The organism is Streptosporangium sp. NPDC020145 (genome assembly GCF_040631275.1).
Classification (GTDB): domain Bacteria; phylum Actinomycetota; class Actinomycetes; order Streptosporangiales; family Streptosporangiaceae; genus Streptosporangium.
Window position 1 is genome coordinate 286642 of sequence record NZ_JBEXZT010000004.1, and the last position, 53659, is coordinate 340300.

At 68.2% G+C, this 53659-nt stretch carries 66 protein-coding genes and 1 tRNA gene (1 of these 67 cut by a window edge); 24 read left to right on the top strand and 43 right to left on the bottom strand.

Going from position 1 to position 53659, the window contains the following annotated elements:
• Positions 1–207: 207 nt before the first annotated feature.
• The 12 genes from ABZ463_RS09480 to ABZ463_RS09535 all read right to left on the bottom strand — a co-directional run bounded on the left by ABZ463_RS09480 (position 208) and on the right by ABZ463_RS09535 (position 6632).
• The gene (locus ABZ463_RS09480) at positions 208–2253 is read right to left on the bottom strand and encodes a hypothetical protein (RefSeq protein ID WP_362774765.1); all 2046 of its coding nucleotides are present in this window, start codon (positions 2251–2253) and stop codon (positions 208–210) included.
• A complete protein-coding gene (locus tag ABZ463_RS09485) occupies positions 2253–2639 on the bottom strand; it encodes a hypothetical protein (RefSeq protein WP_362774768.1) in 387 nt (128 codons plus the stop codon). Before ABZ463_RS09485 ends, ABZ463_RS09480 begins: the two co-directional genes overlap by 1 nt.
• The gene (locus tag ABZ463_RS09490) at positions 2636–2911 is read right to left on the bottom strand and encodes a hypothetical protein (protein ID WP_362774771.1); all 276 of its coding nucleotides are present in this window, start codon (positions 2909–2911) and stop codon (positions 2636–2638) included. Before ABZ463_RS09490 ends, ABZ463_RS09485 begins: the two co-directional genes overlap by 4 nt.
• Positions 2908–3192: a hypothetical protein gene (locus tag ABZ463_RS09495; protein WP_362774774.1), complete on the bottom strand. Its 285-nt coding sequence runs from the start codon at positions 3190–3192 to the stop codon at positions 2908–2910. The genes ABZ463_RS09490 and ABZ463_RS09495 overlap by 4 nt, the downstream gene beginning before the upstream one ends.
• Positions 3192–4112 (bottom strand): hypothetical protein, encoded by a 921-nt coding sequence (locus ABZ463_RS09500; RefSeq protein ID WP_362774777.1) that lies wholly within the window; start codon positions 4110–4112, stop codon positions 3192–3194. Before ABZ463_RS09500 ends, ABZ463_RS09495 begins: the two co-directional genes overlap by 1 nt.
• Positions 4113–4124: 12 nt before the next feature.
• Positions 4125–4601 carry a Pycsar system effector family protein gene (locus tag ABZ463_RS09505; protein WP_362774780.1) on the bottom strand — a complete coding sequence of 159 codons (477 nt, stop codon included), beginning with the start codon at positions 4599–4601 and terminating at the stop codon, positions 4125–4127.
• A 35-nt stretch (positions 4602–4636) separates the two neighbouring features.
• Positions 4637–4810: a hypothetical protein gene (locus ABZ463_RS09510; RefSeq protein ID WP_362774783.1), complete on the bottom strand. Its 174-nt coding sequence runs from the start codon at positions 4808–4810 to the stop codon at positions 4637–4639.
• A gap of 1 nt (position 4811) precedes the next feature.
• Positions 4812–5093 carry a hypothetical protein gene (locus ABZ463_RS09515; RefSeq protein ID WP_362774786.1) on the bottom strand — a complete coding sequence of 94 codons (282 nt, stop codon included), beginning with the start codon at positions 5091–5093 and terminating at the stop codon, positions 4812–4814.
• Position 5094: 1 nt separating this feature from the next.
• Entirely contained in the window at positions 5095–5637 is a 543-nt protein-coding gene (locus ABZ463_RS09520; RefSeq protein ID WP_362774789.1) for a WhiB family transcriptional regulator, read from the bottom strand.
• 111 nt (positions 5638–5748) lie between these two features.
• A complete protein-coding gene (locus ABZ463_RS09525; protein WP_362774792.1) occupies positions 5749–5919 on the bottom strand; it encodes a hypothetical protein in 171 nt (56 codons plus the stop codon).
• Positions 5920–5937: 18 nt separating this feature from the next.
• A complete protein-coding gene (locus tag ABZ463_RS09530; protein ID WP_362774795.1) occupies positions 5938–6504 on the bottom strand; it encodes a hypothetical protein in 567 nt (188 codons plus the stop codon).
• The gene (locus tag ABZ463_RS09535) at positions 6501–6632 is read right to left on the bottom strand and encodes a hypothetical protein (protein WP_362774798.1); all 132 of its coding nucleotides are present in this window, start codon (positions 6630–6632) and stop codon (positions 6501–6503) included. Before ABZ463_RS09535 ends, ABZ463_RS09530 begins: the two co-directional genes overlap by 4 nt.
• Positions 6633–6881: 249 nt before the next feature.
• On the opposite strand from ABZ463_RS09535, the gene ABZ463_RS09540 reads away from it, so the two are divergent.
• The 4 genes from ABZ463_RS09540 to ABZ463_RS09555 all read left to right on the top strand — a co-directional run bounded on the left by ABZ463_RS09540 (position 6882) and on the right by ABZ463_RS09555 (position 11928).
• Positions 6882–7730 carry a GntR family transcriptional regulator gene (locus ABZ463_RS09540; RefSeq protein ID WP_362774801.1) on the top strand — a complete coding sequence of 283 codons (849 nt, stop codon included), beginning with the start codon at positions 6882–6884 and terminating at the stop codon, positions 7728–7730.
• On the top strand, positions 7727–8404 hold the full coding sequence (locus ABZ463_RS09545; RefSeq protein WP_362774804.1) for an HAD-IA family hydrolase: 678 nt from the start codon (positions 7727–7729) through the stop codon (positions 8402–8404). The genes ABZ463_RS09540 and ABZ463_RS09545 overlap by 4 nt, the downstream gene beginning before the upstream one ends.
• Positions 8405–8843: 439 nt before the next feature.
• Positions 8844–11177: a restriction endonuclease gene (locus ABZ463_RS09550; RefSeq protein WP_362774807.1), complete on the top strand. Its 2334-nt coding sequence runs from the start codon at positions 8844–8846 to the stop codon at positions 11175–11177.
• 469 nt (positions 11178–11646) lie between these two features.
• The gene (locus tag ABZ463_RS09555; RefSeq protein WP_362774810.1) at positions 11647–11928 is read left to right on the top strand and encodes a hypothetical protein; all 282 of its coding nucleotides are present in this window, start codon (positions 11647–11649) and stop codon (positions 11926–11928) included.
• A gap of 1280 nt (positions 11929–13208) precedes the next feature.
• Here the strand turns inward: ABZ463_RS09555 and ABZ463_RS09560 are convergent.
• Both ABZ463_RS09560 and ABZ463_RS09565 read right to left on the bottom strand, forming a co-directional pair.
• Positions 13209–13928, bottom strand: coding sequence for a GntR family transcriptional regulator (locus tag ABZ463_RS09560; RefSeq protein WP_362774813.1), 720 nt, complete (start codon positions 13926–13928; stop codon positions 13209–13211).
• Positions 13929–13947: 19 nt separating this feature from the next.
• Entirely contained in the window at positions 13948–14466 is a 519-nt protein-coding gene (locus ABZ463_RS09565) for a UTRA domain-containing protein (RefSeq protein ID WP_362774816.1), read from the bottom strand.
• Between the two features lie 218 nt (positions 14467–14684).
• Here ABZ463_RS09565 and ABZ463_RS09570 point away from each other — a divergent pair, with 218 nt between their 5' ends.
• From ABZ463_RS09570 to ABZ463_RS09650, 17 genes are all read left to right on the top strand, one after another.
• A complete protein-coding gene (locus ABZ463_RS09570) occupies positions 14685–14912 on the top strand; it encodes a helix-turn-helix domain-containing protein (RefSeq protein ID WP_362774819.1) in 228 nt (75 codons plus the stop codon).
• A 101-nt stretch (positions 14913–15013) separates the two neighbouring features.
• Complete coding sequence (locus ABZ463_RS09575; RefSeq protein ID WP_362774822.1) at positions 15014–15289, top strand: hypothetical protein; 276 nt, start codon at positions 15014–15016, stop codon at positions 15287–15289.
• The gene (locus ABZ463_RS09580) at positions 15286–15471 is read left to right on the top strand and encodes a hypothetical protein (protein WP_362774825.1); all 186 of its coding nucleotides are present in this window, start codon (positions 15286–15288) and stop codon (positions 15469–15471) included. The genes ABZ463_RS09575 and ABZ463_RS09580 overlap by 4 nt, the downstream gene beginning before the upstream one ends.
• Complete coding sequence (locus ABZ463_RS09585) at positions 15468–15776, top strand: hypothetical protein (RefSeq protein WP_362774828.1); 309 nt, start codon at positions 15468–15470, stop codon at positions 15774–15776. Before ABZ463_RS09580 ends, ABZ463_RS09585 begins: the two co-directional genes overlap by 4 nt.
• Positions 15773–15973 carry a hypothetical protein gene (locus ABZ463_RS09590; protein ID WP_362774831.1) on the top strand — a complete coding sequence of 67 codons (201 nt, stop codon included), beginning with the start codon at positions 15773–15775 and terminating at the stop codon, positions 15971–15973. Before ABZ463_RS09585 ends, ABZ463_RS09590 begins: the two co-directional genes overlap by 4 nt.
• Positions 15973–16095, top strand: coding sequence for a hypothetical protein (locus tag ABZ463_RS09595; protein ID WP_362774834.1), 123 nt, complete (start codon positions 15973–15975; stop codon positions 16093–16095). The genes ABZ463_RS09590 and ABZ463_RS09595 overlap by 1 nt, the downstream gene beginning before the upstream one ends.
• On the top strand, positions 16095–16268 hold the full coding sequence (locus tag ABZ463_RS09600) for a hypothetical protein (protein ID WP_362774837.1): 174 nt from the start codon (positions 16095–16097) through the stop codon (positions 16266–16268). The genes ABZ463_RS09595 and ABZ463_RS09600 overlap by 1 nt, the downstream gene beginning before the upstream one ends.
• 71 nt (positions 16269–16339) lie before the next feature.
• On the top strand, positions 16340–17836 hold the full coding sequence (locus ABZ463_RS09605; protein ID WP_362774840.1) for a hypothetical protein: 1497 nt from the start codon (positions 16340–16342) through the stop codon (positions 17834–17836).
• Positions 17836–18297, top strand: a complete 462-nt coding sequence (locus ABZ463_RS09610; RefSeq protein WP_362774843.1) for a Pycsar system effector family protein — start codon at positions 17836–17838, stop codon at positions 18295–18297. The genes ABZ463_RS09605 and ABZ463_RS09610 overlap by 1 nt, the downstream gene beginning before the upstream one ends.
• Positions 18294–18767 (top strand): hypothetical protein, encoded by a 474-nt coding sequence (locus ABZ463_RS09615; RefSeq protein WP_362774846.1) that lies wholly within the window; start codon positions 18294–18296, stop codon positions 18765–18767. The genes ABZ463_RS09610 and ABZ463_RS09615 overlap by 4 nt, the downstream gene beginning before the upstream one ends.
• Before the next feature lie 14 nt (positions 18768–18781).
• The gene (locus tag ABZ463_RS09620) at positions 18782–18997 is read left to right on the top strand and encodes a hypothetical protein (protein WP_362774849.1); all 216 of its coding nucleotides are present in this window, start codon (positions 18782–18784) and stop codon (positions 18995–18997) included.
• A 141-nt stretch (positions 18998–19138) separates the two neighbouring features.
• Positions 19139–20893, top strand: coding sequence for a hypothetical protein (locus tag ABZ463_RS09625; RefSeq protein WP_362774852.1), 1755 nt, complete (start codon positions 19139–19141; stop codon positions 20891–20893).
• Positions 20894–20902: 9 nt separating this feature from the next.
• Entirely contained in the window at positions 20903–21316 is a 414-nt protein-coding gene (locus tag ABZ463_RS09630; protein ID WP_362774855.1) for a hypothetical protein, read from the top strand.
• 14 nt (positions 21317–21330) lie between these two features.
• Positions 21331–22188: a hypothetical protein gene (locus ABZ463_RS09635; protein ID WP_362774858.1), complete on the top strand. Its 858-nt coding sequence runs from the start codon at positions 21331–21333 to the stop codon at positions 22186–22188.
• Positions 22185–23630, top strand: coding sequence for a hypothetical protein (locus ABZ463_RS09640; RefSeq protein ID WP_362774861.1), 1446 nt, complete (start codon positions 22185–22187; stop codon positions 23628–23630). The genes ABZ463_RS09635 and ABZ463_RS09640 overlap by 4 nt, the downstream gene beginning before the upstream one ends.
• Positions 23631–24136: 506 nt before the next feature.
• Complete coding sequence (locus ABZ463_RS09645) at positions 24137–25072, top strand: hypothetical protein (protein ID WP_362774864.1); 936 nt, start codon at positions 24137–24139, stop codon at positions 25070–25072.
• A gap of 352 nt (positions 25073–25424) precedes the next feature.
• Complete coding sequence (locus ABZ463_RS09650) at positions 25425–25604, top strand: hypothetical protein (protein WP_362774867.1); 180 nt, start codon at positions 25425–25427, stop codon at positions 25602–25604.
• A 19-nt stretch (positions 25605–25623) separates the two neighbouring features.
• On the opposite strand, the gene ABZ463_RS09655 is transcribed toward ABZ463_RS09650, so the two are convergent.
• Together ABZ463_RS09655 and ABZ463_RS09660 are read right to left on the bottom strand one after the other, a co-directional pair.
• Positions 25624–25700: transfer RNA gene (locus ABZ463_RS09655), tRNA-OTHER, on the bottom strand.
• A 55-nt stretch (positions 25701–25755) separates the two neighbouring features.
• Positions 25756–25947 carry a hypothetical protein gene (locus ABZ463_RS09660; RefSeq protein ID WP_362774870.1) on the bottom strand — a complete coding sequence of 64 codons (192 nt, stop codon included), beginning with the start codon at positions 25945–25947 and terminating at the stop codon, positions 25756–25758.
• Between the two features lie 93 nt (positions 25948–26040).
• Here ABZ463_RS09660 and ABZ463_RS09665 point away from each other — a divergent pair, with 93 nt between their 5' ends.
• The gene (locus ABZ463_RS09665) at positions 26041–26304 is read left to right on the top strand and encodes a winged helix-turn-helix domain-containing protein (protein WP_362774873.1); all 264 of its coding nucleotides are present in this window, start codon (positions 26041–26043) and stop codon (positions 26302–26304) included.
• Between the two features lie 88 nt (positions 26305–26392).
• Here the strand turns inward: ABZ463_RS09665 and ABZ463_RS09670 are convergent, their stop codons facing one another.
• From ABZ463_RS09670 to ABZ463_RS09765, 20 genes are all read right to left on the bottom strand, one after another.
• A complete protein-coding gene (locus ABZ463_RS09670; RefSeq protein ID WP_362774876.1) occupies positions 26393–26632 on the bottom strand; it encodes a holin in 240 nt (79 codons plus the stop codon).
• A gap of 173 nt (positions 26633–26805) precedes the next feature.
• Positions 26806–27798, bottom strand: coding sequence for a peptidoglycan recognition family protein (locus ABZ463_RS09675; RefSeq protein WP_362774879.1), 993 nt, complete (start codon positions 27796–27798; stop codon positions 26806–26808).
• Positions 27799–27808: 10 nt separating this feature from the next.
• On the bottom strand, positions 27809–29275 hold the full coding sequence (locus tag ABZ463_RS09680; RefSeq protein ID WP_362774882.1) for a hypothetical protein: 1467 nt from the start codon (positions 29273–29275) through the stop codon (positions 27809–27811).
• Positions 29272–29586, bottom strand: a complete 315-nt coding sequence (locus ABZ463_RS09685; RefSeq protein ID WP_362774885.1) for a hypothetical protein — start codon at positions 29584–29586, stop codon at positions 29272–29274. Before ABZ463_RS09685 ends, ABZ463_RS09680 begins: the two co-directional genes overlap by 4 nt.
• On the bottom strand, positions 29586–29984 hold the full coding sequence (locus tag ABZ463_RS09690) for a hypothetical protein (RefSeq protein WP_362774888.1): 399 nt from the start codon (positions 29982–29984) through the stop codon (positions 29586–29588). The genes ABZ463_RS09685 and ABZ463_RS09690 overlap by 1 nt, the downstream gene beginning before the upstream one ends.
• Entirely contained in the window at positions 29981–30499 is a 519-nt protein-coding gene (locus ABZ463_RS09695) for a hypothetical protein (protein WP_362774891.1), read from the bottom strand. Before ABZ463_RS09695 ends, ABZ463_RS09690 begins: the two co-directional genes overlap by 4 nt.
• Complete coding sequence (locus ABZ463_RS09700; RefSeq protein WP_362774894.1) at positions 30500–30952, bottom strand: hypothetical protein; 453 nt, start codon at positions 30950–30952, stop codon at positions 30500–30502.
• A complete protein-coding gene (locus ABZ463_RS09705) occupies positions 30952–33561 on the bottom strand; it encodes a LamG-like jellyroll fold domain-containing protein (protein ID WP_362774897.1) in 2610 nt (869 codons plus the stop codon). Before ABZ463_RS09705 ends, ABZ463_RS09700 begins: the two co-directional genes overlap by 1 nt.
• On the bottom strand, positions 33561–37064 hold the full coding sequence (locus ABZ463_RS09710; protein WP_362774900.1) for a hypothetical protein: 3504 nt from the start codon (positions 37062–37064) through the stop codon (positions 33561–33563). The genes ABZ463_RS09705 and ABZ463_RS09710 overlap by 1 nt, the downstream gene beginning before the upstream one ends.
• A gap of 1 nt (position 37065) precedes the next feature.
• On the bottom strand, positions 37066–37512 hold the full coding sequence (locus tag ABZ463_RS09715; protein WP_362774903.1) for a hypothetical protein: 447 nt from the start codon (positions 37510–37512) through the stop codon (positions 37066–37068).
• 132 nt (positions 37513–37644) lie between these two features.
• Entirely contained in the window at positions 37645–38025 is a 381-nt protein-coding gene (locus ABZ463_RS09720) for a hypothetical protein (protein ID WP_362774906.1), read from the bottom strand.
• Between the two features lie 32 nt (positions 38026–38057).
• Positions 38058–39047, bottom strand: a complete 990-nt coding sequence (locus ABZ463_RS09725; protein ID WP_362774909.1) for a phage tail tube protein — start codon at positions 39045–39047, stop codon at positions 38058–38060.
• A gap of 3 nt (positions 39048–39050) precedes the next feature.
• Positions 39051–39302 carry a hypothetical protein gene (locus tag ABZ463_RS09730; protein WP_362774912.1) on the bottom strand — a complete coding sequence of 84 codons (252 nt, stop codon included), beginning with the start codon at positions 39300–39302 and terminating at the stop codon, positions 39051–39053.
• Between the two features lie 9 nt (positions 39303–39311).
• Entirely contained in the window at positions 39312–39842 is a 531-nt protein-coding gene (locus tag ABZ463_RS09735; protein WP_362774915.1) for a hypothetical protein, read from the bottom strand.
• Complete coding sequence (locus tag ABZ463_RS09740; RefSeq protein ID WP_362774918.1) at positions 39839–40702, bottom strand: hypothetical protein; 864 nt, start codon at positions 40700–40702, stop codon at positions 39839–39841. Before ABZ463_RS09740 ends, ABZ463_RS09735 begins: the two co-directional genes overlap by 4 nt.
• Positions 40699–40968, bottom strand: coding sequence for a hypothetical protein (locus ABZ463_RS09745; RefSeq protein WP_362774921.1), 270 nt, complete (start codon positions 40966–40968; stop codon positions 40699–40701). Before ABZ463_RS09745 ends, ABZ463_RS09740 begins: the two co-directional genes overlap by 4 nt.
• 2 nt (positions 40969–40970) lie before the next feature.
• Positions 40971–41219: a hypothetical protein gene (locus tag ABZ463_RS09750; RefSeq protein WP_362774924.1), complete on the bottom strand. Its 249-nt coding sequence runs from the start codon at positions 41217–41219 to the stop codon at positions 40971–40973.
• Positions 41220–41289: 70 nt separating this feature from the next.
• Positions 41290–42987 (bottom strand): hypothetical protein, encoded by a 1698-nt coding sequence (locus ABZ463_RS09755; protein WP_362774927.1) that lies wholly within the window; start codon positions 42985–42987, stop codon positions 41290–41292.
• A 25-nt stretch (positions 42988–43012) separates the two neighbouring features.
• A complete protein-coding gene (locus tag ABZ463_RS09760) occupies positions 43013–43984 on the bottom strand; it encodes a hypothetical protein (RefSeq protein ID WP_362774930.1) in 972 nt (323 codons plus the stop codon).
• Positions 43985–43992: 8 nt separating this feature from the next.
• Positions 43993–46593, bottom strand: a complete 2601-nt coding sequence (locus ABZ463_RS09765) for a phage minor head protein (protein ID WP_362774933.1) — start codon at positions 46591–46593, stop codon at positions 43993–43995.
• Positions 46594–46626: 33 nt separating this feature from the next.
• On the opposite strand from ABZ463_RS09765, the gene ABZ463_RS09770 reads away from it, so the two are divergent.
• A complete protein-coding gene (locus ABZ463_RS09770; RefSeq protein WP_362774936.1) occupies positions 46627–47334 on the top strand; it encodes a hypothetical protein in 708 nt (235 codons plus the stop codon).
• Here ABZ463_RS09770 and ABZ463_RS09775 read toward each other — a convergent pair.
• From ABZ463_RS09775 to ABZ463_RS09785, 3 genes are read right to left on the bottom strand one after another with little or no spacing between them, the layout of a single operon-like run.
• A complete protein-coding gene (locus tag ABZ463_RS09775; protein ID WP_362774939.1) occupies positions 47222–48769 on the bottom strand; it encodes a hypothetical protein in 1548 nt (515 codons plus the stop codon). The genes ABZ463_RS09770 and ABZ463_RS09775 overlap by 113 nt on opposite strands.
• Positions 48729–49259, bottom strand: a complete 531-nt coding sequence (locus tag ABZ463_RS09780) for a hypothetical protein (RefSeq protein WP_362774942.1) — start codon at positions 49257–49259, stop codon at positions 48729–48731. Before ABZ463_RS09780 ends, ABZ463_RS09775 begins: the two co-directional genes overlap by 41 nt.
• Before the next feature lie 16 nt (positions 49260–49275).
• The gene (locus ABZ463_RS09785) at positions 49276–49542 is read right to left on the bottom strand and encodes a hypothetical protein (protein WP_362774945.1); all 267 of its coding nucleotides are present in this window, start codon (positions 49540–49542) and stop codon (positions 49276–49278) included.
• A 449-nt stretch (positions 49543–49991) separates the two neighbouring features.
• Here ABZ463_RS09785 and ABZ463_RS09790 point away from each other — a divergent pair, with 449 nt between their 5' ends.
• Positions 49992–50978, top strand: coding sequence for a hypothetical protein (locus ABZ463_RS09790; RefSeq protein WP_362774948.1), 987 nt, complete (start codon positions 49992–49994; stop codon positions 50976–50978).
• Here the strand turns inward: ABZ463_RS09790 and ABZ463_RS09795 are convergent.
• The 4 genes from ABZ463_RS09795 to ABZ463_RS09810 all read right to left on the bottom strand — a co-directional run.
• Positions 50966–51712: a hypothetical protein gene (locus ABZ463_RS09795; RefSeq protein WP_362774951.1), complete on the bottom strand. Its 747-nt coding sequence runs from the start codon at positions 51710–51712 to the stop codon at positions 50966–50968. The genes ABZ463_RS09790 and ABZ463_RS09795 overlap by 13 nt on opposite strands.
• Positions 51713–52275: 563 nt before the next feature.
• Positions 52276–52683: a hypothetical protein gene (locus ABZ463_RS09800; RefSeq protein ID WP_362774954.1), complete on the bottom strand. Its 408-nt coding sequence runs from the start codon at positions 52681–52683 to the stop codon at positions 52276–52278.
• The gene (locus ABZ463_RS09805) at positions 52680–53384 is read right to left on the bottom strand and encodes an ATP-binding protein (RefSeq protein WP_362774957.1); all 705 of its coding nucleotides are present in this window, start codon (positions 53382–53384) and stop codon (positions 52680–52682) included. Before ABZ463_RS09805 ends, ABZ463_RS09800 begins: the two co-directional genes overlap by 4 nt.
• Positions 53385–53387: 3 nt before the next feature.
• Positions 53388–53659: the 3' end of a hypothetical protein gene (locus ABZ463_RS09810; RefSeq protein WP_362774960.1), read on the bottom strand. Its footprint extends 655 nt past the window's final position; the window shows 272 of its 927 coding nt (coding positions 656–927); its start codon lies off the right edge, out of view; it ends in the stop codon at positions 53388–53390.

The following is a 53659-nucleotide window of genomic DNA, read 5'->3' on the forward strand; positions in this document are numbered from 1 at the left end:
GATGCGCGCCAAAAAGTTTTTGATCTTGCTGCCACGGGGTGCCACGGAGGGTGCCACGCCCCTGCCACGCTGGGTGCCACGGGGGTGCCACACGGGGTGCCACGGGGGGTGCCACGATGCGTGGCACCCCGTCTGACCTGTAACTCCCTCCCCCAGACCCCCGCCGTGGCACCCGAGGGGGTGCCACGCGATCACTGGAAGGGGCGGTCAGACCTCGGGCCGGGTCGGCATCAGGTAGCGCTGGGCCTCGTCGTCGTAGCCGCCCAGCACCCCGGCCCTGTCCAGCCGCTTGAGCTGTTTCTGCACCCAGGAGCGGGAGACGTCCGTCGACTCCCACAGGGGCTTGAGGTCTCCAGAGGAGAAGTCCCGGGCGCCGTCGTCCCACAACTCCTGCAGACGTTCCATCAGCGCGGCGCCGCGCTCCTCGGGCGTCATCTCCCGATCCGGTGCGGCGAACGTCATCGGAGGTTCGCCGTCAGGGATGTCGGGGATCTCGTCGTCCAGGTCGGCCTGCACGTCCGGGTCAGGGTCGTCGGTGGCCAGGTACTCGGCGGCCACGTTCCTCACCTCCTCGTCGTCGGCGTCCTCGTCGCTCGGGATCTCCGGAGCGTCCAGGGCGGGCAACGGGGCGGGGCTGGTCAGCGCGGAGGCGTCCAGCCGGGACAGAGTCGCGGTGCCGGGGTCGACCTTCTTGTAGGCGGCCGGGAAGGCGGCGGCGTGCGCGCGCAGCGCGGCGTTGGCCCGCTCGTCGTCGAAGGCCCCGTTGGCGTCGAGTCCCCAGGCGTAGGTGCGCATCGGCATCGTGATCCGCTCGTCCGGGATGCTGGGCGCGTCCAGGTAGGCCATGCCGGGCTGCTTGTTCGACCAGAGTTCGGGGCGGCATCCGGCGTCGTCCTGCTGCTCCGACAGGCCGAAGGACGCATCGGCGGCCGAGTCGACGCCGAAGCACATCTTGGCCAGCTGCCCACGCGCCAGAGTCGGCATCTGCGTGTAGTCCGAACGCTGCAGCGACAGGACCACCGTGCCGCCCGCGCTTCGGATGGCCTTGACCAGGCTCAGGAACTGCTCCTGCTCCTTGTCCGACAGGGCGTCGAAGATGTCGGGGAACTCCTCCAGCCACAGAATCCAGTAGGTCAGGCCGCAGCCCTTGACCCACTTCTGCAGGCCCTTGGCGGCCAGCTGGTCGGTACGCTCCTTGACCTTGGCCTGCATCTCGCCCAGCAACTGGCGAGCACCTTGCTTGGTGGTCTCCAACCGGTGCAGCGCGGGCTTGAGCGGGCCGAGGGTCTGCTCGCCCTTGGTGATGTCGATCGCGAACACCGCCACGTCGTCCCGGGTGACGGCCTCGGCCAGGAAGTTCCACGCCCCGCCGATGGACTTGCCCGCGCCGGTCTTGCCCATGACCTGCAGGTGATGGCCGGTGATGACGTAGGCGACCTCGTCCAGGTCCTGCCACAGCCCCAGCCGGATCGGGTCGGCGATGGAGGCGCCGGGCGTCGAGGGGCCGGGCCAGGGGATCGGGTTCTTCATCACCCGCGGATCGGATATGACGACTTTCGCTCGGCTGGCGTCGTCCGGGTCGACGCTGGTGGTGATGCTGCCGGGCGGCAGGCCGATACCGGACTCGACGTAGGGGAGCTTCTTGGTCAGGTCGTCGGCGGTCTGCCGTCCGGCCTCCAGCTGTACCGCCCCCTCGACCTTGTGCGCGCTCGCCCGCGTGGTCCTCGCCTCCACCGCGTGCATCCCGGCGGCGGTGGCGCCGCGGCCGAACAGGAACCCCAAGGGGTCGGTGACGGCCCCGGCCACGTCGATCTGCTTGGTGCGGATCACGGTGCGGATGTTGAACGACAGCGCCATGGTGACCCCGCCGATCAGGATCAACCGGCCCGTCACCGTGGAGGCGGGGCCGTTGATGGTGGCCGCGCACACCCACAGCCCTCCGGCCAGGGTGGTCAGGGTGGTGTGCAGCCGGCCGACGGGGCTGCGGGCGTGGGACTGGTGCCACGTCAGGCCCGTTAGCCCGATCACACACCCGGTGATCAGGGCGGTGGTCCACGCCACCACCTGCGGGTCGTCAGAGCGCAAGGTGACGTGGAAGACGAACCCGAGCCCGAACAGCAGGACGCCGATCAGCCAGGGCGGGAAGTACAGCAGCGCCTTGGACACCTCGCGGGTGGCGACCTGCTCCCAGGAACCCGGGCTGTCCGGCACGGCCGGGATGACGGTGGGCGCGTGCTGCGCGTGGCGGGCCATCAGACATCGTTCCAGTTGAACTCGGCACGCCGCTTTTCGGGCTTGGCCTGCGGGAGGATGTCGACGAACTCCTTGCGGAACTGGGCGTGGAACTTCACCAGCTCCACCCCGGAACCCTTCTGCAGCTCGGCGGCGCGCTTGAGCCGCTTGACCACCCGGCGGGCGCGCATGCGCACATCCGGCGCCCCGAACACGCTCAGAACCGGGTGGCCCTTGAAGGAGCGGATGAGCACGGCATAGAGCTCATCAGCGCCGAGGGTGAGTTCCTCGCCCAGGTCCCGGCACAGGTCACGGCCGACCTTGGCGTAGTTGGTGATGGCCACCGGACCCTGCCAGGGGATGTTGGACAGTTCAGGGATGCGGCTACGGCCGGGCTTGTCGCTCACAGGTCGTCGTCCTCTCCGAAACGGTGAGAGCGGGAATCACGGATGGCCTGGCGCAGCAGACGGGCCAGGTAGGCGATGCGGCGGGTACCGAGCCGGGCGGCGATCAGCGCGTCCAGCGCGCCGATCAGCAGCCCCAGCGCCTGACCGAGAACGGCTAGCGTCATCAGCAGCCAGGCCAGCACGCTCAGGCACAGGTCCCGCACACGTTCGTGCAACGGTCGGGGCGGGGCGTCGGTGATGACGTAGACCACCCGGGGCGGACGCACACTCACCGATCCACCCCCGCCAGGTCGAACAGGGCCCCCTGGTTCGCGCACAGACCGCACGGCTCCCACGCCGACCGGCCGTGAGCGCGCGGGGCCTGGCACCGCTCAGCGGCCGACACCTTCGGCAGGGACAGAACGTGCTCGTTCAGGTCCACCTGGGCCATGCGGCGGGCCGCGTGCTCCTGTCCGGCCGCGCCACACAGGCACACGAACCGGTAGACGGTGCTGACCTCCCCGGCAGTGCGGGTGATCGTCGGCTGGTGCCGGACAGGTGCGACGGTGGTCATCAGGCACCCCCGGCGAGGGCGTCACGGACGGCGCGGGCGTCGTCCATCCCGCAGCGCAGGGTGCGCTGAATCCGGGTCGCGCTCGGACTGTCGGGCAGTTCCCCGGACTGGATCAGGGCGCGGACTCGGTTCACGAGTTCGGTGTTTGCCCAGTACGTAGGCCCAGTAGGGGCGGGCTGGTCAAGGTGGGAGAAGGCGGCCAGGATGACCGGCAGGGCGGTGGTGATAGCGACCGCGACCACAGGGCCGAGGATGTGCAGCACCAGCCGGGCCAGGTTGAACGGCTCGGCGACGAGCGGCAGGTACGGCCAGGCGTTCATGCCGACCGTCAGGGCCAGGAACAGCCGTTCGACCTTGACCAGAGTCGGGTGGTCCAGCACATGGCCTCGGGTGCCTAGATAGGCGCGGGCGCCGACCACAACGAGCAGGGCCAGCGACAGGAACGGCTCGACCAGCCAGGCGAACCACCACACCGGCGACCCGACAGGGGCGCCGTCGGCGGCGAACGCCTGCACTCCGGCCGTGGACCAGGCCAGCGCGAGCGTCAACGACGTCAGCGCCACGCCGACCAGCAACCGTCGCACCCGCATGCTCTGGTAGATCCGCATGGCGGGGTCCTGGGCCAGCTCGGCCAGCCGTCCGGCCTCGTGCGCGGCCTGCCGCAACCGCCGCACCCGCGGACTCTCCACCAGGAGAGGGGTGTCATCGTCTTGCAGTTCGGCCAGGCGGCGAGCCTCGGCGACCTCGGCCCGCAACCGCCGCACCCGGGCGGTCTCCCCACTGACCTCCTCCCGATCAGCCCGGTCGGTCTGGTCGGGGACGTCGACGGCCGGGGGGTGCTGGGCGAGGTGACGTTCCAGCGCGGCCAGCCCTCGGGCGACCTCATCCGGTTCCGGAGCGGGAAGGGGGATGGTGGTCATGACGGCCTCCTTTCAGCGGCTCAGCAGCAGCGCGACGAGCACGGTGGTCGTCGCGGCAATCAGCAGCCACACCGCGACGCGGATGGTCCGGTACTTAGCGAGGGTCAGGCGAGACAGCCGCCACACCTCGGCCGCCAGTCGTTCCGCTTCCTCCTCGGCGCCGTCGACGTCGGGGGTGAGAGCGGTGAGCAGGTCGGCCGGGCAGGTGTGCCGGGCGTGGGCGACGAACCCTGTACCGCCACGGCGGGGGATGCGGGGCAGTACCGCGACCAGCACCACCCCCACCGCGGCGGCGAACAGGAACCCGGCGAGTTGCCGCAGAACAGTCACCGCCCCGGCGATGTCGGTCGGTAGGTCGACGGTGGCGACAAGGGCGAGTCCCCCAGCGGCCAGGGAGACCAGCAGGGCGCACTTGGCGTCCACCCGAGCCAGCTCACCTCGCACCGCGGCTACCTCCTGCTGCAGCGCGGCAACGACGCGATCGGACATCGATGCGGTGTGCATCGTGGAGTGAGTCACGGCGATCACCGGCCACGGGATCGGGTCAGGGTGCGGCAGGCGCCGCACTGGGCCGACAGACGAGCACCGTGGGTCGGGCAGCGCTGGATCTGGCCGACGCTGTCGGTGCAGCGTGGGCAGCCGGTCAGCGCGGTGTGACGGCGCGAGCAGGCCGAGCACTGGAAGCGGGTCATGCTCACCTCATCTCTCCTTGTCGCTGGTCGGGGCCGGGGTGGAGATGGTGGGGGCGGGCTTACCGTCGGCCTGCTGAGCGGCCCAATCGGGGATGGGGCCGAAGGTGGTGGCCAGGGCGGTGCTCATCGCGGCCCACAGCGCCCACGCCTCGTCGGCGTTCAGGCCGAGCCGGGCGTTACCGACGCACACGTACACCGCGTACGAGCCGCCGGTGCGCACCGTGACGCGGGTCTTGCCGGACTTGTTCCACGGCGCCGGGGCCAGGACGGAGAAGTAACGCTGTTCCATGTCAGGCCACCCGCTGCCCGAACTCGGCCATCCGGTCGGCCTGCTCGGGCGTACGGCCCGCCCAGATCCCAGAGAAGGGACGAACTTCGGCGGCGTACAGGCCGCACAGCAGGAGCGCGGGGCAGGTGGCGCAGACCTCGCGGGCGATCTCCTCGCGGGCGGCCTGCTCGCCAGACGTCTCAGCGTCGGCGCCGGTGTGCATCTCGGGGTCGTAGGCGCACTCAGGAACCGGCGGCTCACCCTCGATGCGCCAGGCCGCGGCGAGCTGCTCGCCGGTCATCCGGGACGGGTGCAGAGGCGGCAGGGCCTGAGCGCCGTAGGCGTCGGCGTAGACGCGGGCCATGGCGCCCAGGTCGGCGCCGCTGTGGTTGGTCACGTCGGTGGTGCACACCGTGCCGAACCGGCCACCGGTGCGCTCCACCACGGCCAGACGCGCCGCGGTCGGCAGTGACGGGTCCCGCAGACGCAGGCCCTCGGTGATGGGCTCGACCCCCACCGTGTGCCGGATCGCGTCGGTGGTGTGCAGGCGAACGAGATTTGCCATGATGGCGAGAACTCCTGACTACTGAAGAGTGGAAAAGGAGCCGGCCGGGGCGGCGTCGGGACTTGGCGGAAACGAGCCGCCCCGGACCAGCAACGGAGAAGGTCCGGCGGGTCAGCTGGCCATCACGGTGGAGGAGTGGCCGTTGGCGCACTCGCCGGTGAACAGGCCCTTGAGGTCGTCGCTGTAGCCGATGGTCGGCTGACCGCACACGCAGGTGTAGGCCATCGTGAACTGGGCGTCGTGGTTGGTCCGGTACACGGCGAAGTCGACTTTCTTGCCCATGACGTGCTCCTTCGAGGTCTATGAGTGAGGGGTCTGGGCGGCGATGGCGGCGGCGATCCAGCGGGCCGCAGCGCCCCGGGAGGGCAGGCCGTGCCGGGCCGCGGTGGGCGGGTCGTAGCCGACGCCGGCTGCCCACACCGTCCCTCCTCGCGCGCCTCGGCCGCGGGTGATGACGCCGGCGACGTCGGTGGCGGTGCGGGGGACGGCGGGGGTGGCGGTGAGGAGGTAGCCGACCGGGTCAGGCGGGGTGCCGATGCGGCGCAGGACGGCCGGGCCGGGGTGCAGCCACAGCCCGGCCGACCGCAGGGCGGGTTGGCCGTAGCCGGTGACCCAGGTCGCGGTCAGCCGCAGGTCCGCCTCCGACCGCATCTCGTCGACGTCGGGATTGGGGTCGGTGTCGGGAGCGATGTGGGCGGTGAGGTCGTGGACGGTGCCGCACGACCAGCACACCGCCCGCATCCCCAACTCACTCACCCCACCGGGGCGCTCCAGGCGCAGGGTCTGCACGTCCCAGGCGGGACGGCGGCAGCCGGGCAGGTGACCGACGGGCCGCCAGTTGAGGTAGGCGTGCCGAAGGTTGCTCACCGCTGCCTGCCGCACTGCCCGGTGCCCTCGCACACCCCGCACTTCTGGGTGGAGGTCATCCACCCCTCACCGCCGCAGCAATGACAGGGACCCCGGAGCGCGATCAGCAGAGTCGTTCTGTGGGACATGATTGGTGTGCTCCTTGTCGAGGAGTCGCGGGGCTGTCCTGGTCTTGGCGGATGGGGACAGCCCCAGTTTTTGAGGCTTTCGGCGCGATTGCCGGAAGCCTTTTCCGTGCTCTGAGCAGCCCAAATAAGGCCCCTCCAGCCGCTTCCGCTCCTCGCGGCGGCGACATGCTCAACATAGACAACCTGCTTAGGCAGGTCAACAGAGTTGAGCATCTCGGCTGTGTTGGGCATGTGGATTAGCATTGGGGTATGAGCCTCGACCCGGACGACCCTCGCCCGCCATACCAGCAGGTCAGCAGCTCTCTACGAGCCGCGATCCTCACGAAGAGAGAGGGGTTCCAGCCCGGCGACAAACTTCCTTCAGGGCCAGAGCTGTCCAAGCACTACGGCGTAGCCCGCGGAACAGTGGACAAGGCCCTGGATCTCCTCAGGAGCGAAGGGCTGATCGTCACCCGGCAGGGAAGCGGCTCGTTCGTCCGCGAGCGGACGGAACGGCCGGTCGGCCTGCGCCCGCACCTGGAGGCCGCGTTCGCCGAGCCACACGTCACCATCGACTTCTCGGGCTTCTCCAGCGAGACGCTGCACAATGCGATGCAGGAACCGCTCGACAAGGTCCGCTCAGGCCGTCTCGCCCCGGAGACGATCAGCGTGCGGCTGCTGCTGCCGGACACCTCGGCGCCGATGGCCGTACCGGTCCTCGTGGACGAGCTGCGCGACGAGGCCGCGCTTCGGGAGCGTGCCCGTACCATCGCGCTGACCAACGCTGGCGGCATCGCGCACTCGGTCGAGGTTCTCGCCGAACTCGGGCTTGTTCAGTCGGCGAGCGTTCAGGTGAAGGTGCACAAGGCGTCGAGCCTGTTCAAGCTGTACATCCTGAACCGCTCCGAGGCCTTCTTCGGGTTCTACCCGTTGCGTGAGCGGTCCCTGACGATCGACGGCGACAGCCACACCTTCTACGACGTCACCGGGAAGGACACCACCCTGTTCCACCACTCCGCAGGCCCGGACGACGCCTCCCTGGGCTCCCAGTACGTACAGCAGGCCCAAGTCTGGTTCGACAGCGTGTGGACCACCATCGCCTACGAGCGTCCCGCATGAACGCCGACCTTGCGGAAGTACTGCGGCCGGTGAAACACGTCCTGATCGACTTCGACGGCCCCATCTGCTCGGTCTTCGCCGGCCTTCCCGCACCGGAGGTCGCCCAGCGCCTCCGCGCAGCCCTGCTCTCCTACAGAGAGAGGCCGTCGACGAGCTGGGAGAGCGAGACCGACCCGCTCGCTCTTCTGCGACGCATCAGCACCGAACGACCGGACCTCGTGGGAATCGCGGATGCGGCGCTGACGCGGTTGGAAGAGGAAGCCATCCAACTTGCTTGCCCAACTCTCGGGGGAGAAGCTGTTCTCCGAGCCTGTGGCGATTCCGGTCGAACCGCCTGGATGGTCAGCAACAACGCGAGCAGCGCCATTCGGGCCTACCTGAACGCACATGGTCTCAGCAGCCAGGTAGCGGGTGTTTTTGGCCGCGTCCCAGGTGATCCGGCGTCGATGAAGCCCAGTCCACGACTGCTGCTGGACGCCATGAACGCCGCTGGTTCCGCCCCTGCGGAGTGCGTCTTCATCGGCGACGCCGTACGAGATGTCGAAGCCGGTAACGCCGCAGGCGTACCAACCATCGGGTATGCCAACAAGCCTGGGAAGGGCAGCTCCTTGGCAGCTGCCGGTGCTGTGGCGGTTGTGGGATCGATGAAGGTCATCGCAGATGCTCTGCTGTGAGTTACGCAGTACATGCAAGTGCGCAGGGCGCGCCTCTGAATGAGAATTTTCTACACGAGTATCAAGGGCGAGCCGCCTACGGTGGCCCGCCTCGCGCGCCGGTCGGGCGTGCGGCTCTTCGGCCGGCCCTGGCCGGTGTCGCCCGCACCCGAGGGGCGGCAGGAGTCACCAGATAAAGGCCATGACGATCACTCACTTTGGTCCCCGCCGTAGGTAGTCGGGGTGATCGGCTGCTGCATGGCTTCCGGTACTCGGACCTAGTGGCCTTGTGCTCCGGCTCTTGCCACCGGTAGAGAGCGTTGCTGTGTTCATGGGCTGATCAGACCGATCTGCAGTTCATCATCTTATTCGACTAGGTGCGTGGCTACAGTAGGTCAACGCATACTGCAGTGGAGAACCTTGGCAGTACACGCATGCCTCGGCATCAGGAGTAGAGTAAATGGATTCTTTCGACATCGGGCGACTTACAGATTTTGACTTCGAGGAAATCTGCAAAGACCTATTTGAAGGACATCTTAAACGGCGGCTAGAGATATTCTCTGCGGGCCGGGATAGGGGGATTGACTTACGTCATCTTGCGACAGATACAGGAGCTTTGGTAGTCGTCCAGTGCAAGCATTGGGCTAGGTCTAAGCGTTCTACTTTGATTAAGCATATCGAAAAGATCGAGCTACCGAAGGTTAAAAAGCTCAATCCATCTAGATACATCCTTGCGACATCTACCGAGTTGACAGTCGAGGCCAAAGATGAGTTAGCGACAATTTTATCCCCGTATTCCGCCCCCGAAGATATATTCGGCCTAAATGAACTTGCGGCCCTGATCCGGAACAATCCGAGAATTGTTGAGCGCCATCTCCGTCTCTGGCTAAGTAGTACAGCAGTCCTTCAATCACTACTCAACAAAGAAATTTTGACCCGCTCTGCATGGCTGCGAGAACAAATTGATGAGTCGATTAAGACGTACGTGCCGGGCGAGGCGTATTCACAAGCAGAAGACCTCCTAAATCGACATCATGTATGCATAGTCTCCGGAATTCCTGGCATTGGAAAGACTACGCTGGCCCAAGTTCTTGCAGCCGTACATACAAGTGAGGGATACGAAGTATACGACGTTTCCGAGGACATAAAAGAAGTTAACTCGTTGTGGGACGAGAAATCTCAACAATTCTTCTATTACGATGACTTCTTGGGGCAGTCAACTCTTGATGATAAGTTGCGGAAGAACGAAGATAGCCGCCTCATATCCGCTCTAGAGCGCATCAGGAAATCGTCAAACAAAAGAATTGTTTTGACGACTAGAGAATACATTCTGCGACAGGCTAAGCAGCGTTACGAACGGCTGAGCCGTTATGAAATGTCGCCTTGGACATACGTCCTTGACTTGGGCAAAGCTAATCCGCTTGTTCGCGCAAAGATGCTTTACAATCACACGTATTTTTCAGGCCTGCACCGAGATCGGGTCGCAGAAATTTCCGCCCCCGACGTGTTTGATGCGATCATTTCGCACCCAAATTTCAATCCGCGGATCATTTCATTTATTCTAGCCAAGCTGGCCGCTACGACGGACTCCACTCAGTCCTTGGCGTCCACAATTATCACTCATCTCGATCACCCCACAAGCTTATGGGAGCATATTGTAGAAAACCAACTTGATGAACTCTCGGTGCAATTACTAACAGTACTTCGCACATTCGCACCGGGGGGAGCTCAGATAGACGAATTTAGGAAGGCCGTGGCTGCGTATCGCACCAGCGTCGGCCTGACCCTGGACACTAGTCAATTCCGGCGTTCGCTGAACATCCTGGAGGAGACGATGATCCAGGTAAACTCGGTGTTCGACCAAACATTAATTCGTTTCCACAATCCCTCCATTCGAGACTATCTAGGCACGTATATCGGCAATTCTCCGGAGATCGTATCGACACTGCTCGTCTCCGCTACTTTCTTCGAGCAGGTGCCCAACATATGGAGTCTGAGCGGGAAGCGGATGGGAACGTCCCAGCCGTCGCGGCTGTTCTTCCATTCTGCGGAGTTGTCTGCTGCGATAATTCGAACCTTCAAGTCCACACTCCCGTTTGATCCTTCATATACCATTGGGCGAGAACGCATAGTGGACTGGTTCAGGAGAATCGCCGAAGCAATGCAAATCTCCAATGCGCTCGATCTACGTGATGTTGCCGTCTTTGTAAAAGAATTTCTCGTCCAAAAGTATATAGTGGAAATGGTGCCTCATACTGATTGGATGTCTACAATGATACAAGCCATCTGGGCATCACAATCTCCAGAACTGGCTGCAATTAGAGACTCAATACTTGAGCAGGTTATTGACCTAGAGCTAGCAGATGTGCGCGATTGGGAATCGGCAAAATCGGTATTTAGTGTATTCCAAGAGTATGGGGAGCTCATCCCGGATGAAGCTATTGAATTTGTCCAGCAGGAGATGTTAAGGGAGGTTGGAGAATGTCTCGCCTATGTTACCGAAGCGGGCAAGTTTGAGGAACTATATACTCTCGAAGAGGTTGAGTCGATGTTGGACTATGCCAGATATGAACTGGGTTTCGATGATCTTCGCGCGGTGGAGCAAATAGTACTCAACTACCGCCTAGAACACGGCCTAGGGGTATCCACGCCTGTCATTCCAGGACAGTTGCCGTTGTTTGAAATAGATTCATCTGGGGAGAGTGCAGAGGTGATCCGCGAGGCGATGGCTGCACTCGGAGACCAGCACGATTCGGCTCTTGATTCAATCGAGGAGGGCGACGAAAGTCTGTAGAAGTGGCTCGCGCAGGGCGTCACCGATCAGAGTAAACAATAAAGATACCTACGGTGTTTGGCACGCTGTGCAGCGGGTGAGGTCAATCCCCCGAGATCTTCATCGAGGTTGAGGCAGTTCAGTTGCCTATATGGAGCCTATGAAGATCCTTCGCAAGCACAGGTAGCGGAGCGCGGCACATACGCGAAATGATCAATGGATAACCAGCAGGCCGCGATGGCATACACCGAGGTGAGGGGGCATCGACGACCAGACGTGACGACCGCTCTCCTAAGGCGGATGTCCTTTCGAATTGATCATTTCCAGGCTATGAGGGAAGAGCAAGGAGCGAACTCGAATGGCTCAGGGATGATGAGTGGTGGATTTTTCCCGTGTGGAGCGCGAGTATCTGGTCAGGGTGACGGCGAGCCTGTTCACTTACGGATCTGATGCCCCGGAGCTGATCAATGTCTAACTTCATCTGGAATCGATGACGGTCTTGGTCCGTGTCGCCGCTGATTGGACTCTGCAGATCGCACCGGACGAGCCCGGGGAGAGTTACACGATGCCGGAGCTCGGCAGCCGGGTCGATATCGTTCCGGTGCCTGACGAGGTTCCGTTCGTGCGCCATGTCGGTGAGCGGCTGGTGCGGGTGATCGAGAGATTCGACGCCGAGGCCTACGACGAGTGCATCGAGGCGGAGTTCGTCTTCGACACGGGAAGTGTGGTCGCCTGGAGCTTCGAAGGCGATCTCCACCTGGCCGACCGGTGAGCTCATGAGAATGCTGGTGCGAGGTCTCCACTCGGAACAGGCGGCTACCGATCGTGGGATACGCAGGAGACTCGTCATGCACCGAATCGTCGTTGCCCGGCCTCTCATGCGTGCCGGTCGCCGTGAGGCTCGGACGCCCGTGGCGGCAGCTCTTCCCAATGCCTTCCCAAGGTGGGTGTGCCGGTTCGGCGACAGAGGCGTTTGCGCAGGTAGAGGGTGCGTCTCGTTGTGACTGCGTGGGTGTCTCATAATCCCTGGGTCGCGGGTTCGAGTCCCGCCCGCCCTACCCTCATGAATTCCTCGGAATAGCCCCTCTGAGCTGGCAATACGCAGATGGTCCGGTGTCGTTCGGCGCCGGACCATTGCCGTTCCACCCTCGAAATGATCTCCTGCCGGACCATTGCCGGACCATCCGAGTTGATCATGAAGTCTCTGGAATCTAATCCGGCCCGCCGATGGCGTACAGTTCACCTCCCGGCCGCCCCGGTACCCACCTGCCGACGGCGGCCGGGCTGCATCTCGGGCATGGAAGGGCCCCGGGCTCTTTTATGGTTTTCGGGCTGTTTGCGTAAAAGTCGCATTATGTCCTGGTTCGCAGAGGTTCGCATTGCTCACAAGAAATTGCGAACCAGGTGTGAGCACATTCGAGCGCCAAACAGCGGATTTACCCTATGCGCCGCTGCTACTTTCGGATCCGACTCGCAAGCACCATGCGCGTTCCACTTCTCAGCTGATTCCCGCGGGGTTGGCTGCGACCAGGGCCTTCCTCCCCGTTACGGGACGACTGGTCTCCCGGAAAGGAACGAACCGCATGGGGAAGCACGTGCGAGTTGAGCAGGCAGAACAACGCTTCGGTCGACGGCTCTTGACAGGGGTCGCTGTGGCCACAGCGATCTCCTTGGCGGTCGTGGTGACCTGGCTGCTCGGAAGGCGCCAGTCCAGCTAACCGAACGGCTAGCTGGACCGGCACGCGCAAGGCCCCGGTGTCGTTTTTGCCCACGCGCCGGGGCTTCATCCTTTGTGCGCCCCTACGTGCCGCGAAGTGGCACTTCATAAGCTGCGCAGCCCCACCACAGTAGCGCCGCGCGTGCTAGATGGTAGCTATTTCAACACAGCGATCGCAGATCGGACGCAGTACTGGCCGAATAGAAGTCTGCATAAGAGTTGACGGTAGATCTGATGGTGTCCGCGCTGGGACTCAAACGGCCCCGGCCGAAGCCGGGGCAAAAACCCGCGTACACAGGGAGCGCCTCAGGGCGGCGCTGCAATTGAGGAAGGAGCTAGTCCTCCAAGATGACCTGGTGATACTGCAGTTCGTATCGGTGCCCCGGCTTGACGAGGACACTCACCTCAACCGGTCTACGTTCGTCGGAATAGACCACACGGAACTGTCGTAGGACCGAGATTCCATCCGGGATGTTGAGATGCTCGACCTCCTCGGGGGTTGGTCCCCGAGATGAGATGCGGTCGATGAGCTCCCGCTCAGGGAACCCCAGCTCGGCGAGGATGGCAGGAGCGCCACCCCGGATCTTGCCGCGGCCGGTAAGCCGGGTGCCGGCGACGATGCTCAGCGGGTAGTAAGACCAGCAGAGCTCCACGGGGTCGCCGTCGCGCAGCATGAGGCGCTGGCGTAGCACGGCCTGCTCTCCCTGCTCCAGGCCGAGCGCGTGCGCCACGTCCTTCGGAGGGTGGCATTCCTCGACGCGCAGGATCTCGTAGGAGTAGCCGCCAGGCGCAGGCTCGAAGTAGGCGGCCTCGCCGACGACCACCATCTGCTTATCTCGTACGGTGACGCCCTTGCCTTGCTGGCCGATCACCCATCCTTCCTCTTTGAGGATGGCGACCGCGTTGGCGATGGCTGTGCCAGATGTCGCGTACTGCTGCATCAGTGCACGGGTCGATGGGATTTTTTCGCCAGGCGCGAGCGTGCCCGCCATGATCTGCGCGCGGAGGTCCATGGCGATCTGCACGTGTATCGGCCGGGCGTCCTGCTTGGCCACCAGAGGTCCTCTTCTCTATTCACAGGGATAGGGCATAGTGCAGGTGCCTGCCCCGGGCGAGCATGGTCATGGTGCTGGCCTCGACCGGCAGGCCGGCATCGGTTCTCAGGACACGGGACAAGACCAGCACCCATTCGTCACTGGGGAGTTGCAGAAGTTGGCGCTCCTCGTCGTTCGGAGGGCGGGCCGAGATGTCTTCGCCCGCGTGGCGAGGCGTGTATCCGAGCCCAGCCAGGAGTGCGACTGCGCCGCCGAGCACTTTCTGCGGTTCGGCCAAGCGGGTTCCGCGAGCGATGCTCGCCGGGTAGTAGGAGTCGGTCAGCTCAACCGGCTGGCTGTTGAGCAGCATGGTCCGGCGGCGGACGATCGCGGTTTCTCCTGGCTGAAGGTTGAGCATCGCGGCGACGTCGGCCGACGGTTCCAACTCGGTGACCTCACGGAGTAGCTGGGTGCCCGTTTGACCATGCTGGGCGGCCTCCTGCGCCCATGCGTCAGGGCCGCCTGCTCGCGGTTGCACATAGGGGGCGGAGACGCTCACCCACCTTGTCTCATCTGCCATGACCTGCCCGTTTTGTGATTGATGTCCATCTTCCTGCTGTCTCACCTTACCGGGGAAGCGATGCAGCTCCCTGGCAATCGTGGGGCCAGATTCTTGTTCGCAATCCGTTGCGCTTCTCCGGAGAAGCAGTACAGTCATGTCTGTGCCTGGGGAGCTCCCTGAGCGAAGAGCTACACGCCGATCTGGAGGTGAATTCTGTGCAGAAGGAGAATTGCCCCCTGCTGACCTTGATGCAGGCAGCGACCATGCTCGGCGTTTCCCGCATGACCGTCGACCGGGCGGTCAAGGCTGGCGAAATCCCGAGCGTGAAGTTCCGTCGGACTTACAAGGTCCCCCGGAACTTCGTCGAGCGGCTGATCAACGTCGTCGAGTCTGGCGAGAGCGTCGTGGTTGAGGAGTACGCCGCGGCTTGGAAGGCGCGCTGATGACTCGACCCCACTCACAACGCAAGCGGGCCCGCCGGTGTGGCTGCACCGGACGGGCCCTGATCAACCTGCCCACCTCGTAAAGACAGGAAAGGAAGACCATGAACGAGCGTATCGCGACCGGGAGGTGCCAGTCCTGGTGCACCGACCACGCGAACGGCACCCCGTCCCACCAGCCCCCGGCCCCTGAGGACCAGCTCTGCCGGACCCGCCTCAGGGGGGCGTACGGCGAGCTTGTCACGACCTACAGCCCCGTTGAGGGAACGTCGATTCACACCTGGAATGCCTGCGACGAGCTCACCCCCGCCGACGCTGAGCAACTGGCCTACGCGCTGCTGTCGGCGGTGGCTTCGGCCCGTACGGCGGTGGCCGCGTGAAGCCGCAGCAGAGGCAGGCCGCCGCCGACCGGGCCTTCGCCGAGAAGACCACCACCTTCACCAAGACCCTCACCAAGGCCATGGCCACCCCACCGCAGCCCCAGCCCGAGGTCGCCACCACCAGCTGCACCTCCTCGACCTGCAGCACCTGCGCCTCCTGCAAGAAGGGGAGGAAGAGGTGACCGAGAAGACCTGCCCGCCGTGGTGCGCTGGCCACTCGGACGGCCTGCCCGGCCACCGCAGCGCCCCCACTCAGCTGACGGCCCCCGACGGCGACGGCATCCTCACCATCTCCGTCTACAGCTCCGCCTACAGCCGCCCCATGGTCGGCATCGTCGGCTCCAGCAGCCACGGAGCGTCCAGCACCATCCTGCGTCCGGACGACGTCGCCGAACTCGGGAGGGCCCTGATCGACAGCCGCTGCGCCACCGAGCTCGGCCAGGCGCTCGTCGACGCCGCGGCCCTGCTCGCTGGGGAGGCGTCGTGAGTTCCCCCGAGCCGGTGGTGGTCCCGCCCCTCGACGTCACCGCCATGGACCGGGCCGCCCTGGCCGACCACATCGACGACTGCATCCACTGCGGGAGCGACGACCCGGGCGTGCAGGCCGAAGCGCGAGACGAGACCTTTCCCTTCGACGAGGTCCGCGACTACGTGGCGGGCATCCACCCCCCTCTTGAGGCGTGATGTCCGACGACCAGGACCTGAAGGAGCGGCTCGCGCAGCTCAACGCCTGGCAGTCCGCCACGGCGAAGCCCACCCCCACGCAGACCGACGACCAGAACGACGACGCCGAGGAGAGTGCCTGATGAAGAAGACCATCCGGTGGAACACGCCCGGCGGCGCCCAGGTGGTCTGGGAGGCGCCCCCCAGGGGCCAGTACGGCTCCTACACGTGCGGTGGGTGCGGCAAGAAGGACGGCTACAGCGAGCCCGACCACGCCCAGGACCACGCCCTCGGCTGCCACGCCCTCCCGGACTGACGTCGATCCCGGGCCGTGACGAGCTCACGGCCTGGGATCGATCCCGTCCCTGTTACCCCAGGAGAAGGACTGTGCCGAACCTTACTGATCTTGCCGAAGGCATCCCGCCGCTGGTGCTGTGGGGTGTGCCCGGCGCCCTGGCCGTCGTGATCGTCCTGTACGGCCTGTGGCACCTCAAGCGCGGCCTCACCCGCCGCCCGCTGGAGGACATCCTCACGGTCGTGGCCGCCGGAGTGGCCACCGGCGTTTCCGCTCAGGGCATGTGGCGCTTCTCCGGCGACGTGCTCGGCTTCGACGGCCCGCTGCAGCTGCTGCTGTTCGCGTTCATCGAGGTCGCCATGATGACCAGCGCGGTCCGGGCCCGCCGCAACATGCGCGAGTCCGCCGAACGCGCGAAGACCGACCCGCTGGTGACGCCGTCCGCCGGCGCCGACGGGGTGGCGGTGTGGGTCCTCACCGGCCTGTCGGCGTCGCTGTCCAGCATGGACGCCCGCAGCCTCGCCGAGGCCGTCTTCCGCCTGGCCGCCCCGCTGGTCGCCGCCTGGCTGTGGGAGCGCGGCATGGCGGTCGAGCGGCGCCGGATCAGCGGATTCGCCGGGATCAACTGGCGCCTCACCCCCGAGCGGGTGCTGGTCCGCGTCGGCCTGGCCGAGGCCCGCGACCGCACCGCCAGCGAGGTCGACGCGCACCGGCGCCTCACCCGCGTCGCCCTGGCCGCCAAGCGCGCCCGCGCCCTGCGCGAGACCGGGGCCTCCGACCGGAAGGTGCGCGGCGCGCTCGCCAAGCTCGACAAGGCCCTCGACCGGGCCGTCGAGCACACCGGCCTGGCCCGCGACCACCTCATGCAGACCGCGCTGCTCGACCAGATCACCACCCTGTACGGCGGCGCCAGCCTGCTCGAACTGCCCGACGCCGCCCCGTGGAAGACCCTCGACCACCCGGCCATCACCAACCAGGCGCGGCACAGCGAGGCCCTGGAGCTGGCCGCCGCGCTTGAGCGCAACACCGCCGCCCGGCTCCACGGCAGTCCGCGACCGGTCGCGACCGGCGACCAGTCGGCGACCACCGTCGCAACCGGTCGCGGCCTCGACGGCGACCACCTCGACGAGCGGGACCAGACGCTGCCGCCGTCGCCGGAAGGACGCTCATGGCTGGCCTCGCTCACGCCGTGGTCGCGACCGGTCGCCCCCGAGCTTCGCGACCGGGACCCCGAGCCTGCCCCGGTCGCCGAGGCGGTCGCCGAGGAGGGGGTGGTCGCGACCGGTCGCGATGGTGGTCGCGACCGGAAAAAGCCCTCTGAGCAGGACCGCAAGCGGGCGGTGCGCTTCTACCTCGCCCGCGCGAAGAAGCTGAACCCGCCGTCGAAGCGGACCCTCGCCGAGTGGACCGGATTCAGCGAGACGTGGGCGCTCGACCGGATCAAGGAAGGCCGCCAGATCATGATCGATGAAGGGTGGACGTTCGACGAGGACGGCACCCCGACCCCGCCCGACGACGACGCGCGACCGGTCGCGACCACCCCCTCCCTGGCGACCGTGAACGGCTCCGGTCCGGCGGGCGGTGAGTGATGGATCTGCCCCGAGAGATCGCCGCCGTGCGCGGGGAACTCGCCCGCGCCGACGCCAAGGCCGCCACCCTCGCCGGGCTCGTCGGCACCGCGGTGAGCATCGCCGGCGGGCTGGCGGCCGTCAGCGCCACCCGCCTGCCCATGTCCGCCCAGATCGCGCTCTGGGCCACGATCACCCTGCTGGCCGCCGCGCTGCTCACCCTGCTGCTGTCCATCCGGCCGTCCCTGCCCCGCCCCGGGGCCGGGTTCGGCTGGGTCGCCCACGCCTACGCCACCCCGGAAGCCCTGGCCGCCGTCGCCGGGCTCGACACCGGGCGGACGCAGTACGCCGAGCTGATCGGTCTGGCTCGGCTCGCCCGCACCAAGTACGTCCGCATCCGTACGGCGGTGGACCTGCTGCTGACAGCGCTCGGCACCGCCGTACCGACAACCATCCTGATCATCACCGGAGGTGCGTCATGAGCGAGTGGCGAGGAGAGATGCTGGCCACCCCCGAGATGATGGAGGCTTTCGCCCGCCAGCTGCGGAAGTCCCTCGCGGACCAGGCCGAATGGCTGGCCCGGATCCGCCGTGACGCCGAGGCGATGTGGGCCGCCAACCCCCCGAAGGGCTACGGCTCGTTCGAGGCCTGGTGGCGGCAGAAGTGGGTGGCGGGCCCGTTCGGCAAGATCCAGGAGCACATCGAGGCCGCCGGAGCGCTGACGTTCGCCCTGGAGGCCCGGTACCGGCAGGGCCGCCACGAGATCCCGGCCGCCCGCCAGGCCGCGGCCGAGGCCAAGCAGGCCCAGCAGCAGGCGCTCACCCGTGGTGCGGCGCCCGCTGCTCGGCAGCCGGCGCCGAGGGCCGAACCCCGCGCCCCCGCACCCGCCTCCTCGCCTTCCGAGCCCACGGACTTCATGGGCCTGATCCAGCGTCGTGACCGATCCGCCTGACCTGAGAGGGGACCATGAGCCAGCGCCCGATGAACTCCGCTGAACGGCGTGCCTACAACCAGAGGCGGCACGCCGAGCAGCGCCAGGAGCTGGTGGCCGACCGCGGCCCGCAGGGGATCGCCGAGCTCTGGTGGGACCAGGCTCGGAAGGTGGCCCGCGACCGCGGCGAGGAGGCGTGGGCCGACCTCGCCCGGACGCTCAGCAACTACTGCCAGCGTCACAGCGAGTAGTCATGCCCGACGTCAGTTCTTCATCATCATCACGCCGTGGGGCCTTCGCGCGCGCATTATGCGCGCTCGCGAGCGCGCGAGCGCACGCGCGCGCGAGGGTACGGCCCACCGTCACTATCCGTCAACACTGGAAGGAGCGTCATGGACAGCGGTGACGACGCCACCGTCGTGAGCTTCCGGCCCCGGACGGCAGGCGCCGTACCGCCTCCGCCGCCCCCGCCGTTACCTCCCGCCCCTCGCCCCCAGCCCCCGGCCGCACTCTCCCCGGCCCCTCCCGCGCCTGCCGTCGACGAGGTCACCACCGCCCTGCCGAGCCTCCCGGCGCCCGCGAACATGCGGCCCCCGCTGCCCGAGCTTCCCGCGCCACACGGGCCGCTGCCCGTGCCCGTCGACGAGGACCAGGGCGACGGAGACGGCGAGCTCGTCCTGCCGGAACCAGAGGACCCGAACGCGCCGACCATGCGGGAGACGCTCGCTGTCGCCCTCGCCCTACTGACTGCCCTGGGTGTAGCTGCGGCTCGGTCCGTGTGGCAGCGCGCCCAGGATCGTCAGGCGCGCACCGAGCGGGCCCGTGGCGGTGCGGGCAAGACGTCCGGGAGTGGGGACGGTGTTGGCTCCGGCGGTGGGCGGACGAAGAGGAACGGCGGAGGGTCGAGCCCGTCCCTCTTGCGCTCCCCGGGCGGCACCTCCCCGAAGAAGCCCTCAGCCTCTGGCGGTCCGAAAGGGCGTGGCGGAGGCGGCAAGCCGCCCGGGGGAGGAAAGGGCCCCGGCGGGTCGCGGAAGGGGCGCCCCGACGGTAAGGGCGGACCGGGCAAGGCGGCCCCGAAGGCCGGGCGGGACGGCAAGCGGAAGGACGGGGGGCACCCGGGGCGCAAGAAGGACGGCGCGGACAAGGGCGGTCTCGGAAAGCGGATGCGCCGCGGCATCGAGAAGCTCAAGCGCCCCCGGGATGCCGACAAGACGCCGGACTCGAAGAAGCCCAGCAGTCCCCGAGGCCGCAAGCTGACCTGGAAGGCCCCGAAGAAGGGGTCCGAGGACGGCGGCCGTAAGCGGTGGAAGAACCGTGGCAAGGACGACGGCGGCGGCAAGAGCGGCCCGGAGAACAAGAAGCGCAAGCGCAGCGGCCGGTGGAAGCGCTGGAAGAAGGCCACTCCGGCTGCCGCCCCGACCGTCGAGACGCCGGCCGCCGACGAGACCGGTCAGGAACAGGAGCAGGGGGAGGCGACGGACGCGGGGACCTCATCAGCCCCGCCTCCTCCGGGGTTCGGTTTCAGCGGCATGAGGCCACCGCCCGGGGCGACCCAGGAGACGACGTGGACGGCCGAGCAGATCTTCCCGGACCCGCCGCCCCCACCACCCCGGCACGATCCGCAGCCCGTCACTGGGGCGCCTCCGATGGGACGGCCCGCACTGGGAGCGGCCCCTCCAGCCGAAGTCGCAGACGACCCCGAACCGCCGCCCGCGCAGCAGGAAGGACCACCCGTGAGCACACTGGCCAAGACGGCCCCGTACACCTCCGGAGGGGAGGTGGACCTGACCGTCTACGACGTCATCGAGGCTGATGAGGACGCCGCCGCTGAGATCATCGACGGCGTCGCCGACGCCCTGGCCGCCGCGGACGGCTGCGAGCAGCTCAGGACCCGCCTGGAGGTCCTGCACGCGAAGGTCATCGACCTGAAGGTGCCCGGAAGCCTTGAGGCCGACGTGCTGGGGCTCATGGAACTCACCGACACGATCCGAAGCGCGGCCCAGGCCATTGCGTCCACTCTTCCCGCCGCGGCGGAGGCGATCTCCGTCGCAGGGGCGAACGCCGCCGCCCGCCATAAGCAGCTGGCCGACGTGACCCGCGACATGGGCCACGCCCGCCCGGCCGAGCGCGAATACCACGACGAGTAGGAGAACCCTGTGGAACTGGAACGGAACGAGACCAGCGCGACTGTCGGCGTGCTGGACGTGGTGGCCTACGGCATCGTCGTGCTGCAGCTGGCGCTGGCCGGGGCCAAGCTGCGCAGACTCGGCGATCAGGTGCGCTCCGCGTACTCCTACGTGGAGGGCTGTTCGGCCTCCGTCGACCGGCTGGCCGACGCGATGGCCGCGCTGGACGTCGACCCCGACACCGTCAGCGAGCATCGGGAGGCCGCCGCCGTCATGCGGCGCGCTCTCGCCGAGGCGGAGCGGATGGCCGCCGTAGCTGAGGACCTTGCGCTTGGCTTCGCCAACGCCTCCGCCACGCACGAGGCCGAGTACGGGCCCGTGGCGGAGGCCGCCCGTGCGATGCCGGTCCCGATGGCCGATGCCCGCTTCTACGGCAACCGCTGACGAAGGAGATGATGATGACTTTCCCGCCCTTACTGAAGGTGGCTGTAGAGGTCCCGGCGTGGCCCGCGGTGGATCGGGCCCGCTGGCGTCTGGCCGCCCTGCAGGACGCCACCGGCCGGGCCGCGACCGTGGCCGGCGCCGGACTGGCCGGGGCAGGGCTGTTGGCCGACCAGGCCGTCACCGGCCCGTGCCTCGTCGCGACCGCCGCGGCGACCCTGGCGGGGCTGGTGACCCTGCGGGCCTGGCGCCCCGTAGGGCACCAGCGGGCCACCGCGTCCGTGCTGTACCTGATGCCCGGCGCGGGCCTGGCCGTCCTGTTGGCCGCCGAGCGGATCGTGTCCGGCCCGCACTGGGGTGAGGCGCTCGCGCTGGCCGCCTGGACAGTCTGGACGTGGGTGATCCGCCCGGCCCAGCTCGCCCGCCGCATGCTCGCCCCGCCGCCCGCGCCGGTCGTCCTGGCCGACGAGGATGAGGTGGAGGAGCCGCTCGACCGCCATCCGGCCGCCCGGTGGTGGGCGGTGAACGTGGCCGTCGACGGCGGCCCCGGGACCGGCACCGCCCTGGAGGGCATCGAGCTCACCGGGGAGCGGGCGATGCGGGCGATGATCCGCTCGACGGTCCCGGGCGAGCCGGTGCCGGACATCTCCGTACGCCGTCTGTCCGCGCTCATGGACATCCCCGAGGAGGACATCGCGATCACGTCGGTTCCGGGCCGGGGCGCCGGCGTGCGGCTCCTCACCGTCGGCCAGGCCGACGAGGTCCTGGACGCCCGCGCCATCTGGGCCGCGCGCATCGCCCCGCTGGCGATGCCCGGCTCGGTGATCACTGAGATCAACCTCGGCCCCGTGATGAACGGAGAGATCGACGCATGAGCACCACCACCGCCGTCCCGGACAACCGGATCGTGGAGCTGATGGTGGAGGTCCCGGCCGGTCAGGTCGTCCGCTATGACCTGGCGGCCTTGGCCAGCGCTCTCAACATCGCCGACCCTGGGCGGATCGCCGTCGAGACCGACGGGGGCCGGCACGCACTCGTCACGGTCTACCCGTCCAACCCGCTGGCGGTGATGCCGCCGCCGAGTCCGGCGGACATGCTCATGGACCGGCATGGCCGGATCGTGATGGGCCGCTACCACAACGGTCGGCCCGCCCGCAGGAGGCTGTTCGACCCGCGGACCGGTTCCGCTCAGCGGGCGCTCGTCTTCGGCACGACCGGCGCGGGCAAGAGCCGTACCGTCCAGTACCTGCTGGCGTGCGAGAAGCGCAACCGGGTCGTCAGCCTGTTCGCCGACCTGAAGGGCGGCCAGTCCGCCCCGGAGGCGGCCGGGCAGGTCGACTGGCGCGCCACCTCCCAAGAAGAGGCCATCCTGATGCTCAGGGCGGCCGTCGCCGTCGCCAAGGAGCGCCAGCTCCGATACTCCCGCCTGGGCCGGACCGCCTTCCTCATCGGCGACCCCGATCCGTTGCTCTCGGTGCGGATCGACGAGGCGAACAGGTTGCTGGAGAGGGGCGCCCCGTACCGGGAGGAAGCCACCTTCCTCATCAAGGAGCTCGGCCGTACGGGCCGCTCCGTCGGCGTCGGCGTGGAACTCGACGCACAGGCCTCCCACCTGGAGGAGCTCGGCGGGTCCGACACGCTGCGCGCGATGTTGAAGGAAGGGGAAGTCACCTTGTTGCGCTGGTCATCGTCGATGATGCGCCAGCTGGTGGCGGACGGCCTGTTGCCTGCAGGCGCGCAGCTGGCGCCGATCCCCAAGTCCATCCAGCCCCGTATCCTGCGCAGCCAGTTCGCCGAGGACGCCGGTGACGATGACGACTTCTGCGACACCCAGGGGATGGCCTACCTACTGTCCAGCCCTCACCCGACGTCGCTGATGAGGCACTTCAGGATCGGGTCCATCGCCCCCACGCCGGGCCTGGACCCGGAGATCCTCGCCCTGTACGGCGACGGCGACCCCGCACAGCTGGAACAGACCTCATGGGAGGCAGCCGGTGAGGCGTACGCCTCCCGCCACGACCCGGACGCCATGGCCGCCCTGTGCCAAGCCGTCGCGGAGGAACAGGAGAAGAAGGCCGCAGCGGCGCCCGCCGCCACAGGTGGGTCGGGCCGCAAGAGCGCGGCGCGCCTGGAAGACCGCGTCCTGGCCGCCATGGAGGCCGCTGAAGATGCGATGACCGCCGACGAGGTCCTGGCGGCCGTTCTCGCCGACGGCGGCAAGGAGGTCAAGCGCGGCTCGGTCTGTAACACCCTCGGCCTGCTCGCCGACCGCGGCGACGTCGACCGGCTGGAGCGCGGCCTGTACGCCCCCGCCTGACCATCACTCATCTCTGAAAGGCCGGCCAATGAACAACCAGGACGACGAGGTCGACTACCCCGAGGGCTACTGCTGGGTATGCGCCGAGGACGGGCACACCGCCGGTGAGGGCTGCGCGACCCAGGCAGGCATGTGGTGACCATGACCGATGACGCGAATACCCGTCGCATGCCAGAGCTGCTCAACTTCCAGCCCTGTTGAGAATCGACCCTCTGATGGCCAACCCGATCACTCGCCAGTCGCCCTTGCGGAATGACTTCCGACGAATTTTCCGGTCTCCGAGGCGCGCCCCGCAGACGACCAAATGATTGCCTCACTGTGGCCTTGTGATCAGCGAAGATTTGATCGCGAGCGGGTAAGGAACCGGTTGGGTTAGACGGAACGGGGCGCCGCCGGTTAATGCGCTGCGTCGCCTTTCAGGCAACAACGTCGCACCCAGAAGTATCAGACATGACACACATTCGTCGCAAGCCGCACTTGGCCACCATTCTTAGAGAGGCGATCTCATGGTCGACCCCCACGCTGAGGCCCCATCCCAGACTCGGACGCTCTACTTCGCAGACCCTGGCTACGCAGTGCCAAAGCTCATTTCAGGAGAAGGCTTCCCTCTAGAGTCAAATTTGTGGACCATGCCGATTTTAACGGGACTCCAATTTCTCCTCACTGAAGCCGGCAACGCCAAGTCGGAATTCAAGAAGGCGAAGGTCGAGGACCTTGAAATACTAGTTCCCGGAAGGGGTCCTCAGGTCTCGGGTTCCAAGTATCCCCTGGATCGGGACGAGGCCATGGTTCATATCATGAAGACGCGCACACCATATCCCGCATATAACATATTCGGCCAAATGACCATGATTCCTTATCAGAAGATCCCCGTGGTCTTCGCCGGACGACGTGAGATCCGCTACCCGTGCGTTAATTCCACTCACAGCAGCATGGGCCCACTGTCCAACTCCTACACCGTCACTGAGTCGATCAGTAAGACGCACAGTGAAACCTCAGGGTGGTCGGTCGGGGGAAAGGTAGGGGTAAAGATCTCCAAACCTGGCGGAGGAGACGCTAGCGGAGAGGTGTCGTACACCTACAGCCAGAGCTCCACCAATAGCACTACCTGGTTGACGGGTAGCTCGGAAACTTCAAACATGACTGTCGAGAAGAATCAGTGGGGCCGAATCGACGTATTCGCGGCCGGTGGATACTACAACGGATACGTCTTCTTCGACGTGAGCAAGTACTACAACTCCGAGCACAATAAATACATCTACCCGGCGAACTCTATTTATCCCTGCCTCGTATTCAACAAGCCCTATCTCGGCTTGGATCGAAACCTGTTTTTTGTTAAGTCTCCGAACGCCCCCCACCCCACCATCTGGCTCCCTCGCCTGTGGAAGGACGGGGAAATCGCTCCCAGTACGGACTTCCCCTACACCGGCATCGAGCCATGATTCCGGGAACCCCGAGTGCGGGGTGGCGGCCGGACGGTCCGCGAGCAGGTGGCCCGGCGACGATCCACCTCCAGGCCGAGCGTGTGGACGGCGACCGCACCCCCGCCCGGCGCCGTGCAACCGCCCGCCGCGCCCTATCGCGCAGTGATGACCACCCCCGAGTATGACGACCACGCGCCGTCAGAGAAGCCCTGGATCCCTCCCGTCGAGGACCTCGACGTTGACGACCCGCTGGACTTCTACGACCTGTGACCCGCCTGCCTTGACGAACAAGCGGCGCCCCTGTCCTCCTGGGCGGAGGCGTCTTGCTGTCCGCCTGCGCACGATCATCCCGCCGGGCGACCATGAGCACGTGGACAACTTCGACCGGCTGATCGCCGCCCTCGCCGACCTCGCCGACCTCGACCGGCGCGGTGCGCGGGCCCGGCTCTGCCTCGCCGCAGGCGGGACGCAGGAGGAGGTGGACGCCATCATGCAGGGCGAGGAGACCTCATCGGGTCAGCTGACATCGCCGCCGGGGCTGGGTTCGTAGACGGTCCGCCCGAGCCCACAGCTCTCGGCCGGATTCGAACCGGCGCTGACGAGTCCCGAAGGCGCTCGACCGTCCTGGGCCGCTGGACCACGAGAGTTGCACGCCACTATGGCACCTTCGCTCTCATATCGGGAGAAGGGCCTATCCCGGCTCAGTCCCGGATCTCCCGGATGTACTGCCGGAACGCCTCAACCAGGAACCACCTGCGGGCTTCCTCCAAGTCGATGCCCACCCACTGGGCCATCCCAACGGGCCTGCCCGCGATCCTGAAGTCGTTCGCGCGCCCTTCGTCGAGCGCGGTCCGGGCCTCTGCAAGGAGGCGCGCGTACTCGTTGAAGGCCATGGCGCGAGCGTATGACGCGGTGTAGAGCGGTGTACAGCGGTAGACCGCTACCTACACATCTGTGCAGCTCAAGGCAGTTCTAGCGTGAGCTGTATGACTGCTGTTCCGCCGTTCGAGCCAGGTCCCGCGCAGTACGTCTACGCGGCCCTGGCCGACCACATCGCCCGCAGGATCGAGGCCGGCGACCTGAACCCAGGTGCCCGCCTTCCGGGAGAACGTGACCTGGCCGAGGAGTACGGCGTCGCTCTCGGCACCGTACGGCGCGCGGTCGAGGAGCTGCGGGAGCGCGGGCTGGTGGTGACGCTGCCAGCGAAGGGCACGTACGTAGCGCAGCCCGCCCCGGCCGCCGAGGAGTAGCCCGGACAGCACGAAACCGCCCCCGCCATAGGCGGGGGCGGTGTGCGTTCGAGCCCTCTCATGAGGGCGGAGAACTACAGCGGCTGGATCATCTGCCGGTGGTGAACCCCGCCGTCTGCGGGTCACCGGTCGAGCCCGCGGCCACCGAGGTCAGCATGCTGACCACCGCCGCCATACCCGCCACCGAGGCCACTGCGGCCCAATCGACATCGAGCAGCCCGAGCTGCCCTACGCCCAGGGTGGCCAGGGCGCTGGAGGACGCGGCCCGGACCATTCGCTCGATGGTGTCGGCCCAGTACGCCGTAGTCAGCAGTCGTCTCGCCATCATCGTGGACTCCTCATCTGAGGTTGAAAAAGAGGAACCTGCCAGCCACGCAGAGGCCACAGGGGCACGGAAGGACTGGTCAGCGGGGGGCGGCATATTCGCCGGTATGAAATCGGGCCGCTGGTCGTGCCCGGTGGCGGCTATTAGGTAGGCGAGGATCGCGCCCTCGACCACGGTCAGGCGTAGGGGTGCAGGATCGCCTTGAACGCGCTGGCGGTCTCCAGCGTCACCGGACCGGTCGAGGTGTGCCGGATGGTCACCCGGCCCCTGGCCGTCGCGTCCAGCTTGAAGTGACCGCCGAGGCCGGTCTCCACCCGCCCGTCGACGTCGGCGTGAACGGACAGGAGCCTGCCGATGGGCCACGCGATGTCCACCAGGCTGCCGTCGGGCTGGTGCCGGGTCAGCCCCAGCTCGACCCGCTCACCCGGGACCAGACCTCGCAGCGCGACGTGGGCGACGACGTCGGCCCAGACGTCCCTGCTCGGCGCGATCGACTGGCCGCCGGCCGGGTGCCAGCCTGCGGTGTCTCGCCATTCCAGGTCCCACCACGGCTGATAGTCCTTCGACGGCGGGACGATGACCTCGGCAGACAGGCCGAGTGAGACGATCTCGGGCATGGTCTCCTCCTCAGGAGCAGGTGGCGGTGGGGTGGACGGTTCGGCGGAAGGGCGAGGAGCCCCCGCGCGAACCCAGTCGTACAGCGCGTCTCCCGGGCAGTCGGTCGAGTAGCCGTCCCGGTGGCCCTTGATCTCGCGGCCGGCGCCGCCGTGTTCGCGGAGGTAGTCGATCGCATCGAGGATGCCCAGCAGCATGTCGTTGGGCGGCTGGACCAGGCCGGAGTTGCCGACCAGGCCGAGCACGGCGTAGTGGGCGGAGTTGAGGCCGGGGCCGTTGGCGGCGGGTAGGTGGCCGGGGCCGCGGCCGACGAACACCTTGCGGTGCGGGCAGGCGATCATCGAGTAGCCGATGTCGATCCAGCCGTTGCCGTCCATGTGGCCGTTCTGGATACCGCGGACTGCGGAGACGCACCGGGCGTGGTCGTCCAGGACGCGCGGGTCCACGTGGCCGCCGGTGTAGTGGATCTTCACACCTCGGGTCGAGGTGAGAGCGCCGTAGGCGCCGCGCGGCGCGCGGGCACCCCACGCGGACCGGCTGACAAGGTCGATCATGGGACTCCTCTCAGGAGATGCCGACGAGCGGCACGTAACTGGTCGGCGTGCCGTACGACGTTGGATCGAACGGCCCGGGCAGCGAGGTGGCGCCGGCGTACATCGCCCGCCGTGCGGTGACGCCGGACCCGATGGCGAACCAGGAGGCATGGCCGTCGTTGGCCCCGACCGGGTAGGGGATGTTCACTCCGCTCATGCCGCCCGCGATGATCCCCACGTAGACCCATCGCCCGGCACCTTGCGCTGCGATGGTGCCGCCGGCCAGGGCACGGCCGCGCCATCCGGAGGCGGTCCACAGCGTCGAGTCATTCGGCGTGGCGTCGACCGGGACTCCGGCCCCGGTGTACAGACCGAGTTGGTTCGGTGTTGAGCTGCCGCTGTAGGTTCCCCCGTCGCGGACCGCGCACCACAGGGATGTGATGGGGGTGCCGGCGGGGACCCAGACGCGGGCGAGGAAGACGGTGTTGCCGCCCAGGCTGGAGACGTTGAGGAAGGAGAGCGGGTCGCCCGAGGCGGCCAAGAGCCCATAGCCGCTCAGCGGGAACGCCTGATCCATGCCACCAGGAGCGGGGGTGGCCCACTTCACCCCATCGGGTTGGCCGGAGTCCGCTGTGAGTACCTGGCCGTTGGCACCGACCGCGCGGCGCGAGACCACGCCCGAGGCGGTGGCCACGAGGAGATCGCCCGCCGCCGTCACCGTGCTCTTCTGTACGGCGCCGAGGATGCGCGTGTCGTTGAGGGGGGCGTAGGCGGCGTCGCCCTCCGCGCTGAGCAGGTACTGCGGGTGCGGATCCGACGCACCCGTGTGGGCGCTCACGGCGCCTGAGGCGGTCCCGGCCGGATCGTAGGTGCCCGAGTGGGCGTGCCCTGCCGTGGCCGCGCCGATCGCTCCCGGGGTGGGGAGCGCCGGGGTGCCGTGGGTGTGGTCGCCCCGGCTGTAGGCGGTCGCCGCCCCAGCTGCTGCGGACTGCCCGTAGGAGGTCTCGGTGACCACCGTGGTCGACGGCGTGCCCCCTCCGCCTCCACCTCCGGCGCGGTCGGCGACGTACTGCTGGCTCGCGGCCGGCGAGTCGTCATCGAGGACCAGGGCGCCGTTCAGGGTGCCGCCGGTCAGCGGCAGGTAGCCGATCAGCTGCTCGACGGCCGTTCCAGGCAGCGTGACGCGCAGCGAGCCCACCCATGCTGGGCCCGAGCTGGGCACGCTGATGTAGTAGCTGGCCGACACGCCGGTCTGGACCCGCTCGGTCACCTGGTACAGCGTCGGCCCGCGCGGGCTCGTGATGTCCGCGGTCGGGGTGAGTTCCACCGACCACGACCCGTCAGCGGCTACCGGCGCGGTGACGAGGCCGAGCACCTCGGCCGCCCCGGCGAAACCTGGTACGGCACGCCCGGCCTGGTCGACGAGCACGACCGTCACAGACGCGCCGCGCGGATGAGTGCCCGCCGCGGTGGTGACGGTGCCGGTGACAGTCGTCACGAACCCTCCTCAGGGACGGTGATGGGCACGAGCCCGGCGTCGGTGATCTGCCGGGTCAGGTAGGCGACCTGGCGCTGCAGCGCGCGGATCTGCTCGGCCTGGCGGGCGATCTCGGCCTGCATCCGGGCCTGGACGCTGATGTCGAACTCGGTGGCGCGCCGGTAGGCGCCGTCCTCGGCGGCCAGGCGGGCCAGGCGGGCGTCTTCTTCGGCCTTGTCCTGACGGGCCAGGCGGGCCTGCCGGGCGGTGTAGGCCATGCTGACGATGCCGAACCCGCCGCCGATCACGGCCACCACGATGGCCGGATCCATCACCGCTCCCGGGGCGGGTCTGGCCAGCGGGAGATGCGCAGCACCAGGCCCGCCATGACGATCTGGATGATGCACGCCCAGTAGCCCTGCGGGATCGCGCTCCGGAGGCCGCCGACGAGGTAGAGCACCGCCCAGGTGACCAGCACACCGGCGGTCAGGGCGAAGGCGTGCCAGTCGGTCACCGTGAACGCCTGGGCGGCGCACAAGACCGTGCAGGCGGCCCAGGGGATCGCCAGGACCGGCAGGGGTGCGATGGAGGCCAGGTAGGCCGTGGTGGGTGTGACAGGAGGCGCCAGTGTCAGCCGGGCGACCTGGCCGCCGCTCCACAGCGCCAGGAACAGCAGCACCGACCCGCGGAACGCTACCCGTCGCTCGATAGCGCGCAGCCGCCGGATCACTTCGAGATCCAATGGCCGCCGAACCGGGGGCCGCCCTTCGTCGTGTTGGTGTTCAGCGTGCCGCCGCTGTTTTGCCAGACGTACAGCTCGACGTAGTCGCCCACGGCCAGGTAGACCCGCCCGGTGGTGGTCAGGCCGGTGAAGCCCGCAGCCAGGCCCGGGATCGAACTGGGATAGGTCTCGGTGGTGCCGTTGAGTAGGATCGTGAGCTCCCGCTTGCCGGTCCCGTTGGAGACGAACCCGACGGCACCGGACACCAGGTAGTAGCCCGCGGTCTGCGAGGTGTACCGGGAGGTGTTGCTGCTGGTGGAGTGGCCGTTGTCCCGGTCGACGATCTCGGTGTCGAACGGCATCACCGCCTGCGTCGAGCTCGCCGGGGCGATGATCCCCGAGTGGGTGAGCTCCCACAACGGCGGGCTGAGCAGGAAGTTCAACGCGTCGCGGATGTCGGCGTTCAGCTTGGCCGCGGTCACGATCTCGCCGACGACCCAGGTCCGCGGAGACGGGACGATCATCTACAGCGCTCCGATCGTGCGGCACGGCTTGCACATCCGCTCGTGCTGCCCGGCCTCGTACAGCGGGACGTCGATCGCACAGGGCCAAGTCGCAAGCTCGCTCGGCAGGCTGGCCACGTTGATCTCGATGCGCTGACGGGAGATCGGCCACACCAGGGCACAGGTCTGCCCCGTCGCGCCGTTCGCGCAGCTGGTGCACCAGAACCGCGACTCGGCGCGCGGCACGGCGTGGGAGGCGCCGCACCGCCACGGGCAGTCGGCGATCCACCGGGCGCAGTCCACCCGCGCCCACGCCGTACCGGACTCGGGCGCGTCCCCTTCCGGGCGGGGGACGACCGGCACGCCGAGCTGGTCGCGCCGCGCCTCCAGGTAGTCCAGATACGCCTCCAGCGAGCTGACGCCGAACATCTCGTCGGCGTACTGGATCGCGCTCCGGCGTGCGGGCGTGGGCATCACCATCCGAGGACCCCCGGTCCATCCAGGACCCCGTAGACGGGGTCGTCCAGCTTGAAGAAGAAGGGATCCAGAGGGGCCAGCGACAGCTGCACCTTCCACTCGCCGCCCTCGGGATCCACTCGGTGGGAGACGCCGAGCACCTCGAAGGTGCCGCTGATCAGCACGCCTCCGATCGGCCGTCGATTGACGGTGACGACGTCGCCGCACTCGATCCCCAGCGCGGTCGCCCAGATGGCCGGGTTGCCGGCCGGGTCGAGGGTGATGGTCTGGATGCGCTGCTCGGGCTGGCGGTAGCGGTAGAGCAGGTAGTTGGCGGTGTCGGCGACGGCGAGCTGGTCGTCGAGGTGGGTGGTGCGTGCGAGGGTCCGTCGGCCGCGCTGCGTGATGCTGGCCTGGTCGTCCACGGTGGCCGTGAAGCCGTAGTGGGCCTGGGTCACCGTGATGTCGTTGGAGACGCGCGCCGGGTCCCGGTCCACCGTGATGTCGTCGAGGTAGGGGATTTCCCCGAGGTCGGGCCGGTCGCCGAGGGTGTACTGCGCTGCCCGGTTGTAGCGGTAGACCTTCGACGTGAAGCACACGTAGCCCAGGCCGTCGATGAACAGCGAGCCGCCGTCCGAGGCCGCGATCTCCTCGACCGCGCTCGCGACGTCTTGGCCCTCGATGCCGCTGGCGGGCACCATGGTGACGCCCGAACCGGTGTAGGACAGCGACCGGGGGCCTCCCCACCCGGCGATCGCCAGGAGCTTGTTGATGCGCCAGTCGGTGGCGTCCCCCTGGTTGGCGGACATCGCCGACCAGTAGTGGGCGACGATCCGGCCGTACGGCAGGCGCCGAGGGTAGATCGCGATGTGCGCCAGGGCCCCGTTGACGCAGCGCCCCGTGAACGTTTCGTCGGCCTGGCCGCCCCACGACACCCACGTGATCGTGGCGGGGAGCGGGCTGCCGGAGCTCGCGACCTGCTGCGCGTTGATGTACAGGCGCCACCCGCCGGTGGAGGCGAAGGTCAGCGCGTAGTGCTTCCACGAGTTGTCGGCCGGGCTGGCGGTGGAGGACACATCCGTGGAGGCGTGGCTGACGGGGTCGTACTCGCGGACCTTCAGCACCCCGGTCAGGGTGTCGACGAACACGATGATCGTGGAGAGCCCGGCGCGTCCGACGAACAGGACGGCCGTCGGCTGCGGCTGGACCGTCTCCAGCCGCGCCCAGAACTCCACCGTCCACCCGGCGGCCACGTCGGGCAGGGTCGGTACGCCGGTGGGGCCGTACTTCAGGCAGAACCCGTTGGTGTTCTGCAGGGTCGTGAGCCCGGACTGCGTCCACACGGTGGCGTTGGAGCTGCCGGCGAGCGCCTCCTGCGACGCGCCGAAGTCCGCCGTCGCATTGCCCGCGCCGTACTTTCCGAGCGTCTCCACCAGAGGGGCGCTGTTGTTCCGGGCCAGGTTCGACGCCGTGGTGGATCCTGCCGGGTCGGCGCAGGGCCAGTACCCGTACGGGTCATCGAGCAGGATCTCTCCCGCCGCGATGTTCGGCAGCTCGGTCGTCAGCGTGGCCCAGGCGTCGGTCGCGACCGCGTTCACCTCACCCCAGTGGGCGTCGCGCCAGGTCTGCGGGAACCGCTCGAAGGTGTGGTGCAACACCGGGTAGGTGCGCCCCTGCCAGGTGGCCAGCACCCTCACCGGGGTGCCGTCGACCAGGTTCGGCCAGTACGGCGAACTCGTGTTGGCCGGGTTCAGGGCGCCGTCGTCGTTGCGCAGCCGCATCTCGGTTTCCCCAGCCTGCAGGGCGCCGAGCTCGAACTGCCGACCCCGGGAGGTACTGAAGGCCAGCAGGCGCCCGGTCAAGGCGGTCCAGGTGATCTGGTCGCGGGGCGTCTGGGCGCCGGACCCGAACCCGGCCTCGAACGTCACCACCGGCCAGTTCGGGTTCGGCTGGGAGGGCGCCGCCGCGGCGGTGAGCACGGTCACCCCGACCGCGGTGATGTTCGCCGTCGCGGAGGTGGTGTAGGTGACGCTGACGCTGCCGGTGGTGGTCTGGTAGCGCGGCAGCAGCCTCGTGTCCGAGGTGGTGTCCACGCCGTTCGTCCCGGACACCGCGGTTCCGCTGGTCCACCCAACGGTCGCCGAGGCGAGGGCCGCCGTCGCGTTGTCCGATCCGCCAGCCACGATGGCCAGGGCCTGCGACGGCGGGGCGGCTAGGGTGAGGCTCGCCGAGGTGCCCGCGACGGTTGTGGTCTTGCGGTCGGCGACGCTCAGGTAGTTGCCCAGCCCGGAGTGCTCCATCACGTTGATCGACAGGCCGGTGACGTAGTCGGTCGGTGCGACGTAGACCCGGGAGGCTGCGCGGGCGTTCGGCGCCGCCCAGATCGCCACCCCGCCGCCTGCGCCGGACACGCGGGCGAGTGGCACCCACCAGTTGTGGGCGTCGTCCCCGACGCTCACAGTCGGGGTGGTCTGCGCACCGGCCCCGGCGTGCCACGACACCGTGCACACCAGCCAGTTGCCCGCGACGTTGGCGACCGTGACCTGCCGGGTGGTGATCGTCGGGTCCGGGATCGTGAACCCCGCGGCGAGCGCGTAGGAGTCGGTCCACTGGTTGACCAGGACCATCAGCGACCCGCCAGGGACAGGCCGTTGCTGGTGTTGCGCCGGTTGCGCTGCAGCGCCTGACGCTGAACGACCTGGAACAGATCTCGCTCAGCCCACACCGACCCGGCGACGTGCACGTGGATGATCTGCTGCACCACGGCGCCGCGGCCCGTCAGGGGCACGCTGGACGCCCGCATGACCGGGCGAGGCGCTCCGGCCGTACGGCTGAGGCGGACGGCCATCGCCTGCGAGGCGGTATCGAGCACCCCCAGGTTGCCGGACATGCCCGCCGCGACGCCGGCCACGGTCATGGCGCCCGCCTGCCGGATCGCCGGAAGCTGGCTGGGGGACTTGATGTGCAGGGCCTTCTTGATCGACGCAGCCATGTGCTTGGCCAGCTTGTCCATGCTCTTGTCCAGGGACTTGATCTCGCCTTCGAGCCCGGTCAGGAAGCCTTTCCCGGCCATCTTCCCGGCGTCGTAGAGCATGTCCGCGCTGCTGCGCCCGAGGGAGCGGGAGGTCTTGTCGATCTGCGCCTGGACGGCGTTGATGTCCTTGAAGACCCCCGAGTCCGCCGACAGCAGCATCTGGCCGTACTTCAGGCCGTCCTCCGGACCCATGTCCATGACCTGCCGCAGCAGGGACTTGGACAGGCCCCGCTTGCCCAGGGCCTTCAGGACGTTGGCGTACCGGGTCAGGCCGGACAGCTTCATCTGCAGGCCCTGACGGACCTGCGCGCCCGATGTCGGGCCGTCCAGACTCGACAGGCCGGCGAAGCTCCGCGCGTTCGAGGTCATCTCGGTGGCGTACTGCTTGCCCGCCGCGAGCGCCTTGGTCGCCGCGTCCCGCCGTACCGACAACGCCTCCAGGCGGGAGCTGTTGCGATCCAGGTAGGCGATCAGCTTGTTGTCCAGCGTGGTCCGCTTCCCGGCGAACAGCTTCGCCACCGCCTTCTCCAGGCGCCGATCCATGGAGGCGATCTCCGACTTGCTGCCGGTCATGGCCTTCATGAAGTCCTTGCCCAGCTGCAGGCCAAGGCTGCGCCACTGCGCGGTGCTCACATCCACGCCCCCGACCCGCGTCACCTTCCCGCCCCGGGCGTAGCCGACCAGCCCGCCCTCGGCGTACCGGTCAGCGTTGATCGCCTCCAGCAGCCCGCGGTGACGCGCGGTGGACCTGGCGTTGACGACGTACTCGCCATCGGACAGCCGGGCCACGATGGAGTCCGACGTGCCCGTTCCCGGACCACGGATCAGGCCGCCGTCGGCTTGAGGCGGGTGGACGTAGAACTTCCCCATGTTCGCGCCGCTGGTGGCCACGTTGACTGTGATCGTGCGGCCGTTCCAGGTCGACACCAGTGTCTGGATCGCCGAGGTCGCCTGTGAGGTGTTGGCCCGGATCAGGATCGTCTTGCCGTTCGGCAGCACCCGGACCCGGTTGCCGAGGCGATCGACGATCGTGGTCGCCGACTTCGTCCGGCTGATCGTGCCGCCCATGGAGGCGATCAGCCCGTTCAGCGCGGCCTGCCCCGTCCGGCTGCCCTGGGCCAGGCGCAGCAGGGAGGGCAGCTGCTCGCGCAGCGCCCGATCGTTCAGGCTCACCGACTTCTTCGCCGCGACCTGCGCGCTGATCCACTGGCCGATCGGCCCGAGCTGCGCCTCCAACGCCTTGCTGCGATCCAGCGTGCTGGCCTTGGAGTCCTTCAGGACCTTGTTGCTGGCCGCGAGCGCGTCCGTCATCCGGTTGGTGGCGCTCAAGACGTTCAAGGCGGGGTTGAAGTAGGCGTCCAGGGCTGCGGAGACGGCGTTGACCTGGTCCTTCAGGGTGAGTGCCTTGTTGCCCGCGTCGGCCCACGCCTGGGCGACCACGGCGGTCGGGTTGCGGGCCATCTCGACGGCCTGGCGGTAGCGGTCGAACTTCCCCGCGACGCTCGCGGTGATCTGCCCGTTGTCGAGGATGCCGCGGGAAAGGTTCACGCCGACGGCGTCCGCCAGGGAGATGGCCTGATCCCGGGTCAGGCCGTACTTCTTGCCCAGGGCGTCGGCGCCTTGGACCGTGTTGGTGATCTGCGTGTTCGTCTCGGCCAGCGCCACCCGCAGTTGGCTCTGCTCATGCCCCAGACGCTGCATCTCCGCCGAGGCCGTCGGGTACTTGCTGACCACGCCGGTGATGGCCTTGCCGTGCTGCGCCATGTAGGTGGTGCTCGCCGCGAGCGAGGCGTTGAGCTTGTTCTGCAGCGCACCGGCCAGCGCCTGGTAGCCGATGACGTTGTTGCCGGCCGCCCTGTTGGCCACCGTCAGAGACGCGACCAGCTTGTCCGTGGAGGTCTGCGCGGACAAGGCCCTCAGAGCGAAGTAGCCGATGGCCACCCCAGCGGCCATGTAGAGGTTCGGCCCGGCGGCGGTGGCGAGGTTCAGCAGCTTGGTGGCCTTGCTCGCCCCGGTGGCGCCGGACATCGCCGTCTTGTACTTCGTGCCGACCTTCCCCAGGCCCTCGGCCATGCCGGTCAGCGGACCCCGCAGACCGATACCGAGGACGGCGAGCTGGGCCAACTCCGGCGACAGGTCCGACAATCCGGCGGTCAGGTCGGCCACCATGCCGACCACCCCGAGACCCGCCCCGGCCAGCGGGGCCAGCGACTCGGTCAGCGACATCGCCAGGTGCGTGGCCGAGTCGAAGGTCTCGCCGAGCGCCCCTATCGCGGGAGCGGCCTCGGCCTCGATGAAGGAGAAGAACTGATCGGCCCGATCGGAGGTGAGGGTGTTGCCCAGCTGGTTCCCCAAGTCCACCAGCGCCGTGGACATCGACCGCGTGAGAGGCTCCAGCCTTGGCATGATCCGGGAGGCCTCGGCGAGCGCGTTGTTGTAGACGCGCAGCACGTCCGGCTCGACGGCCTTGGCCAGGTCCTGGTAGTCGTCGACCAGCATCCGCGTGGAGGCTGAGGAGACCTTCTGCTGGCGTGACAGGCTGCTCCAGTTCTCGGCCATCTTCTCCTGCGACTCGACGACCTTCTTGATCGTCGGGAACGCGGTAGCCCCGAACGCCGCAGCCCCGGCACCCGCGACGATGAAGGCTGGCGCGATGGCGGCGCCCGCAGCGGCGAGCACGGCGAGCTCGTTGCGCATCAGGGCCGCGCTCTTGGTCGCCTGCGCCCCGTCGGCGGCCTGCTTGCGATGCGCCTTGGCGATCTTCTCCGAAGCTTCGGCGGCGGCGATGGCAGCGGCGGCCTCGGTGAGCTCGGCGCGCTCCAGCTCCTTGACCGCGCGGGCCGCCAGCTTGGCCGCCTCGTCCTCCTTCATGAAGCCCTTGGCGGCCTTCTCCGCCGCCTCGGCCGCGACCCGCCCGGCGACCGCGGCCCGCTCCCCGGCCTCCTTGGCCGCCAGGCCCATCCGGCGGGCGGACAGGGCCGCCTTGCTGGCGTCGCGGTCGAACTTCTTGGCCGCGTCGACGGCCTTGTCGGTGCCGCGGACAAACGGGTCGGCGTCGGCGATGTAGCGGGCTACGGCGGGGGGCAGCTCCGTCATCTCAGCTCAGCCCCACTTTCTCGGCGAACGCCTTATGCGCCAGCTGCTCCAGTTGGCCGGAGGCGATGAGCCGGGTATGGGACGGGGCGACGTACGGCCGCGGCGGCAGGTAGCTGGCGTGCCCCCGGCCGGCCCACCCGCCGAGCTCGTGGATGCGGCTGTAGACGATGGTGGGCGCCGTGTGTGCCTCCCACCGGGCCGCACCCGTCTGCCGGGGCTTGCGGGCCTTCACTGACCGTCTGAGATCTCCAGAGACCAGCGCGGGCGGCGACCCGGGCGGCGACGGCGTAGGTGTTCCTTGCGGGTGGCTGTAGGTCCGCAGAACCTGCTTGATCTCCCGCTCGCTGGCCAGTGCCATCACCTGCGCCGCCGCCCGAGCCCCCTCAGAGGCCCGATCACCGAACCCCTGCAGCGCGACGATCAGAGCCCCGGCGTCCACGTCACCCACGGCCCCTCCTCATCTCGTCCAGCACGCCCCCGATGGGAAGCAGCCACGGTTCGACCGTGGCGGGCAGGTCGTCGACCTGGGCGGGCGTCCAGCCGTACCGCTCGGCGTACAGCGCGTACCGGACGGTCTGGGTCAGTTCTTCGCCGAGGTCGACGGACTGTCCTTCGAGGTGCCAGCGGATTCGGGCGAGGGTTTTGGGTCCGCGCTCTGGTCCTCGCTGAACAGGGCGATGTGCGGCTGGATGGCTTCGACCAGGGCCCGGTAGACGGGGATGGCCAGCCGGTCGAGACTGCCGGACTCCTCCTCGGTGCCGGGCAGGTCGCGCGGCAGGGGCAGGTCGAGGGACCAGGCGGTGATGACCCTGCGCAGCAGGACGTCGTGCATCTCGTCCATGAACCCCACGGTGGTGCGCACGATCGGCAGAGCCTTGTTCAGGGCCTTCATGTCGCCGGAGCGCATGTCGGACGGCTCCAGCAGGTCGGCCCACTGGCCGCCGGGCAGGTCTACGCGCATCAGGATGTGCTCCCTTGGGGATCGAGCGGGGGTCAGTAGGTGGTGACGGCGTTCTGCAGGAGCACCTTGGCCGGGGCCAGGCCGGCGGACGGTCCGGCGTTCGTGGAGTTGGCGATGGCCTGGAACTCGACGTCGTAGACGAAGACGGTTCCCTGGTTGATCTTCGTGGTGCGGTAGCCGACCTTCTGCATGTCGAACTGCACGCTCACCAGGGCGCCGAGGGTCAGCCCGTTGGAGAGAACGAACTGCAGTTGGGGCTGGGTGTTCGCCAGCAGGTCCAGGATCCGCTGCTCGCTCTGGGCGATCTGGGTGAACTTGCCTGTCACGTCCAGCGGGCCGCGGGCGATGACGAACGCCGCCTGGGTGCCGTCGGCCGTGTGGTACGGCGTCACCTCACGGCTGAGCGTGATGGAGAACTCCGAGATGTCCGTCACGAGGGTTCCGGCGGAGGCCGGGCCGCCGATGCCGACCGCGCCCCGCCAGGAGGGGATCGGCGGCACCGTGGACAGGGTGTTCGTCGGCGCCACCCCGGGCACCACGCTGGGCCAGCCGACAGCCTTGGCTTCCCACGTGCACAGCTGCTCGGCGTTCCAGTTCAGCGTCAGCTCCGACAGGCAGCTGTAGGGGTACTGGCGGGCGCCGGAGGTCGTCGGGACGCCGGTCGCGTCGGTCAGGGTGTGGGTGACCGGCTGCCCGTCACCGCTGTTCAGCAGCGAATACGTGTGTGAGTAGGGGGCGGACGCGCCGGTGACGGCGTACCCGCCCAGGATGTTGTGCAGCAGGTAGCCCAAGGCATCACCGAACATCGGCCCGCCCAGGTCCCAGCTCGACATGATCGGGCCGGAGTACTGGCCGTACTGCTTGGCCATGCTGCCGCGCAGCGCCTGGTCATCCAGCTGCGTCACGTCGTCGGACGGGTCGAACTTGTCGACCGGGATCGTGAGCGCGGGCGCGACAGCCGTACCCGGCGTGACCTCCTTGGCGATCCCTACCCATCGCCGTGCACTGGGGAAGACTCCCATGATCTACTCCTTGCCCTTGTCGCTGGTGGTGGCCTTCACGCGCTCCCACGGGCCCGCAGGCGGCACCGGCAGTTTCCGCACCGTCGGCTTGCCGCCCTCCTGCTCGGGCGGCACCACGGTCTCGGTGCCCTCGGCAGGCTGGATCTCGTAGACCTGGCCCGGCTCGGCCACCAGGGTCTGCACCTGGCCGTCCTGACCGATCGCCAGATACGCGGGGTAGGTCGCGGGCGTCTCGCCCGTGTATCGCCAGCTCACGGCGCTCTCCTATGCCTGGATGTAGGTGTCGGCGTCGAACGTCACCGACGCGTAGGTGCGGATGTACTCCGGAGGCGGCGTGTACTCCGGCTGGCCGAGGAAGAACCGGATCCCCGACGTTGACTCTCCGGCCTGCAGCACGGTGCCGCCGAGTGTCCGGTCGGTGTGGATCAGGTCGGCGACGGCCTCCAGGAGCGCGTCGAGGTCGGCCTGGGCGTCCTCGGCCGCCGGGGTGGTGGCCAGGTGGTACAGGTGCAGGGTCACCACGTAGACCCGGTGCTTCCAGCCGCCGGTCGCGCCGCCGAGCGCCACCCGCCGCTCCACGCTGTCGCCCAGGTGGACCACGCCGATCGCGCCCATCGCCCGGCCCGGCTCCAGGCCTGCGGTGTAGTCGGTGTCCGGCACCCGCTTGGCGAAGAACGACCGCAGGGTGGCCAGGCCGTACGGCTGCAGCGGCCCACCTCGGTAGCACCGTTCGACCTGGTCATAGGTGCCGCCGAGGTGCCGGGCGATGCCATCGCGCACCACCGCCCGGCTCACCGCACCCTCCGATACCGCGCGAGCAGCCCGGTGGCCTCGGCGATCAGGTCGGAGGCCCGGGTACGGCGCGACGAGCGATGCGCGGTCGGCCCGAACGGCGCGTCGACGAAGTCATCGCCGCCCGCGGTCGGCTCGCGCAGCAGCAGCGCCGCCGCGCGGCAGATGACCGCCTGGTGGACGTCGGCGGGCAGCGCGGACACGCCCACGCCAGCGCCGTGCGCCGACCGGACGGCGCCCACCAGGCCGACCGTGGTGGACCCGGGCACGTAGCCGGAGGCGACCGTGACGGCCTCCTCGGCACCGGGATCCCACAGGCGCAGCACGTCACCCGGATAGATGCCGGTCGGGTCCGCCACCGTGAGCGACGTCGCCGAGGCGGTCACGTCAGCTGTGAGGACCGTAGAGGTGAACCCGGCCACATAGCCGACCCGGACGTACACCTCCCCGCCGCTGCGGGGCGTGCCGAACTCCAGGCCCGGGAACCCACCAAGGGCTCCGAGTCCGGTGAGGATCTGCACCCGGTCCTCGATCCACACCCCGCTCAGGTCCGTCACGGCGGTGAGATCCGGCGGGGTGCCGTACGCCAGCGCGGTGACGGCGCGCACGGGAGAGTGTGCGGCGTGGACGGACACCCGGCCGTCACGGCCGACGGTGACGCGCAGCTGCTCGGTGTGGGCGTGCGCGGCGAGCGGCTGGTCCACCAGAGAGTCCGCCCAGGCCGACGCGCGCAGCAGCACGTTGGTCAGCTCGGCGTCCTGCGCGGACTCGGCTCCGCCCGGGACGAGATTCTCGGTGTCCAGCCACGTCGGTGACGCCCGGAACTCCGGGGCCATGACGTGTGGCTGGGTGAGCAGGCTCACTGGCCGCCGTCGCCCTTACCGTCGCCCTGGCCCTCGGGCCCCTGCGTGCCGTTCGGATCCGCCGGCGACTGCCCTTCGCCGCCCGCACCGTCAGGATCCTGGACCAGGTCGCTGACCTGCCAAGCACCGTGACGACAGGAGACGACGGTGGCCCCCTCCGGGGTGCCCGCGAGCCCCTCGGGGAAGCAGTCCGTACAGAGCTCGGGCGGCGTCTCCTCGATGCCGGGGACAGGCGGCAGCGGTGCTTTCCTCTTGGCAGGGGGCACGATCACTCCTTTTCGCAGGTCCCGCCGCAGCGGGAGCAGGTGACGAAGAAGCTGCCGAACCCATCGGCAGGGCAGCGGTAGCCGAAGGCGCGCGAGGTGGCCCCGGCCAGGGACGGCAGGAACCCGCCCGCCTGCACGAGAGCGCGGCCGTCGCGGGGGCTCATCTCGTAGATGCCGTCCGTCGCGCGGTAGCGACGGCCGGATAGGCCGTCGACCTCGGTCACGGCCCGTGCGGGCGCGACGACCTTCATCGGACCTCCAGGGATGGGTGAGGCCCCGAGCACGGGGGCGACTCGGGGCCTCACGAACAGGGGGACGGGCTTACTGGAGACCCAGTAGGGCGCCGGACCAGCCGGGCGCGTAGTGCACGAGCGTGCCGAACATGTACGTCGAGGCGTCGTAGGTGAACTGGATGATCGGCCAGTCGACCGCCATGTAGTCCTGCACGTTGACGACCTCGGAGGTCGCTGACACCTCCGACTCGGGCACCGGCAGGTTCCGGGATCGGATCACACTGGCGCCCTTGGGCATGTACGGGTGCACCCCGAGGTCCACCATCTTGCCCGTGACCTGGTTGGCCACCCCGTTGACCACGGCGCCGACGCGGGCGCCGCTCAGCGCGTCGCCCTCGGTCAGCGCGATTCGGTAGGCCGAGCTGGTGGCGTTGAGCTTCAGGTAGTCGCCCAGAGCCCGCCTCGCGTTGCCGTCCAGCCAGATCTCGTCCGGGTCGGCCAGGCGCTTGTCCATGGTGCCGACTGCGTCCGCGCCGTACAGGCGGACGAAGGCGTCCTGGAACGGCTTGTCCCCGAGCGAGTTCGCCGGGGTGGTCGCGTCGAAGATTCGGCCGTTGACCCGCTTCAGGTAGCCCGTCTGCGCCGGGTCGGTGAGTACCGCCAGGAAGCCGTCGTAGCCCTGGCTGTTGCTGGTGGTGTCCGCGGCCGGGAACGCCGCGCCGCCCGCCGCGTACGACGACAGGGTGATGGTGACCGTGCCGCCCGAGGTGAGCGGCGAGAACGTCCCCTGGAAGGTCTCGGATCCGGCCGTGCCCACATACACGTTGTAGGCCAAGGCGCCGGTCGGCTCCGCACCGCCCGTGAACGTGATGACGATGTTCTGGCCCACCGTCACCGACAGGCCGCCCGAGGCGACCGCGGGCAGGGACTCGCCTCCGCCGGCCACGCTGGTGACCTTCACACCGTAGGTGGCGGTCGGGATCGTGGCGCCCGACCCGGAGGCGGCGGCGGTGACGGTGGGGGCGGCGACCGCACCCGCGTAGCCGGAGCCGCCGCGGCCGTACAGGATGGCGCGCTCCTCGGCGCCCATGGTGGCCCACAGTAGCGCCGTCTGGCTCAGGCTGCGGATGTCCTGGAAGCCCTGGCCGGCGAACTGCGCCTTCCAGGTCACCATGTCTGACAGGCCCTGCTCGACGTACTTCACGGACTTCTCGTCCGCCGCGTAGCTGATCTTCGCTCCGCGCCGCAGGCTGATCGGGCCGAACGCCGTGGAGATGGACTGCGAATCCATGAACGCCATCTGGTCGGCCACCCCGCCGGTCCCCGAGTTCGACCAGCCGAGGATCCGCTTGAACTGCCGGGCGGTGCCCTGCCCCTTGCCCCGCGGGATGCTGTTGCGCAGCGGCGTCATCCGCGGCACCAGCAGCTTGGCCGGCGCCTCCAGGTCGTAGGGCACCAGGCCGGACGCCAGCGGCGAGGTCAGCGTCAGGTCCTTGCCGATGTCGCCCATGACGGCCTTGAGCGCGTCCAGGTCGGCCTGCACACTGGCGAGCTGGTCCGTCGACAGGCCCTTGGTGATGGCCTCGACCCGCTCGGCGAGAGCCTGCTGCCGACGTGAACCGTCCACGACGATGCCCTGACCCGGCACGAACGCCGTGTCACCCTGCGCGGCCTTCGAGTGCGAGGCCGACAGCTTGCCCTTGTAGTCCTCGAACCGCTGCGCGATCTGCGTCGGGTCCGAGGTGTCGGAGAACATCTCCGACGGCTGCGGGGGTGCGTACCCCATGGTCATGCTCCTTTGCTGGTGAAGGTCAGTTGCCGCGCTCGGCGTCGACGGCCATCCGCAGGTAGCCCTCCCTGGCGGCAGGGTCTTGCATCTGGTCAGCCATCTGCCGGTAGTGGGCGGCCTTGTCGGCGCTGCCCTGCGGCACGGCGGTGGTGGTGCTCGTGGTCGGCCGGATGACCGGCCCACCCGGGACAGGCTGCTGCTTGACCTTCGCCAGCTCCGCTTCGAGCGTCTTCGCGCGCTCCTCCAGCGGCTTCGTGGCCTCTGCCACAGCGGCCTTCACGAGATCAGCGATCTCGGACTTCGTCGGGCCGGGGGTGGCCGTCTTGTCGGCCTCCGAGCGGGTGGCGGAGCCAGCACCAGCTCCGCCACCCTGACCGGACCCCTCGACCCCTCCGACCCGCCCAGGGGCAGGCAGAGAGCTCTTGACGACCGTCACCAGCTCGCCCACGACCTTGGCCAGGTCCGCGATGGTGACGGTCTCCTCACGCTTCTCGACATCGAGGACGTGGCCCTCGGCGTCGACCGGGGCGAGCTGCCCGGATCCTGCGGCCTTCGTCAGTGCGAGCGTGGCCGTGGGGTTGCACGGCCGATCCACGTAGGAGACCTCGACGATCTCGCCGCCGACGATCCGGCCGCCCGGCGCCGAGGCGTCTTTGACGACCTGCGCGTTCTTGATGCCGACGCTGTAGCCCTTCAGGGCCCCGGCCTCGATCTTCTTCGCCGTGCCGTCGTCGACCACCTTGGACTTCAGCATCCAGTCGTCGCCCTCGGCGGCCAGCTCGATGCCGATCCCAGCCGCGATCGGCTGGTGCATCTCCCGCAGGTTGCCCCACGTCATCCACTTCGGCATGGCGGTCTTCAGCCACGTCGGGTCGCAGATCTGCGCGTCGAAGTCGATGTCGGGGCCGGTGGCCTTGCCGTACACGATGAGGTCGCCGGCGGCATCGCGCTCGGCCTTCGTGACGGTCGCCGCGTAGGCGTGCGTGATGGTCATGATGCTCCTCAGGTCAGCGCCAGTGGCGGGTCAAGGACAGGCTGTGGCGCGCACCGGCACCACGGGTGTTGCGGCGGGGCGAGCACGCCTCCGGGGAACGGCTGGCCGAGCCTCGTCGGGCCCGCGTCCTCGTTGCCCTTGCAGATGACGCAGACGCGCTCGTCGTAGGCGGTGTCCCACTCCACGAACTCGACCCCGGCGGCCCGGTAGCGGTCGAGGCTCGCCGCGGAGACGATCCGGGCGATCTCCGTGGTCGCGATCATCTCCGCCCGGTCCGGTCGCCGCAGCAGCCCGCGGATCCGGTCGGCGAGGTCAGCGGCCGGCCAGCCCTCGGCGACCGCGTCGGCGAGCAGGGCGGCCAGGTCGTTCATCCGGGTCGTGGCGATCGAGCGGATGGTGTCGATCCCAGCGAGGTCGAGCAGGTCCTGCAGCCCCCGGTGACCTGAGTACAGGCGGGCGGCGGCCTCGGCGTCACCGGGCTGCCACGCTCCCCAGTCCACGGGGCTGCTGACCGCCTCACCCCGGGTGAGCGCGGCTTGGGCGGCGGCGGTGCCGATGTGCCAGGCCTCGGTCCACAGACGGCGCAGGAGGCGCCCCAGGGCCTTCATGAGCCGTCCGACGACGCCGAGGTTGTCGAGCCAGCGCCGCGCGTCTCCGGAGCCTGCGGCCTTCTGCCCGCGGGCCTCCAGCCAGGCCGCCGCGAGCTGGTCGGCGTCGACCGCCTCGCCGAGGGCCTGGGCGATCAGCGGGGCGTAGTGCTCGGCCAGGGCCTGGTCACGATCCCACCCCGCCCACGCCGCTTTTGGGCCGGGGCCCGCCGCCTTCCACGTCACCCGGTCGTCGTCGGCCAGGTCAGGCGCCAGGGAGAGGACGACATCGCGCGGCGCCTCGAACGCGAACGTCCGGCCCGGCTCGACGCGCTTGCGCGCCCAGCGGCGGAACTTCGCGACCTCACCGGCCGCCGCGCTGTCCTGCTTCTTGTCCTCACGCTCGCCCTGGTCAGCCCCTGGTTTCTGCCCGAACGGGCCGCTCGGTTGCCCACCCTCGCGGGCCATCCGCTCGGCCGCCAGACGTCCCGCCTCCTGCGTCGCCAGGGAGCCCTCCAGGAACACCATGCCCGTGCCCGTGATGATGGCCGGCTTGTCCGCCTCCGGGATCGCGTAGCGGGGCAAACCCTGACGGTCGCGGTCCTCGTTGAGGGTCATACGGCCCGACTTCACCCGCGCCTCAGAGATCTTGTCCGCGACCTCCTCGTCCTGGTCCTCCAGACCGAGGAACGTGAACTGCAGCTCAGGCGGCATACCGAGGTGGCGGCGGGAGATGCCGGTCAGCAGCGCCTCCAGCCAGCGCGCGGTCGGCAGCACGGACTGACGGTGCTGGACGGCCTCCTGACCCTCCGACCAGCCGGACGAGCCCAGCCCCTTCGCCTCAGAGAAGCCCAGCTCCGGGAGCGTCACTCCGAAGTGCGACGCGACCAGCTTGATGATGTGCAGGTCATAGTCCGGCTTGTACCGCTCGTTACGATCCCCGCCCATGATGGCCTCGACGCCCGGCGGCAACATCCGGTAGCGCGCCCGGTTCGCGCTGACGTCGTCATTGAACGCACGCTCGTACTCACGGAGCTGCGCGGCTGACCACTGCGCGCTCTCCGGCACGGTCAGGAAGGACTCCTCCTGCACGCCCGGGGTGTACTCGTCCCGCATCCAGCCGAGCCGCTTGAGGTACAGGTCCAGGTCCACCAGGGCCTGCTCGACCGGGCTGTAGCCATACGGCGTCCACGTCCTGACGTTGTACCGGCGGTAGACGAGCTGGTCGGCGGGGAAGCCGGGCACTTCGCCGTTCTCGCCCCCGTCGGCCATCCACTCCCCGCGCGGGAATCCGTGGATCACCTGCTGGAACGCCGGGTACGGCGGCAGCGGCCGACCGCCCCGCTCATCGAGCAGGGGCTTGATGGTGGACCCGTCGAGCAGTTCCACGGAGTAGAGGTCGCCGCCGTACGTCAGGCGCGGGTAGATGGCGACCGCGTCGAGCACCAGGTGCTCCTCCAGCAGGGAGGACAGCCAGTCAGCGAGCTCCAGCCCGTTGCCCGGGTCGGGCTGGCACCAGAACGTCACGAGGCGGTCGATCTGCGAACCGAGGCGTTCGCGCAGTGTCCGCTCGGCGTCAGCTCGGGATGTGCCGTCGGCTTGGGCGCCCTCGATGGCGCCTTGGCTGATGGTGATGTCCCACCCGAGGTCGGTGATGCCGCGCTTCCTCACCTGGATGCACTGGCGGATCAGCGGAGCATCGGCCGCGGACCGCAGGGTCGCCCACGGGACCAGGCGCTGGCCGCCGGTCTGTAGGTTCCAGGAGACCGGGTAATCCCACAGCCGAGGCTCCGGTCGGCCGGTGTCCGGTCGTGGCGTGTTGATCGCCGCAGGGATCAGCGGTGTTCCGGGCCCGAACGGCGTCTGGAACCACTCCTCGGGCCGGGCGAGCGGCGCGGCCGTACGGCTGGCGCCCTGCTGGACGAGCGCGGCGACCTGATCGGCGGTGAACGTCACCACCTGGCCCTGCAGCGGCTGACCAGCAGCTTTTGCGATGTAGGGGCGTTTCCGCCGACGACTCACCATGCCCCCTTACATCCCAAACATGGGCACTGCGTGACGAAGAAGGGTAAGTTTCCGTTGGTGCATTTACCTGTCCCGACCCCTGGGCCTATCGTCGCCACCCTGAAGATCACCATTACGCCGGTTCCTGTCCCCACAGTCACGCCGACGATCTACGTCAAGGTTCCCGATGAGGGCCTCGACTTTTGGAAAGACGTCATATTCGGTAACTTCACCGGCGCGTTGCTCGGGGTAGCGGCGTCTGTATGGGTTGCAAGCCATCTGGTTCGGAAAGAGCGTGAAGCTCGCATCGACGAACGGCGTCGCGATCACGGCCAGGCGTTCCTCGCGGCGCTGACTCAGATGGCGAACCATGTCATTCAGCAGGATTGGGACGCGTCGCATGCCGCATATATACAGGTAATCGCTGAAGCTCCACCGCTTATGGCTGGATATGGAAACCAGCAAGATTACTTCCACCAATGGATCGTTGAGCGCCTGAGGAAGCTGTCTACTTTGTGGACTGACCTGAGCAGCGATACGTCCAACAGTGAACCCATGAGAGATCATCTCAATGAGATGATCGCTCTCATCTCTCTCTGGTTGGATGATCCGGAACCGATGAGCAGGCATCGGCCGCCTGATTCGTCTACCGACGTCCCATCAGGTGCTCCAGATAATCGGTGGTGGCGTCGACTGGCACGAAGAATGCCAGTAGAAGTGCGTCTGCGTTATCGGGGCTTCGGCCGAGGCGCTCGATGATGTCCTCCTTCGGCTCCACCTTGATCCGGCCTTTCGGGTCCAGCTCCCACTGTGGTTCGAGGAGTTGGGCGATGGTGGCGTCGGCGTTGTCCATCGTGGACAGGTCCCACTCACGCGCCTCGGACAGCTCTCGGCCGATGCGCCACCAGATCTCGGCGCGCAGGTTCAGGAACCGTTTCGGGTCGCGCGGGGCTTCGCCGACGTTCACGCCATAGATCCGCGCGTTGTGCAGGCCCCTCGCCTGCATGTTGCGCAGCTCGCCGACGACGCCGAACCCGACCCCGTTCGAGTCGACCTTGACCGAGGTGGCGCCGGTCTCCCGGATCGCCTGCAGCACCATCGGCGCGATCACCTCCGGCCGGTCGGTGTGCCCACGCCACTCCCGGCCGGCGACCGGGCCGCGGCGTTCGCGGATGACGGTCTCGTCGGACCCGCCGCCGACGTCGACCCCGAGTTCGACCGGGCATAGCTCGGAGGCGGCGTAGGGCGTCTCCAGGTCGAGACGGCACGTGGCCACGTCGGATGTGCGGACGACCTGCCACTGTGAGTCCTCCGAGAACTCTCCGAGGACCTTGGACTTGTAGAGCGGGTTGTCCTCGCCCCACTCCCGCCGCTTCTCCTCGACCCACTCGGCGCTCACCAGGGCCAAGGCGACCTGTTCAGGGACGTCCTCGCCGGTCAGGTTCGGGGAGTCGAACGCCGAGATGCTGATCTGGTGCCAGCCCGACCCGGGTGTGCACACCCGGCGGAACTCCGACGCGGGGTTGTCGGGGTTGCCGATCGCCAGGATGCGGCAGTCCACGTTCGTCGTCAGCGCGTCCGCGGCGATCCACAGCTGGGGCGGGATGCCGCACGCTTCGTCCAGGATGACCAGGACGTAGCGGGCGTGGATGCCCTGGAACGCCGACTCGTCATGGTCGCTGGGCTTGCGGCCGTACGCGACGATCTCGTCGTCGATGTGCCACTCGGTCTGGTTGACCCGGCCCGGCAGGCCGGCGGCCTTGTGGATACGGCGGATGTAGCGCCACAGGATCGCCCGCACCTGCGCGTACGTCGGCGCCGTGGTTACCACGAAGGCCTCGCCTGGAGGGTGGGTGTCCAGCCACCACCCGGCCGCCAGGGAGGCGGTGTGGGACTTGCCGACGCCGTGCCCGGACCGTACCGCGGTCCGCCGGTGGTCCCGGACGCTCTCCAGGACTTCCCGCTGCTTGGACCAGACGACCTGGCGGAGCCGTCGACGGACCCAGCCGATCGGGTCGTGGGCGAACTTCCTGGTGCGTTCGGCGACCCGTTTCCGGTCGAGGGCGGACTTCAGTAGCCGGTGTGCGGCCCGCAGGCGCCGGGTGTCGCCCGCGCGGACCAGTTCGTCGATGCTGGCCTGGATGCGGGCGACGTCAGGCGTCGGCGTCGTCGGGTTTGTCTTCGCCGAGGTCATCGTCGTCCCCCTCGGTGAGGGCGGCGATCAGGCCCTTGAGGTCCTCACCGAGCTGCTGGGCATCGATGGAGACGCGCTGCGGGCTGTCGAGGCCGAGCAGCCTCGCGCGCCGTTCCTGGATGCGCAGCAGCCGGTCGATCGCCTGAAGGACCGGGGTGTCGTCTTCCAGGGGGGCGCCGCCGCGGCGCAGTCGTACGACCTTGCCCTGGCTGACGACGTAGTGGGTGGCGAGCATGACCCGGCGGGCGAGCTGGGCGAGCTCGTCCAGGCGCAGCAGTTCCAGCTTCCGCACCTCGTCGGCCGGCTCCTGCAGGGTGTCGCGGAGGGCGCGCCGGACGGCGTCGTGGGCTTGGCTTTTGGAGATGCCGAGCTCGGCGCCGATCTGGGCGTAGGTGAGGTTCTGTGCCCGGAGTCGGCAGGCCTCGGCGTCGCGGGCGGCGGTGCGTGAGGAGCGGGTGTAGCGGCCGTTGCCGCCTCGTGCGTCGCTCACCGCTCACCTGCCCGTCTTACTGTGACCTGATCCAGGTGAGGGCGGTGGCCACGTGCACGTCCACGGCGGCCTGCGTGGTGGTCGCGGCGTGGATGGTGGCCGGGGGCGCCATGACCGCCACCCCTGCGACGTAGCCGATCACGATGATGACGAGCTCCGGGTCGAAACCACCGGGACGTCCAGCGAGCTGGACCAGAACCTCATGATGGATCGTTTCACCCGGGTCGGCCTGGTCGGTGATGGCCGAGGCGACCAGGGCGGAGGCGAGTTCGGTCAGGCGCACGGATGTTCCTCTCGTTGAAGTGGTTCGGGCGGGTGCCCTGCCGCAGCGTCAAGGCGCCCGCCCGAGTGTGGGGAGTGTGGGGGCGGTCTGGCCTGCCGAACCCCTCAGAACGGCCAGCCAGACCGCAGGCTCCGCAGCCGTGGTGGGGGCCTGGCGGCGGAGCGGCGCACGCCCGCCAAGGCTGCGCGTCTGGTGGGTTTGTGGGAGGGCGGGCGGCGGGCCTCCTCAGAACCCGCCGCCCTACCCGATCCCCGATCCCCGGTCCCACCCGGAAGCTGTGACGTCTGGGGTGACCGGCCCCGGACGTGCGAAAGGCCCGCACTTGGCGGGCCTTGACTGCGATCAGGGCATGCGTGATCGCACGAGGACAGGGTGCCTGTGGATAACCCTCTCGTCAAGCTCATGCCGAACCGCCTGCACGTTCCTGCCGACCTGGATAAAGTGCCCGGATGGCGAACAAGTCAGGCTTTTGCCTCTCAAGCAACCCCCATCGACTGGTCGAGTCGCCAAGGGAGGAGGAGCCAGCCGGAGGCACGCGAACCTACGACCTTGTAATGCGCCATGTCTGGGAAACGCAGCTGCAGTGCGGAATAAAATTCTCTGCAACCAGGGCTGCCATCTACTATTTTGATTTCTCTGAATATCCTCCCGCGGTTTCTAAGTGGGAAGCAAGGGGATTGAATCCTCTGAATGTTAAGGATGATGAGCGGGATGCGATTCTCGCAAAGAGAATGCAGGTAATGAATGCCTTCTGCCTCTTCCTTCATAATGCACATCTTGTGATCGAGGGCCGATATGTAGCTCCGTCCAGGCCTGGAACATCCGATATTATTCATGTGGATTCTGGAGGTGCTGGCGGGCTGGGGTTGAATGCTATGGCGCGGATCAATGCCTTGAGTGCTGACGGCGACCAGCTTCTTGTAGACCCCGTACCGATCCCGCTTTCTGTAATCCAGCATGCCGTAAAGCTCCTAGACGACACCATGAGTGCCGATCCGAAAGCCGTTGAGCTGGCAGCTCTCATCGGTCGTGCATTGACTTCTTCGGCTGAAAGTGATTTTCCGGCAGCGGTTGTAATGGGGTGGTCTGCCTGTGAATTTTTCATCCACAAGAAGTGGCGTGAATATTACTCAAAATCCATCCAGGGGCGCACGGGGGTTCTGCCTTCTAGTAAGGATAGTGATCTTCTGAGTGGGCGGGATTTCACTGCTTCTATCGTTACTCAGATTCTTAGGGTTGCGAATCTTTTGAGTGAGGGTGAGGTTACTTCGCTCAATCAAGTGCGTAAGCAGCGTAATGACTGGGCGCACAGCATCAAATCCCCAAGGCGAGAAGCTTCGGTCCAGGTTGTCGAACTCGCAGTCCGGCTCTTCGCCGAGGCATATGGAGTCGAGTTCAAGGTCAACGCGAACCCTGTAGACGGCTACGCGTTCTGAACGATCCGCTTGGCCAGCCAGTCCCATTCGTAGACCGGCCAGCACGGATGGCCGTGCCACCACGTACCCACGCTCTTCTGCGGCGGCTCGCACTCGCCCATGCACACGATGACCACGAACTGCTCGCACGCGCCGCAGAACCGCCGGTCAGGCAGGCCATGCCTGCAAGCCCGACCGCCGAGCAGGTCGCGCACCTGCCAGGTACGCGCGCCCCCGGCCGGAGTTTCGGGAGTGACGCCTCGGCACCAGGGGCATTCGACGTCCAGGCGCTGCCCGTCGTACACGAGAGCCAGGGAAGCAGCGACGCGGGCGACCATGCTGCGGGTCTGGTCCAGCGCCCAGGAGACCACCTCGGGATCGTCGAGGCGGTCGAGGTGAGTCTGGGCGGCGGCGATGTAGGGAGCCGGGTCGCTGAACGGGGTGGCCGGCGGCTCGGGGGCTTGCTCGCCGGAGGCCTCCGCCAGGTGGTAGGCGAGGGCGTAGGCGTCGTTCATTAGGTCGTTCAGCAGGTCCAGCACCGGGATACGGACTGGGGCGGGGGAGGCGCCCAAGGCCTCGATGGTGCGTTCCCAACGTTCTTCGTAGGCGGCCTGGTCGCGGGCGGCGAGCTGGGTGGGGGTGAGGGTGGTCTGACGCCAGGGCCGCGCGGTGCCAGGGAGACGGCTCTCGGCGAGGTCCTCCCAGTAGGCGGTGATCCATTTCAGGTCGTCCTTGGCGCGGGTGGCGATGTTCACGGGCGGCTCTCTGTGCTGGTCAGGGTCAGGCGGGCAGGAGGTCGAGGTCGGGCAGGGGGACGGCCTCGTAGTGGATCGTCAGGTGGTGCTCCTATTGGGGTCGGCGGTAGCTGGCGAGGTCGTAGATGGTCGCTCCCCGGCTCTGTGAAGGCCCTGGAGGCGTTCGCGAGAGTGAGGTGTCCTTCGGTGCCTGAGGGGTGCACGTCGCCACGTGAGGCATCATCAGGCGCTCACCGCGCGCCAAGGGGCGGTCGGTTGAGACCCGCCGGGAGCGGAGGGTTCCGGCGACGTCGCGGATGACCGCGGTGTTGCCCTGCTCGCTCGGGTCCGGGTCAACGGCGAACGGGCGGCCGGCCTCGCTGGTGGTCCAGCGGACGGGCTTCCCACAGTGGCGGCAGGGGCGCAGGTCGGCGCGGGAGAACATGGTCACCTCCGTTCCGTTCGGATGGTCAGGGGTTCGGCTGGTCAGCGGACGCGGGTCCGGGTGGCGGGGCAGCGGCTGCACCGTTGGGTGATGACGCGGCCGATGCGTTCGACCGTGACCCAGCGGTGGCGGAGGTGGATCACGTCGGGACCTCGACTCCGACGAGGCCGCCGGGAGGGCTCCACCCGTCGTCAAGCAGGTGGCCGACGAGACGAGTCGCCAGGGCTTCCACCGACAGGTCGAAGCGCCAGATGGGGAAGCTGTCAGGGTTCTTCTGGCGGGCGGCGGAAACGGTCGCCCAGGCGTCGATGTGAACGGAGAGCGCCCGGACAGCCCACTCCCGCGGGGTGCAGCCGGTCTCGTAGGCGAACACGGCGAGCGGGTCGAGGTCGCGGTCGACTCCGAAGCTGAGGTCGGGGAGGACCCACCCGATGTCGAGGAGTTCGCCCACGATGACGGCGGCCAGTTTGGACGGGCCGATGATGGGGCTGTTCTGGACGACGCGGGTGATGCTCGCGGTAGCTTCGCTGATCGCGGCCGGGCTCATGCGGGCCTCAGAGCGCGGCGCCGGTCGTCGCCCTTCAGCGGGACCTGCTTGGCCAGCTCCCGTAGCCGGGAAGCGACCCTCTCACCCAGCACGCTGGACAGTTCTTTCGCGCCGATGTTGCTGGTCAGGAGCGTCGGCAGGTCCTGCTCGTACCGGTGGTTGATGAGCCGGTAGTTGACCTCCTCGACCCATTCGGAGTCCTTGGCGGCGCCGAGGTCGTCGAACAGCAGGACCGGTGCGTTCGCCACGGCGCGGAACTCGGTCTCGGAGTCGACGCCGTGGCGGGGGCGTAGGCGGGCGTAGAAGTCGGCGGCGGTGGTGCTGACCCAGGCGGCCCGGATGCCGGCCTGGGCGATGAGGCGCAGTGCCCCGTACGCCTGGTGGGTCTTGCCGACGCCGGTGGGGCCGAGCACGAGCAGGGAAGGGCCGCCACGGACATGCCGCTGGGCGTGGCCGGCGGAGTCGGCGACAGCGCGGGCGATGACCTGCTCGGTCCAGGTGACGACGGTGGGGTCGTCGGCGATCGCGGCCTTGTATCGGGCGGGGATGTGAGCGTCGGCGTAGGCGACGGCGAGGTTGATCTGGGCTTGCAGGGTGTAGGGGTCGGCGCTGTCGCGGGGGGCGTCGAGGTCGATACCGCGACGGCGGAGCGCTGCTTCGAGTTCGTCGAGGGCGGCGCGCAGGATGGTGAGTCCAGGCATGGGCTAGAACTCCTCGTCGTAGACGGATTGGTCGGTGGGGTTCCGGTACGGCTGGTGATGGCCGTGAGTTCCGGTGGGGCGCAGCTGGCGGACGTTGCTCTGCCGCTCGGTGGTCCAGCCCTGCTGGCGCAGCATCCAGCTCTGCCAGGAGCGCACCCAGCCGGGGCGTTTGATCTCCGGCTTGTCCATGAAGTGGTTGATGAACAGCTGGGTCTGGATGGTGAGGTCGACGTCGGGGCACTTTTCGGTGGCCCAGGCCCGCATTGTGGGGTCCA

Bases quoted from the DNA above. Each gene is read 5' to 3' on its own strand.
- ABZ463_RS09480 (WP_362774765.1), bottom strand. From the start codon at position 2,253: ATGGCCCGCCACGCGCAGCACGCGCCCACCGTCATCCCGGCCGTGCCG.
- ABZ463_RS09495 (WP_362774774.1), bottom strand. From the start codon at position 3,192: ATGACCACCGTCGCACCTGTCCGGCACCAGCCGACGATCACCCGCACT.
- ABZ463_RS09500 (WP_362774777.1), bottom strand. From the start codon at position 4,112: ATGACCACCATCCCCCTTCCCGCTCCGGAACCGGATGAGGTCGCCCGA.
- ABZ463_RS09505 (WP_362774780.1), bottom strand. From the start codon at position 4,601: ATGTCCGATCGCGTCGTTGCCGCGCTGCAGCAGGAGGTAGCCGCGGTG.
- ABZ463_RS09515 (WP_362774786.1), bottom strand. From the start codon at position 5,093: ATGGAACAGCGTTACTTCTCCGTCCTGGCCCCGGCGCCGTGGAACAAG.
- ABZ463_RS09520 (WP_362774789.1), bottom strand. From the start codon at position 5,637: ATGGCAAATCTCGTTCGCCTGCACACCACCGACGCGATCCGGCACACG.
- ABZ463_RS09525 (WP_362774792.1), bottom strand. From the start codon at position 5,919: ATGGGCAAGAAAGTCGACTTCGCCGTGTACCGGACCAACCACGACGCC.
- ABZ463_RS09535 (WP_362774798.1), bottom strand. From the start codon at position 6,632: ATGTCCCACAGAACGACTCTGCTGATCGCGCTCCGGGGTCCCTGTCAT.
- ABZ463_RS09540 (WP_362774801.1), top strand. From the start codon at position 6,882: ATGAGCCTCGACCCGGACGACCCTCGCCCGCCATACCAGCAGGTCAGC.
- ABZ463_RS09545 (WP_362774804.1), top strand. From the start codon at position 7,727: ATGAACGCCGACCTTGCGGAAGTACTGCGGCCGGTGAAACACGTCCTG.
- ABZ463_RS09550 (WP_362774807.1), top strand. From the start codon at position 8,844: ATGGATTCTTTCGACATCGGGCGACTTACAGATTTTGACTTCGAGGAA.
- ABZ463_RS09555 (WP_362774810.1), top strand. From the start codon at position 11,647: ATGACGGTCTTGGTCCGTGTCGCCGCTGATTGGACTCTGCAGATCGCA.
- ABZ463_RS09575 (WP_362774822.1), top strand. From the start codon at position 15,014: ATGAACGAGCGTATCGCGACCGGGAGGTGCCAGTCCTGGTGCACCGAC.
- ABZ463_RS09595 (WP_362774834.1), top strand. From the start codon at position 15,973: ATGTCCGACGACCAGGACCTGAAGGAGCGGCTCGCGCAGCTCAACGCC.
- ABZ463_RS09600 (WP_362774837.1), top strand. From the start codon at position 16,095: ATGAAGAAGACCATCCGGTGGAACACGCCCGGCGGCGCCCAGGTGGTC.
- ABZ463_RS09610 (WP_362774843.1), top strand. From the start codon at position 17,836: ATGGATCTGCCCCGAGAGATCGCCGCCGTGCGCGGGGAACTCGCCCGC.
- ABZ463_RS09615 (WP_362774846.1), top strand. From the start codon at position 18,294: ATGAGCGAGTGGCGAGGAGAGATGCTGGCCACCCCCGAGATGATGGAG.
- ABZ463_RS09620 (WP_362774849.1), top strand. From the start codon at position 18,782: ATGAGCCAGCGCCCGATGAACTCCGCTGAACGGCGTGCCTACAACCAG.
- ABZ463_RS09625 (WP_362774852.1), top strand. From the start codon at position 19,139: ATGGACAGCGGTGACGACGCCACCGTCGTGAGCTTCCGGCCCCGGACG.
- ABZ463_RS09635 (WP_362774858.1), top strand. From the start codon at position 21,331: ATGACTTTCCCGCCCTTACTGAAGGTGGCTGTAGAGGTCCCGGCGTGG.
- ABZ463_RS09640 (WP_362774861.1), top strand. From the start codon at position 22,185: ATGAGCACCACCACCGCCGTCCCGGACAACCGGATCGTGGAGCTGATG.
- ABZ463_RS09645 (WP_362774864.1), top strand. From the start codon at position 24,137: ATGGTCGACCCCCACGCTGAGGCCCCATCCCAGACTCGGACGCTCTAC.
- ABZ463_RS09660 (WP_362774870.1), bottom strand. From the start codon at position 25,947: ATGGCCTTCAACGAGTACGCGCGCCTCCTTGCAGAGGCCCGGACCGCG.
- ABZ463_RS09665 (WP_362774873.1), top strand. From the start codon at position 26,041: ATGACTGCTGTTCCGCCGTTCGAGCCAGGTCCCGCGCAGTACGTCTAC.
- ABZ463_RS09670 (WP_362774876.1), bottom strand. From the start codon at position 26,632: ATGATGGCGAGACGACTGCTGACTACGGCGTACTGGGCCGACACCATC.
- ABZ463_RS09675 (WP_362774879.1), bottom strand. From the start codon at position 27,798: ATGATCGACCTTGTCAGCCGGTCCGCGTGGGGTGCCCGCGCGCCGCGC.
- ABZ463_RS09685 (WP_362774885.1), bottom strand. From the start codon at position 29,586: ATGGATCCGGCCATCGTGGTGGCCGTGATCGGCGGCGGGTTCGGCATC.
- ABZ463_RS09695 (WP_362774891.1), bottom strand. From the start codon at position 30,499: ATGATCGTCCCGTCTCCGCGGACCTGGGTCGTCGGCGAGATCGTGACC.
- ABZ463_RS09700 (WP_362774894.1), bottom strand. From the start codon at position 30,952: ATGCCCACGCCCGCACGCCGGAGCGCGATCCAGTACGCCGACGAGATG.
- ABZ463_RS09705 (WP_362774897.1), bottom strand. From the start codon at position 33,561: ATGGTCCTGGTCAACCAGTGGACCGACTCCTACGCGCTCGCCGCGGGG.
- ABZ463_RS09710 (WP_362774900.1), bottom strand. From the start codon at position 37,064: ATGACGGAGCTGCCCCCCGCCGTAGCCCGCTACATCGCCGACGCCGAC.
- ABZ463_RS09720 (WP_362774906.1), bottom strand. From the start codon at position 38,025: ATGCGCGTAGACCTGCCCGGCGGCCAGTGGGCCGACCTGCTGGAGCCG.
- ABZ463_RS09725 (WP_362774909.1), bottom strand. From the start codon at position 39,047: ATGGGAGTCTTCCCCAGTGCACGGCGATGGGTAGGGATCGCCAAGGAG.
- ABZ463_RS09750 (WP_362774924.1), bottom strand. From the start codon at position 41,219: ATGAAGGTCGTCGCGCCCGCACGGGCCGTGACCGAGGTCGACGGCCTA.
- ABZ463_RS09755 (WP_362774927.1), bottom strand. From the start codon at position 42,987: ATGGGGTACGCACCCCCGCAGCCGTCGGAGATGTTCTCCGACACCTCG.
- ABZ463_RS09760 (WP_362774930.1), bottom strand. From the start codon at position 43,984: ATGACCATCACGCACGCCTACGCGGCGACCGTCACGAAGGCCGAGCGC.
- ABZ463_RS09775 (WP_362774939.1), bottom strand. From the start codon at position 48,769: ATGACCTCGGCGAAGACAAACCCGACGACGCCGACGCCTGACGTCGCC.
- ABZ463_RS09790 (WP_362774948.1), top strand. From the start codon at position 49,992: ATGGCGAACAAGTCAGGCTTTTGCCTCTCAAGCAACCCCCATCGACTG.
- ABZ463_RS09800 (WP_362774954.1), bottom strand. From the start codon at position 52,683: ATGAGCCCGGCCGCGATCAGCGAAGCTACCGCGAGCATCACCCGCGTC.
- ABZ463_RS09805 (WP_362774957.1), bottom strand. From the start codon at position 53,384: ATGCCTGGACTCACCATCCTGCGCGCCGCCCTCGACGAACTCGAAGCA.